General features: G+C 28.2%; 52 protein-coding genes and 2 pseudogenes. 7 read left to right on the forward strand and 47 right to left on the reverse strand.

All coding sequences use genetic code 11. The features are described 5' to 3' along the window. Positions 1-277: 277 nt before the first annotated feature. Together STERM_RS20575 and STERM_RS20580 are read right to left on the reverse strand one after the other, a co-directional pair. The gene (locus tag STERM_RS20575; RefSeq protein WP_041311271.1) at positions 278-481 is read right to left on the reverse strand and encodes a hypothetical protein; all 204 of its coding nucleotides are present in this window, start codon (positions 479-481) and stop codon (positions 278-280) included. Beyond that, complete coding sequence (locus STERM_RS20580) at positions 462-1,115, reverse strand: recombinase family protein (protein WP_012863547.1); 654 nt, start codon at positions 1,113-1,115, stop codon at positions 462-464. Before STERM_RS20580 ends, STERM_RS20575 begins: the two co-directional genes overlap by 20 nt. 265 nt (positions 1,116-1,380) lie before the next feature. Between STERM_RS20580 and STERM_RS20585 the strand changes: the two genes are divergently transcribed. Then, positions 1,381-2,127, forward strand: a complete 747-nt coding sequence (locus STERM_RS20585; RefSeq protein WP_012863548.1) for a Shedu immune nuclease family protein — start codon at positions 1,381-1,383, stop codon at positions 2,125-2,127. Between the two features lie 329 nt (positions 2,128-2,456). Here the strand turns inward: STERM_RS20585 and STERM_RS20590 are convergent, their stop codons facing one another. The 20 genes from STERM_RS20590 to STERM_RS20690 all read right to left on the reverse strand — a co-directional run bounded on the left by STERM_RS20590 (position 2,457) and on the right by STERM_RS20690 (position 17,162). Beyond that, complete coding sequence (locus STERM_RS20590; RefSeq protein WP_012863549.1) at positions 2,457-2,774, reverse strand: hypothetical protein; 318 nt, start codon at positions 2,772-2,774, stop codon at positions 2,457-2,459. Positions 2,775-3,499: 725 nt separating this feature from the next. Continuing rightward, a complete protein-coding gene (locus tag STERM_RS20600; protein WP_012863551.1) occupies positions 3,500-3,748 on the reverse strand; it encodes a hypothetical protein in 249 nt (82 codons plus the stop codon). Continuing rightward, entirely contained in the window at positions 3,739-4,356 is a 618-nt protein-coding gene (locus STERM_RS20605; protein ID WP_012863552.1) for a hypothetical protein, read from the reverse strand. The genes STERM_RS20600 and STERM_RS20605 overlap by 10 nt, the downstream gene beginning before the upstream one ends. Positions 4,357-4,387: 31 nt before the next feature. Next, positions 4,388-5,272 carry a hypothetical protein gene (locus tag STERM_RS20610; protein WP_012863553.1) on the reverse strand — a complete coding sequence of 295 codons (885 nt, stop codon included), beginning with the start codon at positions 5,270-5,272 and terminating at the stop codon, positions 4,388-4,390. A 419-nt stretch (positions 5,273-5,691) separates the two neighbouring features. Continuing rightward, positions 5,692-6,522: a GIY-YIG nuclease family protein gene (locus tag STERM_RS20615; RefSeq protein ID WP_012863554.1), complete on the reverse strand. Its 831-nt coding sequence runs from the start codon at positions 6,520-6,522 to the stop codon at positions 5,692-5,694. 73 nt (positions 6,523-6,595) lie between these two features. Further along, positions 6,596-7,225 (reverse strand): coiled-coil domain-containing protein, encoded by a 630-nt coding sequence (locus tag STERM_RS20620; protein ID WP_012863555.1) that lies wholly within the window; start codon positions 7,223-7,225, stop codon positions 6,596-6,598. A 2-nt stretch (positions 7,226-7,227) separates the two neighbouring features. Further along, on the reverse strand, positions 7,228-8,022 hold the full coding sequence (locus STERM_RS20625) for a ParA family protein (protein WP_012863556.1): 795 nt from the start codon (positions 8,020-8,022) through the stop codon (positions 7,228-7,230). Positions 8,023-8,036: 14 nt separating this feature from the next. Beyond that, positions 8,037-8,228, reverse strand: a complete 192-nt coding sequence (locus STERM_RS20630) for a hypothetical protein (RefSeq protein WP_012863557.1) — start codon at positions 8,226-8,228, stop codon at positions 8,037-8,039. Between the two features lie 329 nt (positions 8,229-8,557). Further along, the gene (locus tag STERM_RS20635; RefSeq protein WP_012863558.1) at positions 8,558-9,448 is read right to left on the reverse strand and encodes an ArdC family protein; all 891 of its coding nucleotides are present in this window, start codon (positions 9,446-9,448) and stop codon (positions 8,558-8,560) included. A gap of 459 nt (positions 9,449-9,907) precedes the next feature. Beyond that, positions 9,908-10,183, reverse strand: coding sequence for a type II toxin-antitoxin system RelE family toxin (locus STERM_RS20640; protein ID WP_012863559.1), 276 nt, complete (start codon positions 10,181-10,183; stop codon positions 9,908-9,910). Then, positions 10,155-10,436, reverse strand: a complete 282-nt coding sequence (locus STERM_RS20645) for a ribbon-helix-helix protein, CopG family (protein ID WP_012863560.1) — start codon at positions 10,434-10,436, stop codon at positions 10,155-10,157. Before STERM_RS20645 ends, STERM_RS20640 begins: the two co-directional genes overlap by 29 nt. Positions 10,437-10,769: 333 nt before the next feature. After that, positions 10,770-11,063: a hypothetical protein gene (locus STERM_RS20650; RefSeq protein ID WP_012863561.1), complete on the reverse strand. Its 294-nt coding sequence runs from the start codon at positions 11,061-11,063 to the stop codon at positions 10,770-10,772. Positions 11,064-11,452: 389 nt separating this feature from the next. Beyond that, complete coding sequence (locus STERM_RS20655; RefSeq protein ID WP_012863562.1) at positions 11,453-11,692, reverse strand: hypothetical protein; 240 nt, start codon at positions 11,690-11,692, stop codon at positions 11,453-11,455. A gap of 219 nt (positions 11,693-11,911) precedes the next feature. Then, on the reverse strand, positions 11,912-12,685 hold the full coding sequence (locus STERM_RS20660) for a hypothetical protein (RefSeq protein WP_012863563.1): 774 nt from the start codon (positions 12,683-12,685) through the stop codon (positions 11,912-11,914). Positions 12,686-12,719: 34 nt separating this feature from the next. Next, complete coding sequence (locus STERM_RS22355; protein ID WP_012863564.1) at positions 12,720-13,211, reverse strand: hypothetical protein; 492 nt, start codon at positions 13,209-13,211, stop codon at positions 12,720-12,722. Positions 13,212-13,259: 48 nt separating this feature from the next. Then, complete coding sequence (locus tag STERM_RS20670) at positions 13,260-14,153, reverse strand: ParB/RepB/Spo0J family partition protein (protein WP_012863565.1); 894 nt, start codon at positions 14,151-14,153, stop codon at positions 13,260-13,262. Further along, positions 14,146-14,922, reverse strand: coding sequence for a ParA family protein (locus STERM_RS20675; protein WP_012863566.1), 777 nt, complete (start codon positions 14,920-14,922; stop codon positions 14,146-14,148). Before STERM_RS20675 ends, STERM_RS20670 begins: the two co-directional genes overlap by 8 nt. A 9-nt stretch (positions 14,923-14,931) precedes the next feature. After that, positions 14,932-16,104: a replication initiation protein gene (locus tag STERM_RS20680; protein ID WP_012863567.1), complete on the reverse strand. Its 1,173-nt coding sequence runs from the start codon at positions 16,102-16,104 to the stop codon at positions 14,932-14,934. A gap of 520 nt (positions 16,105-16,624) precedes the next feature. Continuing rightward, positions 16,625-16,891, reverse strand: a complete 267-nt coding sequence (locus STERM_RS20685) for a type II toxin-antitoxin system RelE family toxin (RefSeq protein WP_012863568.1) — start codon at positions 16,889-16,891, stop codon at positions 16,625-16,627. Next, positions 16,857-17,162, reverse strand: a complete 306-nt coding sequence (locus STERM_RS20690) for a ribbon-helix-helix domain-containing protein (RefSeq protein ID WP_012863569.1) — start codon at positions 17,160-17,162, stop codon at positions 16,857-16,859. Before STERM_RS20690 ends, STERM_RS20685 begins: the two co-directional genes overlap by 35 nt. A 182-nt stretch (positions 17,163-17,344) precedes the next feature. Here STERM_RS20690 and STERM_RS20695 point away from each other — a divergent pair, with 182 nt between their 5' ends. From STERM_RS20695 to STERM_RS20710, 4 genes are all read left to right on the forward strand, one after another. Further along, a complete protein-coding gene (locus STERM_RS20695; RefSeq protein WP_012863570.1) occupies positions 17,345-17,644 on the forward strand; it encodes a CopG family transcriptional regulator in 300 nt (99 codons plus the stop codon). Continuing rightward, complete coding sequence (locus tag STERM_RS20700) at positions 17,616-17,870, forward strand: hypothetical protein (protein ID WP_012863571.1); 255 nt, start codon at positions 17,616-17,618, stop codon at positions 17,868-17,870. Before STERM_RS20695 ends, STERM_RS20700 begins: the two co-directional genes overlap by 29 nt. Positions 17,871-18,090: 220 nt before the next feature. Then, positions 18,091-18,714 (forward strand): replication initiation protein, encoded by a 624-nt coding sequence (locus tag STERM_RS20705; protein ID WP_012863572.1) that lies wholly within the window; start codon positions 18,091-18,093, stop codon positions 18,712-18,714. A 194-nt stretch (positions 18,715-18,908) separates the two neighbouring features. Then, positions 18,909-19,151: a hypothetical protein gene (locus tag STERM_RS20710; RefSeq protein WP_012863573.1), complete on the forward strand. Its 243-nt coding sequence runs from the start codon at positions 18,909-18,911 to the stop codon at positions 19,149-19,151. 1,227 nt (positions 19,152-20,378) lie between these two features. Here STERM_RS20710 and STERM_RS20715 read toward each other — a convergent pair. From STERM_RS20715 to STERM_RS20735, 5 genes are all read right to left on the reverse strand, one after another. After that, a complete protein-coding gene (locus STERM_RS20715; RefSeq protein ID WP_012863574.1) occupies positions 20,379-20,735 on the reverse strand; it encodes a hypothetical protein in 357 nt (118 codons plus the stop codon). A gap of 253 nt (positions 20,736-20,988) precedes the next feature. Further along, positions 20,989-21,291 carry a hypothetical protein gene (locus tag STERM_RS20720; RefSeq protein ID WP_012863575.1) on the reverse strand — a complete coding sequence of 101 codons (303 nt, stop codon included), beginning with the start codon at positions 21,289-21,291 and terminating at the stop codon, positions 20,989-20,991. Continuing rightward, positions 21,273-23,567 (reverse strand): DNA topoisomerase, encoded by a 2,295-nt coding sequence (locus STERM_RS20725; RefSeq protein WP_012863576.1) that lies wholly within the window; start codon positions 23,565-23,567, stop codon positions 21,273-21,275. Before STERM_RS20725 ends, STERM_RS20720 begins: the two co-directional genes overlap by 19 nt. Positions 23,568-23,584: 17 nt before the next feature. Then, positions 23,585-23,848, reverse strand: coding sequence for a hypothetical protein (locus STERM_RS20730; RefSeq protein ID WP_041311278.1), 264 nt, complete (start codon positions 23,846-23,848; stop codon positions 23,585-23,587). 12 nt (positions 23,849-23,860) lie between these two features. Next, complete coding sequence (locus tag STERM_RS20735) at positions 23,861-24,139, reverse strand: hypothetical protein (RefSeq protein ID WP_012863577.1); 279 nt, start codon at positions 24,137-24,139, stop codon at positions 23,861-23,863. A gap of 81 nt (positions 24,140-24,220) precedes the next feature. Here STERM_RS20735 and STERM_RS20740 point away from each other — a divergent pair, with 81 nt between their 5' ends. Further along, entirely contained in the window at positions 24,221-24,928 is a 708-nt protein-coding gene (locus STERM_RS20740; protein ID WP_012863578.1) for a hypothetical protein, read from the forward strand. A gap of 7 nt (positions 24,929-24,935) precedes the next feature. Here the strand turns inward: STERM_RS20740 and STERM_RS20745 are convergent, their stop codons facing one another. From STERM_RS20745 to STERM_RS21485, 13 genes are all read right to left on the reverse strand, one after another. Continuing rightward, the gene (locus STERM_RS20745; RefSeq protein WP_012863579.1) at positions 24,936-25,916 is read right to left on the reverse strand and encodes a hypothetical protein; all 981 of its coding nucleotides are present in this window, start codon (positions 25,914-25,916) and stop codon (positions 24,936-24,938) included. A 233-nt stretch (positions 25,917-26,149) separates the two neighbouring features. Beyond that, a complete protein-coding gene (locus tag STERM_RS20750; protein ID WP_012863580.1) occupies positions 26,150-27,589 on the reverse strand; it encodes an SIR2 family protein in 1,440 nt (479 codons plus the stop codon). Positions 27,590-27,609: 20 nt separating this feature from the next. Beyond that, positions 27,610-28,218 carry a TIR domain-containing protein gene (locus STERM_RS20755; protein ID WP_012863581.1) on the reverse strand — a complete coding sequence of 203 codons (609 nt, stop codon included), beginning with the start codon at positions 28,216-28,218 and terminating at the stop codon, positions 27,610-27,612. A gap of 150 nt (positions 28,219-28,368) precedes the next feature. Then, positions 28,369-28,500 (reverse strand): hypothetical protein, encoded by a 132-nt coding sequence (locus tag STERM_RS22755; RefSeq protein ID WP_280109830.1) that lies wholly within the window; start codon positions 28,498-28,500, stop codon positions 28,369-28,371. Between the two features lie 119 nt (positions 28,501-28,619). Further along, positions 28,620-29,504 (reverse strand): YARHG domain-containing protein, encoded by an 885-nt coding sequence (locus tag STERM_RS20760; RefSeq protein ID WP_012863583.1) that lies wholly within the window; start codon positions 29,502-29,504, stop codon positions 28,620-28,622. A 343-nt stretch (positions 29,505-29,847) separates the two neighbouring features. Continuing rightward, a complete protein-coding gene (locus STERM_RS20765; RefSeq protein ID WP_244407305.1) occupies positions 29,848-30,174 on the reverse strand; it encodes a type II toxin-antitoxin system PemK/MazF family toxin in 327 nt (108 codons plus the stop codon). Then, on the reverse strand, positions 30,161-30,403 hold the full coding sequence (locus tag STERM_RS20770; RefSeq protein WP_012863585.1) for an AbrB/MazE/SpoVT family DNA-binding domain-containing protein: 243 nt from the start codon (positions 30,401-30,403) through the stop codon (positions 30,161-30,163). Before STERM_RS20770 ends, STERM_RS20765 begins: the two co-directional genes overlap by 14 nt. A 501-nt stretch (positions 30,404-30,904) precedes the next feature. Next, the gene (locus tag STERM_RS20780) at positions 30,905-31,381 is read right to left on the reverse strand and encodes a hypothetical protein (RefSeq protein WP_012863586.1); all 477 of its coding nucleotides are present in this window, start codon (positions 31,379-31,381) and stop codon (positions 30,905-30,907) included. Between the two features lie 792 nt (positions 31,382-32,173). Then, positions 32,174-39,817, reverse strand: a complete 7,644-nt coding sequence (locus STERM_RS20790) for a hemagglutinin repeat-containing protein (RefSeq protein WP_012863587.1) — start codon at positions 39,815-39,817, stop codon at positions 32,174-32,176. A 27-nt stretch (positions 39,818-39,844) separates the two neighbouring features. Next, positions 39,845-41,623, reverse strand: a complete 1,779-nt coding sequence (locus STERM_RS20795) for a ShlB/FhaC/HecB family hemolysin secretion/activation protein (protein WP_012863588.1) — start codon at positions 41,621-41,623, stop codon at positions 39,845-39,847. A 297-nt stretch (positions 41,624-41,920) separates the two neighbouring features. Then, positions 41,921-42,592, reverse strand: a complete 672-nt coding sequence (locus tag STERM_RS20800; RefSeq protein WP_012863589.1) for an outer membrane beta-barrel protein — start codon at positions 42,590-42,592, stop codon at positions 41,921-41,923. Positions 42,593-42,907: 315 nt separating this feature from the next. Next, positions 42,908-43,264, reverse strand: coding sequence for a DUF2185 domain-containing protein (locus tag STERM_RS20805; protein ID WP_012863590.1), 357 nt, complete (start codon positions 43,262-43,264; stop codon positions 42,908-42,910). A gap of 161 nt (positions 43,265-43,425) precedes the next feature. After that, a complete protein-coding gene (locus tag STERM_RS21485) occupies positions 43,426-43,731 on the reverse strand; it encodes a hypothetical protein (protein WP_012863591.1) in 306 nt (101 codons plus the stop codon). 190 nt (positions 43,732-43,921) lie between these two features. Here STERM_RS21485 and STERM_RS21820 point away from each other — a divergent pair. Next, a pseudogene (locus STERM_RS21820) lies at positions 43,922-44,269 on the forward strand (ATP-binding protein). A gap of 218 nt (positions 44,270-44,487) precedes the next feature. Here the strand turns inward: STERM_RS21820 and STERM_RS20820 are convergent. From STERM_RS20820 to STERM_RS20850, 7 genes and pseudogenes are all read right to left on the reverse strand, one after another. Then, positions 44,488-45,039: a hypothetical protein gene (locus STERM_RS20820; protein WP_012863592.1), complete on the reverse strand. Its 552-nt coding sequence runs from the start codon at positions 45,037-45,039 to the stop codon at positions 44,488-44,490. Between the two features lie 43 nt (positions 45,040-45,082). Further along, positions 45,083-45,319: pseudogene (locus STERM_RS20825) on the reverse strand (transposase); the annotation flags it as partial. A gap of 72 nt (positions 45,320-45,391) precedes the next feature. Continuing rightward, a complete protein-coding gene (locus STERM_RS20830; protein ID WP_012863593.1) occupies positions 45,392-45,964 on the reverse strand; it encodes a TetR/AcrR family transcriptional regulator in 573 nt (190 codons plus the stop codon). An 89-nt stretch (positions 45,965-46,053) separates the two neighbouring features. After that, positions 46,054-52,986, reverse strand: coding sequence for an autotransporter domain-containing protein (locus STERM_RS20835; protein WP_012863594.1), 6,933 nt, complete (start codon positions 52,984-52,986; stop codon positions 46,054-46,056). A gap of 12 nt (positions 52,987-52,998) precedes the next feature. Then, the gene (locus STERM_RS20840; protein ID WP_012863595.1) at positions 52,999-53,265 is read right to left on the reverse strand and encodes a hypothetical protein; all 267 of its coding nucleotides are present in this window, start codon (positions 53,263-53,265) and stop codon (positions 52,999-53,001) included. 16 nt (positions 53,266-53,281) lie between these two features. Continuing rightward, entirely contained in the window at positions 53,282-53,560 is a 279-nt protein-coding gene (locus STERM_RS20845) for a hypothetical protein (protein ID WP_012860029.1), read from the reverse strand. A gap of 8 nt (positions 53,561-53,568) precedes the next feature. After that, positions 53,569-53,778 (reverse strand): hypothetical protein, encoded by a 210-nt coding sequence (locus tag STERM_RS20850; RefSeq protein ID WP_012863596.1) that lies wholly within the window; start codon positions 53,776-53,778, stop codon positions 53,569-53,571. Positions 53,779-54,160 lie beyond the last annotated feature (382 nt).

Consider the following 54,160-nt stretch of genomic DNA (forward strand, 5'->3'; position numbering starts at 1 on the left):
TTTTTCAGTTTTTTATTGTATATTTATTTGTATATGCACATTTTTATGTAAGACAATTATTTTTTTGTTGTTTACTCAAGATATTTCTCTTTAAACACTGATATCGCTTTTAATTTTACAGCTATTTTCTTATCTTTATGTAATATTAGCATATTTTTATGATTTCTAATGATACATTTTTCAATCAGATTTTTTTACTTTATATGATAATTTTTAGCTGAATAAATAAATTTATAAAAAAAACTACTCTTTTTTCAAAAGTAGTTTATATAAAAATCTATATCTTCAACCAATTCCTATAAATAGTTAATTCTTCACCATTTTCTTTTCTGGATATTTTATAGTATTTATTTTTTCCAATCCTTTTTAAATAATAAGTAATTTCATCAGAAAATATCAATTCAAATTTTTCAGAATTAAGATTGAATTCTATGTGATTTAATCTTTCTCTACATAATAGATTATAAAATATTCTTTTCAAGTTCCACCTCTTTTTCCATTTTATAAAACATTGGTCTTGAACATCCTATTTCTTTACATGCTTTTGTTATACTAATATAATCCGGATTATCCTTATCTCTTGTCAACCTATAAATCTCTTTAAACTTTTCCCGGTATTTTTCTTCTTTATTTCTTCCTAGGTGTTGTCCTCTGGCTTTAGCCCTTTCAATTCCTTCTTGTTGTCTTTTTCTAAGTTCTCTTCTCTCCCATTCTGCTCTTAAAAGATCTACTTCCAACATTGTATCAAGCATGGCATTTAACATTGCTTCTGCTAATGAGTCTGCTGTTTTGTCTACTAATTTAGTCTTCAAGAACTCGTTTAAATATTCCTGATCTATTGATTCTACTATCACTTTTTTATCTGCTAGCTTTACCAGACATTCTCTCACTTCTTTGGCATTTCTACCTAACCTGTCTAAGTTTTTTACTACTATTACATCATTTGATCTTACACATTCAATTAATTCATCCCAAGCTTCTCTATCTTCAAAATTTGCTCCTGATCTCTTTTCTTCAAAGATAGTTCTTTTATTTCCACCAAGTTCCTTAAATAATTCTATTTGTCTTGCTAAATTCTGTTTTGCAGTTGACACTCTGGCATAATAATATTTCATAATATCCTCCATTATTACTTTATAAAATTATTATACCTTAAGTAATCAAAAATGTAAATATTTATTCTAAACTATTTTTTACATATTTATATAAATAAGAAATAAAGGATTTTTTTACATAAAAATATACCTCTTTTACACTGTAAAAAAAGGTAGACTATTATTTACATTGCTATGTTTTTTAAATCTATTATTAAAAAAACTTTCTTTTTCTACAAGATTATGCTATCTTTTAAGAATATCAATTTAAAAGAAGGGATTTTTTATGACTGAAAAAGAAATTTTAATAGAAAAATTTTATCAATTACTTAATTCATCTTCAACTTCTGAAAATGATATTCAAACATTTTTAGAAACGAATTCTTCATTAATTCCATTACCTTTTATACTTAACCATGCTTTAAACGGTAACTCTGTCATTTCTAAATTAAATCTTGGTAATACTTATGTAACAGATTTTGCATACCTAACTAAAAGTACTGTAAAATGGCAATTAGTGCTTATTGAATTAGAAGAATCAAAGAAAAAATTTTTTACTAAAGAAAATTTATTTTCTGCTGAATTTAACAGAGCTTTGGCACAAATTGATGATTGGAAAATTTATTGCGATAAATACAAAGATAGAATTATGAAGCAAACTAATGCTCTTAGGAATCCATTAAACGGTAATCCTGTTGAAATTTTTTATGTTTTGATATATGGACGTAATGAAGAATACCAAAATGACGAATATCGAAGTGCAAAAATTGCTGAACTTGAAAAAAATAGTAATTTAAGAGTAATGTCTTATGATTCTCTTGTTTCAGAATTTAGATATAAGACAGCTCATTATGAAGATAAAAATAAAATAATTTTATCGCCTCGTGGAGATGAAAAATTTTCTTTAAAATATCACTCTAATGTCTATGGCAGTTTTTTATTTGATCGTATTGATCCTAACTATTTAGAAATCCCTAAAAATTTCCATTCTGAATTATTAAATCTTGGGTATGATATAAAGAAATGGCTTTGATTATAAAAAAATATTAATTTAGTTTTCTCTTTTCAAGCTTTGTCTGTATTCTTATGATTCTTTATATATGATTAAATAAATCAAGGAATAAAAATGGACATTCTCCTTAAACAAGGACATATTTTTTAATGAAATCCTAACTGATATTAACGTCCGATAATGTTGCTTATGAATAAACAAGAAAAAAATTGACCTATTTTTTAATCATAATGACTAAAATTTAATAGGTCAATTTTCGTGATTTAAGTTAAACATTACATTAAATTTCTTGTTTTGTATGGAATTTTTTTCTATATTTCATTGTACCATATAATTTTTTTTTGTAAAGATTATTTTTTCATAATTAGTTCATTGACTTTATCAAATTGTTCTAAATATTCAATATATTTATTACTTAACTTCTTAAAATCATCGTTAGTACTTAATATATCTTCTTCACATTTAATGTTATTAGCTTTTTCTAGTGAAGCATCTCGAAAACTTATAACCTCTGTTGCTAGATCAATTAACTTTTGTATCTCATCTGCATGCTTTTTATGTATAGTTTTGTTTTGAACTAGCAACGGTATTACACTATCCGGTTTGTATCCTCCTATTGATGATTTTAATACCTCTATTCTAATTTCATTTGCTTTTTCTTGGTTCATAATTTCCTCCTAATTTGTTTTTTTTCGTAACTTCCGTAATTCATTTTTAGCCTTGTTTAATATATTTCCTTCCGCGGTGAAATATATTAAACACAATATATGAAATACTTTTAAAATTACTTTATTATATTAAACCTTAATCTAAAAATAAGATAATTTAATATTCAATGAAAACATGAAAAATAACTAAATGCTTTAGTATTTTCTGATGTCTTTATTATTATATGAAAATATTATATCATATACTTTAAAAAATGTCAAGTTAAATTTTATCAATAATTAACTTGACATTTCTAATTTTATGTTTTTTCATTTCTTTTTGGAAATATAAATATACTTTAATTTTTTTATATTGATTTTTTGCAATAAAAAAGGTATGATTTGTCTAACAACAATTAACAAGGGGTAAAGAAATATGAACTATAATTATTATTATTTTTTTAAAGGAATTAGAAAAATTGAGAAGATCAATGAATGGTTTGAATACGTATTTAGTAAAAACCCACGTATACTTTTAGTACACACAGCCCCTGTTACCTTTAATATTGACAACACAACTTATACAATCAGATACAAGGAAAAGTGGGATTTAATTTATTGTATAAAACTTCATGGTGTAACTTCATATATCGAACATTCACATTATTTACTAAAAATTGAAAATTTTTTAAATAAATTAAAGGACACAAAATATTAAGCCCCGTAAGGGGCTTTTTAAGTTTATTTCATTCTCTGATAGTAAAATCTCTTTTGTCTACGTACCAATCAATATTAAGCTCTATATAATATGAGGGAATTTCTTCAAAATCTAATAGTATACTTTCGTAGTGTTCCGCCCAACAAGGGTGTAAATTTTGATATCCCATTTCTATTTCTTTATCCTGTCTCAAAAATTCTTCTCTTAAAAATTCTTTTAAAGTCTGATTTTTGGATAACTTTCCAATTACTTCATTATTTAAATAAACTACATACATAAATTGCCCTCCCAGACTTTTACAAATTTTATATCACTATTAAAATATTCAACATTCTTTATTTTTATATCAAGTTGTATAAATCTTTCCGTTATTATATCAGCTACTATTTGAAAATTACTTATATCTTCTGCATAAACAACATCATGATTATACATTTCTGTTATTTTTTTATCTTTAGAAATGTATTCTTTATTTTTAAGTAATGTTACATAACTTCTGCCATGAATCCCTTTGCCGTCAGGATTTTCATAAATTTCAAAAGAGTTAAGAGATATTTCTACCTGATCGTCATTTTCAAAATTTAATTTGGCAATTTTTTGATATCCGACAAAATTGCTTATTATTGGCTCATACCCATATTTATTTTTTTTTGACATAATCAAAAATTCTTTTCTTTCTGCAAATCTATCAGAATTTAATGTTATAGAATTTTCAGGTAAAATTTTATAATCTTTTTTTAGTTTCGCCCATTTTGGAAATCGTACATAATAGCCTTTATTTCTCAATTCATTTATTCTTTCTATCTCTTCTTTCAAAAAATCATTTAATTCTTCAATATTTTTTATTTGCCCGATTAATAGATTACCCAAATATAAAACTATCATTTTTTTATCACTCCTTATAATCTCTTAATTTTTATATTTTCTTTTCTGCCAACACCTTTTCAAGTTTTCTAAATGCTTCTTCTGAAGTCTGAAAATTCTGTTTTTCTGGCTTATATTCTTTCATTACATCAAACAGTCTTTTATAATTCTTCTGAAAATCATCTATTACTTTATCCTGAATAATCCCTCTTAATTTTTCTATTTCATTTGATAAATCTTTAAAGCTTTCTTCTCTCTCTATAGTAAATGACTTTAAATTTTTGTAAATTCCGTCACCTAGATCAATTCTTTCAATATCATATTTTAGCCCGCTGTACTCTATTGCTAGTTTCGTTTTGTAATATGGCAGATAGTATTCTTCGGAATCCTGATCGTTTATTTCCCTTTCTTCGTGATAAATATTATCGGCTTCTATTAATTTATTAAGAAACTCAATCGCTTCTTTTCCCTTAAATATAAGATTTTCCTGTAAAAATCTTTCGCTCCATTTAAAATACACTTTTAAAGAATCTATTCTATTATCAGAATTTTCAACTTCACAGTTTCCTTTTTCTAAATCCTGAATAGTTTCATTTAAACCATCTTTAGTCATTTCAGTGGATTTTATTTTTATATCTGCTATATCGTATACAGATATATATTCATTTTGATTGTTTTTAAAAACTCCCATATCAAGACCCATTGACGGAAACTTTTCTAATTCTTCATTTGAAAGATTCCCCTGAATTTCCTTTGTCTGCTCATAATCATAATATTTCAAATACATATATTTTCTCCCAAAATCATATGTATTTATCTTGTCATTTCCGAGTAAGTTTTTCATTAATTCTGTACTAACTCCTATAGTAATAGCCTGTTTTTCTTTTTCCCCCTCTGTTAACACTCTACCCATTATCTCGTCTTTTCTTATTTCCATTTTCATCACTCCCATATAATATTTTTAAAAACAAAACTAAATTTCTAAGGACACTCACGAACCACACACATTAGCCCGCATTACCAGTAGAAGCCATTGAGTACATGCAATTGTCCAGAGTTCCTCCAACAATTTTTTTTGTTTTTTTTCATAAACGAATTTTTGCATACAAGATTTTCAAGGTTTTGCGTAGCAAACACGGAGTGCTTGACCTTGAAAACTTGAATCCCGCTGGGATTTCGCAGTATGCTATAATTTGAGTTGAAAAAAAAGAAAAAAGATTAATAAAAAAAGAAAAGCTGTTTAGCTTCTCTTATCATTCCCGGAATAATAAAATTGTTTTTTTTCTACTTGCATTGTCCTAATTTGTGACAGTGCAATAAATTTTTGTAAAAAATTTTGTAATAAAAAATTTCATATTAATTTAAGTTTAGTCCATGTGTTCTACTATTTAAAACACGTTTCCACCAACCTTCTCTCGTTATAATTATTTTATCATCAATTCGGGCATTATAGTTTTCTAAAATACTATATTGAAAATTTTCTTTTATATAGTTAAATCCTTTTTCATTTATAATATCTTTTAAAAGTTCATTCCCTCCATGTCCATTTTTAATGTAAGTTGTCCATCTTGTTAATAACATTCCCTCGCTTTCAGTTGCTGAACCAATATAATGTTTTCCACTCTCTTTATCAGTAATTAGATAAACTGCTTTTTGATTTTTAAGAGCATTTATCCAATCTCTTTTGTGCTTTGTTATAATTATTTTTAACTGATTATATGATAAACTAACATTATCATAGCCTGGAAATTCTTCTCCGTCATATATAGTAGGCAATATTTGAGAAACTTCTAAATCTTCTATTATCATTTTAAATTTTCTAACTTGATTTTGATACTTTTTGTGATGTTTTACTATGACTCTTCCATAATAAGCACTATACTTTTCTAATTCTTCACCTTCATAATTTATACCATTTTTTTTATTCAATTCTTTTGTTACAAGTTTGATTGTAGAAAGAACCCATGTATCTTTACCTAACTTAAAAAAACAAATTGCTATTTCACCCTCATTAAAATACCTTTTTTCTTTTCTCCAAAATAACCATCCCGTATTTATAGCTTCAGGATTTTTTATATATTCTTCCATAGGATTAGTATCACCATTATGTTGATTAAATTTTACTTTTACTTTTTCTATCTGTTCACTCGAAAAGTTTAACAAATCTTTTAACAATATTTTTTTCAAATTATACCACCCATATCATATTTCCTTTCTTATATAAAAATAAGTTTAAGTGTCGCAAGTTGCGACACCAAAATTATAATTTTTGTTCAAGACTATTTTTTTCTACTTCTAGCTTTGTTATTTTTTCTGTTAACTTTACTATTTCTTTATCAATTTTTTTTAATCTTTTTTCTATTTCTTCCAGGCTTTCAATTACTATCACATTACCGTCTTCTTTTGTTTCCTTATACTCTTTTAGCTTTTCTTCTACATTTTCAGATTCTAATATTTCAACAATCTCAATTATTTTCTCGTTCTCATCCTCTTTTTTTAATTCCTGAACTTCTTTTTTTAAATTTTTGACAGTACTATGTGGTAATTCAAATACCTTTGCCTGCTTTGTTTCCAAAAAAAGATTCCATTTATCTATAAATCTATATGCGGTATCTTTTGATATATTTATATATTCTAAATAAGCTCTAAATCCACCTTTTTTATTATTAACTAAAAGTTGTTGAATTTCATATAAACTTTTAGATAATTCTCTAGTATTCCGATCTAATTGTCTCAAATTATTTCTTATAGAGCCTTCTTTTCTGATAATCTTCTCAGCAGTTTCTTTTTCTATATTATAATCCTGAAAATTAAAATAAGTCTGCTCTTTTTCTTCTTCTAATGATATTACTTTTTCTTTTTTTTCTTCTCGCATATCAAATACACTCATTTTTACCACTCTCTTTCTGCTTCTTCTTCCAAAAATTCATCAGCTAAGTTTCTATAATCTATCGCAGCATTTGACGAATTTTTGTAATTTATTATATCTAATCCATTATTCATAGCATTTACTATATTTTGATCATCTCTTATATTTGATTCTGTATAATTATACTGTGATTTATTAGAAAAATAATTTTCAAAATCTTCTTTCGCTTCCTTATAGGCTTTTGTTCTTTCTTTTACACATACTAAGAAAATTTTTCTAATCTCTAATTTTTTATTTTTCTTTTTTGCTATATCGTATGTGTCTAAAAGATCAATAACACCTTTTAAATCGACATTTGAAGCTCTGGAAGGTGTAAAAATATAGTCCGTACAATTTAATATAGCTGAATTAAAATCATTAACAGTTCCCTCTGTATCAAAAATCACATAATCGTAATCCTCGAATAAATATAATAAATTTTCTATACAACTATATATCGCTTGGTTATCCTTTTTTTCTAACACAAAATAACTATTTAAGTTTATAAGTTCTTCAGATGAAATAATAATATCCAATCCATTTTTTTTAGTTATATAATTATCAAAATCAGTTACTATGACATCATTATATTGCTTTAGTATGAGTTTAACTAAATTATGTTCATTATTTATTTTTAAATGAACTTGAATTGAACTTCTAGGGTCACTGTCTATTAATAAAACTTTCTTCCCTCTTTTTACTAAAGCATATGCAAAAGTAATTGCTGAAACTGTCTTAGCAGCTCCCCCTTTTGGATTAACAAAACTCAAAATTTTCATAACATCACTCCTTGTTATTTGTCTTTTTTTATTTTTATTTCTTTCAATATAGGATTATATATAATTTCAATATTTCTGTTTTCTCCGCTTATTTCCATGTCTTCGATTATATCTAATGGAAATGACAAAGAATATTGCCCCCCACGTTTTGAGTTAGGCTGCCTATATTGTAATTTTCTTTTTTTTACTATTATTTTTTTTTCCATTTATCCTCCTGTATTAAGTAAGGAAAATAAGATTTGCTTTTATTCTCCTTAAAGCGTATAATAACAATAGCTGTAGTGTTTCATACACTTCAAGAAAGTATTACTTGTTAATGCTTTCTTTTTTTACCACCTCATTTTTCTTCTATATTATAGTAACATTTTATCATAGTACACGTACAAAGTCAACGATTTCTATTAATTTTATTGTCTTTACTTCAAGAAAAAACTTTTATTTTCTTGGTGTCGCAAGCTGCGACACCAAAACTAAATTTTGTATTCAGTTTCTGAAAAGGTGCATAAGACTGCTGTCTACACACCCTTTTTATATATTATTTCTTTGCAAATTTAAGTATATAATCGCTTGCTTTTTCAGCTTCTCTTATAACATTAAATAATATACTCGGTGTTTCTTTTAATAACTCTATATAATGTTTTATATATGCCTTATGATTTTCAAAATGATTCTTATTATTACTTATTTCAATTCCTAATTCCAATTGTAAAAACATTGAAGAAATTTCAGCGATTAATTCCTCTTTGGCATACTTTTTGTCAAATTGCCTTTTAGGCATTTCTCTGTTTAATCTGCTCTCATGCCCTGTACTATGTGCCATTTCATGAAATATTACAGCATAAAAATCGTCTTCAGTTTTAAAGTATTCCCGGTTTGGCATAACAATTTTATCTTCATATCTCGAATAATAAGCATTATGAGTAAAAGCATAATTTATTTTCGCTTCTGAATTATTTATAAGTTTTTCGGCTAACTCATTATTTCTAAAAATTTCATTAATTGATGTGTTTTCAGGTATATTTTCAATCTGTTCAGCATTAAATACATTAAAATATGATGCTATAGGACTATTTAATTCTTCTGTTATTTCTTTTTCTTTTCCGTTTTCATCTTTGACTTTTTTTGTTATATCCCATTTCCAAAATTCCAACCTTATGGATTTAGCACCTTTTTTTATTTTCCACTTTTTAGATTCAGCCTGCTTGTATGTTAACCAACGATTATCTTTAAAGCCCATTCTTTCAGCTGCCATATATAGCTTTATTAAATTAATTCCTCTATAAGATACACCATTAGTCGGATTTATCGGCTTGGCAGTTAACCACCCTTTCTGCCAAAAAGTTTTTTCTCCATTTTCTAAATCTTTAATAATTGTATCAACTAACTCTTTTCTTTCTTCAAAAACTCTTTCTCTAGCTTTTCCCATTTTGACCACTCCCATAAAATAGTTTTTAAAACAAAACTAAATCTATAAGGACACATAAGAGACAATTACACATTAACTCGCATTACCAGTAGAAGCCATTTCATGCATACAATTGTTCAGAGTTCCTACACAATTTTTTTTGTTTTTTTTCATAAACGAATTTTTGCATACAAGATTTTCAAGGTTTTGCGTAGCAAACACGGAGTGCTTGACCTTGAAAACTTGAATCCCGCTGGGATTTCGCAGTATGCTATAATTTGAGTTGAAAAAAAAGAAAAAAGATTTATAAAAAAAAGAGAAGCGGTTTAGCTTCTCTTATCATTCCCGGAATAATAAAATTGTTTTTATCTGCTTGCATTGCCCTATTTGTTGCAGTGCAATAAATTTACAGCATAAATTTTGTGATAAAAATTCTTAAACGATTTAAAATAAACTTATTATATTCAAGATTGTATATAATTATAAATCTTTATAAATTTCACCCCGACTCCCAATATTAATAACTAAAATTATTAATTGGTCATCTCTCTTAGAAAATAAAGCCCTAAATTTCCCAATTCTAAGTCTAAAAATATTTTCTTTTGTTTTCAAATTTTTTATATCATAATATTTAATATTTTCCAAATCTTGAGAAATTTCATCAAAAGCTTTAAAAAATTTCAATCCATCTTTTTTATTTTTCTCAATAAATTTTTTTGACTTTTTACTATAAATTACCTTTAATAATTTGCTCAATAGTAAGTTCGCTCCCCTCATTAGGGTCTAAATCAGGTTCATCAATCCAACTTAATAGTTCTTTTTCTTCTTCATCAGAAACATATCCACAATTTTTTTTAATGTATTCCACAAGACTAATATCTTCATATTGATTAATATATATATTCATTGCTTTTCTTATAACCTCTGAAAAAGAAATTTTTTCTCTATGAGCTATATTATTCAATTTTTCATATTCCGCTTCGTCTATTGTTATTGATTTTCTAATCACATAAATCAACTCCTTTTTATATTATAGTAATATAGTATTATTATAGCATAATAATACCTAAATATCAAATACTAGAAACATAATTCTTGTCAGGAATGTGAAAATAACTAGTTTTCTTTCTTTTAAGATGCTTTATATTAGTGGCCTAATACTTGGTTGTCACTAGTAAAAAAACTCTCTTAATCGTAAATTTGAACCTCGAAAGATTGTATAAATTATTCATTATAAAATAAAAAATTCTCCTGATAGATTACCGGAGAAAATTAAAAAAAAATTACTTATTCAAAATTTCTAATATATCTTTCTTATCAATATAAATTAAATCAGATTCTTTTATTCCAAAGTTATATAAAACATTCTATTATAAAATCCTAGAATAGGTTCAATAATAAAATAAACCTTTGAAAATTTAGTTATTCCCAATTCTTGAATATTCTTATCAATACCTTTATAATAACCAAAAGAACCTCTAACTGTTGAATTTAAATCTAAATTATCAATTGGAGAGTTAAGAAATAAACTACAAGTACCTGTTAACTCTTTATAACAAGTGTAAGAATCTCCTTTTAATCTCCAATCAATTCTAAAATCCTCTTTTAAAGGATCAAATAATACAAGTATATTCATAACACACCTTTCTTCATATCAAAAACTGCTAATTTTACCGGGATAATTTTCAGATAAAACCCGCTATTAATACTTGTACAAGACACCATTTCAGTAGCCTTTTTTTTCTTAATTTCTCCAAAATCCTTTAAATTCATTGCTTTTGAAGCTTATTTTTTTGTTCTCCTATTTTACTTTTTACCGAATATTTTTTTTTATTTGAAACTGGCAATTTTTCTTTTATTTACTTATGTTGACAGTCTCTATTTTTCAATAAAATCTTCAACTTTGGTGGTAAATTTTCAAAAAAACGCACCTACCCCAATAATAAAAAAATACGTTCAAAGTACTTTTAATACCAACGCATTTTTTTCAGTTTGCCCCTGATCGCTCCTATGAGGGAACTCCCCCTATTTATTTAAAATCTCTAATAATAATTTTTCTATTTTATCAATTTTAAAATGTAAATATTCAAACTGTTTCTCAAACTCTTGGTTTTTATTGTGGGATTCTAACATACTTTCAACTAAGATTCTTTTTAAAAGATCGTGATTTTCAATTATTTTTTCTGTATCATTTTCTATATTGGAAACACTTTCTCTATGTTTATGTTCATAATATTCATCTATAATATCACCAATAATACCCATAATTCCTCCATATTTTTAATTCATTTCTTTATAATTACCGGGATAATTTTCAGATAAAACCCGCTATTAATACTTGTACAAGACACCGTCTCAGTACCCTTTTTTCATTTCCAACCCATTTGAACCTCAATATTAACAGTGATTAATCCATGTTTTTAAGTGTATCAATCCACTTTCATTTTCTTTTTTCTTCAGACAGCTTTTTTATAATCCACATAATTATGGTGCTACCCCTTTAACAGTGATAATTAAGAGATCATCGTCTTCATTATAGTATAAGTAATACTTATAATTTTCATAAATATAATTTCTTGTAATTATATTTGTTGTCATTTTAAACATAATATTAAGCCCTGTTACTAAATTATCTACATCATTAAAATTAACATTTGGTTTTGTCATTCCTAAAAATAAGCAAATATGATTTCTGAAATCATCAATTTGTTTTTTTGTTTCAGGATATTTAAAAGTCATTTGTAGAAGTAATACTTTTTCAGTTTTTAACTCATATGTTATGTAATAACATGTTTTTTTAGCCACACAAAATTCTTCTCTTCCAGTACCAGATTTTTTGTATAATCTTGAAGTTGTTATTGTAGAATCATTTATCTTATAACGTTTTAAAAAAGTTTCTAAATTATTTTTTACAGTTGTTAAAGTGATATCTACCTTTCGGCTATTTTCAATTTTTTCGGCTTGACTTTTTTTTAATTTATCTATTACCTGATCTTCTATTTTGTTTTTTTTATAAGTATAAGTTGTCTTTTTTGTTGTATTTCTCCCTACACATGATTTCATCATGCCAGTTATAATCAGTGAGATATATAAGAAAGAAAGACATTTTACACATATTTCAAACAATCTATCTACTATATTATTAATTTGTTTGTATTTATGAATCTGTTTTTTTAATATTAAAGATATTATAAATAGTATTGTTATAAATATAATAATAAAAAATATTATTTTTAGTAAAATTAGAAATATATTCATACTAATAATATCTCCTTATTTTATAGACTTAATTTTAATCATTATTAGTAAAATTAATAAATAAAACTTTTTCTTTTGGGTTATCTAAAAATAAGTTTTGATTTTTAGCAGCCATACTTTCAATTCCTTTAATAAAAGTATACTTTAGTTTCACTTCATTAATCTTATGATTTTTAAAAAGAAATAATTTATACTCTGCTTTACTTTCACTTTCAATAATAAGCTCTTGTAAGCTCTTCTCGATACCTTGTTTTTTATTCAATATATTTTGCACCATTATGTCAGTTACAACCGATGTCCTATAATACATATCATAATTAGTTCTTATTTCATCAATGTTAATATAAAAAATAAGCTTATTCTCTTCTCCTGGTATAATAATAATAGACGAACTATCATCAATATTTTTTCCAGAATAGAAATTAAAAGCTTTAAATTTATTAATATCATCATATTTAGGCATATATGGTCCGGCCAAAATTATGATATTCATAATGATAAAAAGTAAAAAAATTGTTTTTTTCATACGTCAACTCCCATAGATTGTTTAATGATATTTATTTAAAACCAGATCTTATATAAACTTATTTATAAACTCTTTTATTTTTTCAATATCTTCATCACTTAAAAGGTTTGCTATTTCAATAATTGTAGATTTCTTTTTAGTTTTTATAGAAATTTTTTCAGAACGCCCGGCGGGCGTTTTGATAATTTTTTCAATTTCTCCAACTTCTAAAGGTAAAACTTCATTTATAATTTTAGAAGAATTAGAAAAATTCTTCTTTTTCAACAAGCTATAAATTGTATCAGCCTTCCGTATATTGATTTTGTCCATAACTTCTAAAAGTTCTTCTGGATATTTTTCAACTCTAAGATATCTATTGACAGAACGCTTAGAAATTCCATAATCCTCTGCAATATCTTCGATTTTTTTATTTTTATGTCTGCTTTCTTTCCATATTTTTAAAGATAGTTCTAAAGTTGTTAAATCTTCCCGTAATGTATTTTCATGTAAAGATATAGTGTCTAGCAATTCATATGGAGCATTCCTAGGGATAATAACTAAATTATTACCGCCAACAATATTATAGTCTTCAATGTTTTCAAAACCCCAAAAAATAGCTGTACTTCTTCTAAAACCACTTAAAATCTTGTAGCCTTCTACTTTTTCAATTAAGTATATAGGATTTATTAGACCTATAGTGCCTATAGATTTTGATAATTCATGAAGTTTTTCATCTTTTAATAAATCATCAAAAAGAATTTCTCTGTTAATAAACTCTCTGTCAGAAAAATCAATCTTTGATAATATTTCTTTATCAATTTTAGTTAATTTAGCACCCTCAAGTTTCATTATTTCCTGTTTGATGAGATCATCATTATCTAATTTTTTCATTAAATCTTTTGCTTTACCGCTATTGATATTATCAAGAGGATTTCTATTACTAAATATACTTTTCTTAGCCATTTGTATTTAACCCCTCTCTTTCTAAAATTTCAAGAGCTAAAAATTCATAATCTTTTGCCCCATTACTGTGCGGAGCGAAAGTGAAAATATCCTGTGCCAATGCAGGGGCTTTACCTAAATCAACGTTCTGTCTAATTTTACTTTTCATTAGAGAGCTGCCAAAGTAATTTTCTAACTCATTTTGTGTATCTGAGGATAAATTCGATCTTATATCATATTGTGTGAGTATTATTCCGTTAATTTTCAGACTACTATTAAGTTCATCTTTTAATTGTTCAATTGTGTCAATTAACATTCCTGCACCACGAAGTTCAAAATACCCAGCTCTAAGAGGAATATAAATACTGTCTGCAGCTGCAAGAGCATTAAAAGTTAAAACAGATAAAGATGGTGAAGTATCTATCAGACAGATATCAAAATCATCTTCTACATCTTTTAAAGATTTTTTCAAAAGTGTTTCTCTGCTCACCTGACTAGCAAGATTTAAATTAGCTGCTTCACTTTCTAAGTTTGAAGGTAATAAATAGAAATGATCATATTGAGGAAGTTTTATAAGAAAGTCCTTAGATTTTCTATTAACTAAAACATCATAAATTGTATTATCCAGAGTGACAGGATTTATTCCTAAAGAATCAGTTAGATTTCCCTGTGGATCCATGTCAACTACTAAGACTTTAAAACCATTTTTTGCATAGTATGAAGCTAGATTATAAACTGTAGTTGTCTTTGCAACTCCTCCTTTATTATTTGCTATTGCAATTTTTCTCATATAATCCTCCTAAATAATTTCATATTCCTGTAATAAATAATTTTCTGTCTGCTCTTTGGTTGGCTTAACTTTTATGTTCATGTTGTTTGTTTTTTTCATTTGCTCTATAACCAGGTTATTAAATTCTTCCAATGTTATTTTCTGTTTATCAGAAGTTATTTCTGCAGTATATTTAAGCTTGCTTTTACTTAAATTTTCTGTCCCGGAAATTTGAAGTTGTTCTTGCCCTGTTTTATGTGTTAAAAATAAATTTTTATTATGACCTTTTTCAAAAAATATTTCAAAATAGGAATTTTCATATTTTTTATTTTTTTCAAAATGATATCCGGAAATCAATTTTTTTTCTTTTAATTCATCAAAGGCCTTTATTATACTTTTTACACTTTTATTAATATTTTCTTTTTTCCAGGATAATGGTATTCTTGAAGCAAGAAAAGAAGAGTATCTTTTTATATATAATGCTTTATTTCTCCATTTTGTAATCATTGTATATAACGATCGAGCTATATCGTATTCGATCAGCTGCAGATCAGCCGCATTAAAATATAAAAACCCTTTACTTATAATATTATCAAAGATTTTTTCATCAAATGTAACTTCTATAAGTTCTTTTATTTTATGATGATAAAAATATTCAGATAAATTATTACTGACCTTTATAGCTTCTTCAAAGGTAACAGTATCAATAGAAAGCATTTTAGTTTTTATTTCCCGATTTAAAATGTTAGCATTTGGATTATAATAAAAACAATTGTTAAAAGTGTAACTTGTTGTTGCTAATCTATTTAGACTCTCTTTAACTGCTTTTAGGGTTCGCCCATTGTATTTTATTCCTGATTTTTCCATTAATAATTTGTAATAAAAGTAAACTTTCCTATTATATTTTTGATCTCGTAATAGTGACATTAGTCCATGAAAAATTCTCTCATCAAATTCATGAGGAATTTTAGAGTTTAAAGCAGGTATAACTTCAATAAATTGATTTTTTTTATCATTAAAAATATATTTTATCCCAGTATTGATATCTATTTTTTTATTTTTGGTAAATAAAGGATATTCAATAGTATTCATTTCAATTCTTATAATATTTTTAGTTTCTTCCATATCAAGAAGTTTTTCGGTTTCATAATTTTCTTCTTCTATCCTAATTTCACTAATTGGTTTTATAAGTTCAGTTTTCACTTTTACCTCCATAGTGTCGGTGTAAGTTATTTTTAATTAATAATAACCTGTAGCGACATTTTTGTCAACTAGATTTTTTAAGGGAGTTTTTGTTCGTATATAGTTTAAAGAATATTGATCTTTATTAGTATGCATGCTGAAAAGCAATAATTTAAATACTTTAATACTATTATCTTAACTTCATTGAACATATAAAATAACTTCAATACACATATAAAATAACTTAGATGAACATATAGAAATAACCTCAATACACATATTTAGTGAAAAAAGGAAATAATAAAAAAATAACTTCATTGAACATATAAGAATGACAAGAAAATTGCTGTTATATTGTTTAGCATATTATTTTACTAGTAGAGTGTTTTTTTAATAACAATAAATTTCTAAAATCATAGTTAATAGTACTAATAACTTGAAATATAGGTAATATAAAACTGAAAGGTGATACTAATCCGAAAGATAGAAATTTGACTAAATAAAAAATACAGAACAGCAATTATTGTTCTGTATTTAGGGGTTACTTATAAATACCGCCTCTGCTATCTATATTAATAACTAATATAATGAGTTCATCATTTTGAATTGTAAATATAGCCCGGTATTTTCCAATTCTTAATCTAAAAAAATCAGAATTCCCTTTAAGCTTAACGATATCATAAATTTGAAAACTACCTTTGATGTCCTTTGAAATTTCCTCAAAAGCTGATAAAAATCTTTCAGCTGACTTTTTGTTGGCTAAAATCCATTTTTCAGCCTTTTTTTGGTAATATACCTCGTAGTTCATCTGTGCTTATCTTCCTTCCCCTATCACCTGGGTCAAAATCTTTAATGATCTCAAGAATATCATTTTCTTCTTCTAAAGTAGCAAAATCACAATTCTCAAGTAAAAATTCTTTTAATTCAAGATTTTCCTGCATTTTTATATATTCTTTGGCAGCATATCTCAAGAATTCTGAGAATGTTTTTCCAACTTTTTTTGTATATCTTTCAATCATTTCAAAATCTTTCTCAGGGATAGTTATATTTTTAGTAATACTTACTCCCTGATTTTTCATAGTTAATTCCTCCCAAAATTATTTTACATACATAGTATATACTATAATCATATTTAAGTCAAGCTTTTTATTATGATCTAAAAAGTAGTTTTTTTGTTCACTCAAATACTAAAATATTATATTTGACAAAAAAATATATATAGTATATATTGTATATCATGATTTATAATTTGGAGGTTTTTATGGCAAGCTTAAGGAAATTAATTTCAATAAAAGAAGATGAATATAACAAAATAAATAATTATGCACAAAAAGAAAGAATTACTTTTTCAGAGTTTGTAAGAAAGGCAGCTAATTTCTATATCGATAAGCAAGAAGAAATAGAATTAGGTCAGTATTTAAAAGAAAATTGTGATTCTGTTTCTAAAGAGGAGCAAGCAGATATAGAAAATTGGATAAAAGAGTTAAAAAATCATACTGATTATGATTTTAATGAGGGGAGTGAAATAACTCTTGAAAAAATCATACAAGGTAATCTATAGTAAACAGGTTAAAGGAATTTTTTCAGAAGAAAAATTTTTAGCATTGAATTTTTTTAAAGCTTTTGATGAAATTACAAAGGATTTTACAAATATTTCATATCATAATATAAAATATATCCGGGATAATTATTATGTTTTAAAAATTAATAATTACAATGCATTATTTCAGGTTTTAAAAAATAAAAATTTGGTTTTTGTTATTGGTCTTAAGGAATCAAAAAATTAATATATATATTTATAATATTTTATAATACTTTATATGCTCTTGGGAAAGGCTTATCGTTATTGATTTTCAGAAGATATAAGGTGACACTAATCCGAAAATGAAAATAACTAAGCTTATATAGTGTTTTCAAGTCTTCTGATAATAAATAAGTATTATAGGTGCTATTTTAGGCGTAAAAATGAAAGGTGTCATAAATCCGAGAAAATGGAAAGGAGTACTAATGGCTTTAGTTCCACTGAATAATGATGATTTAAAAGAATATGCAGTTTTACATAATGACATTGTAGATAAATACTCTTTCAAAGATTTAACTGAAAGAGAAGAGAACATTCTCATTGTTCTGTTATCAAAACTTCAAAAGCAAGAAGCATTTAGCAAAATAAGTTTAAAAGAAATAAAAAATATGATAGATAAAAGCATGACTTATAAAACACTGTCGGAAGAAATACTAAAATTAGGCAACAAAAGATTATTTTTAATTGCAGAAAAAGAGATAAAAGACAATAAAGGAAATGTAATAAGTAAGAAAAATGATCTATGGCGACCTGTTATTTTTTCTACAGTCATAATCCATGATGATGAAAAAAATGTAAGTGTTCGTTTTAACCCGGATATAGAATATCTTTTTTGGCAGATGAAAGAAGAATTTGAGAAAGTAAATCCTCATCACTATTTGAAAATAAAGAGTCAAAATTGGAAAGCATTCTACAGACTATGCAAAAGGTGGGAAAATTACCCTAGCCGAGTTGAAATTACAGTGGAGAATTTGAAAAGAATACTTATGTATGGTGAGGAAATGGAATATAAGACCTTGAAAAGACGGCTAAATGCTGTTAAAAATTAATGAAGTTACAAGCCTGCACGTAGAATTTGAAGAAAAATAAATTCATTGATTTTTTCAATTAAAAGCTTAAAAGATCAAATAAGAGAAAGTATACCTAATAGTGATTTAGAGAATAAATATTTACAGATGTCGAAAAAGTTTACCAAAGTCTAAAAATCCGGGTAAATTACAAATTGAATGTATTAGGAGGAATAATGAGTTTATTTGAAGATTTATTTTTTGATGATGCTTATCTAGCACAGAAATTTTCAAGAAAAGTATTAAAACATTCTGATGAGTTAAAAAATGACAATGAAATAATAAAAAAAATTCTAATTGAAAATATGTTAGATTCTTTAAAAAATGCAGAAGAAATAAAAAATGAAATCAAAATTCTAAATGATAAAATTTCAGGAATGGAAAAATTACTATTAGAAATTTTGGAAAGTAAAAAATAAATGGTAAAATGAAAAAATTTTTTAAAAGGGGTTTTGTCAAAAAAGAGAGAAAGCCCCTAAAGAATTGTTAAATATATGGTTTTTTAACTCATAACGTCCGATAATAAATTGTTAAATTAAAAAACTTGCGGTAATATCTATTCTTTTGCTTTTAGAGCTTTTTTACCCCTTGTCCAAAGAAAGTTGTTGCTTGAGTCAAAAAAAACTCTTTAAATCGAAAATTTGAAGCTTTGATTATCATGAAAAAACAGTATTCATAAAAAAGAAAAATATGACGGGAATTTTAAGAATTTAATTTTATAATTCATAGTAATTTATATAGAATGAATTATAAAATTTACCTGCAAGTCACCAGGGAAATCTAAAAAATAAATAATTTTATTATTTGGCATTTTCCTTTGCTGCTTCTCTTTAAGGATAAATACCCCGCTATTAATACTTGTACAAGAAGACATTTCGAGAGTATTTTTATATGTTTTATACTCACAAACTATTAAAAACATTAGCTTTAAGTTGTTATTTTTTGCTTTCCATATAAGCTTTTTTTCTATTAGAGCTTAGCGTACAAAATTTCCGAAATGTTGGCGGTATCCCTATTAAAATTTATTTTATATTCAAGAGGAATTTCTCTATCCAAATAATTATACTGTTCTAACAGAAATTCTAAAATTATCTGCTATTTTCTTTCTCGTAAGATTTTGAATATAATAACTATCTAATATCAAATAAGTGTTATCTTCTTTGCTCTACTCTCTAATAGTTATTTTCTTTATTTTATATTTGCAAAGAAAAGGTTGACAAGAATCGGAAAATTTGTGATTTTCTTTGAATGAGGGGTTAGAGGGAAGCCTAGTTATCCTCCTGCGTTTTAACAGAAGAATATTTTGACGTTTTCCCGTCATTTCGGGGAATCGGTCGCAAGTCTTAAACTTTTTTCTGCTTCTTTGCCCACAGAATCGCTTTTTCAGCTTCGTTTAAGTCCTCCCCCGCAGTTAAATTATGTATTATCTAATCGCAGGCAACAAAGAACCTTAAACCCTATTTCTAGGGTTTATAACCACTTATTTTTTTACGTTGCTAGCCACAACCCCCTCTGATTACGTCGTTTATATGCCACTTACGGTAGGATTCCGCCGACTTATTTATTTTTACAACCGCCTGTATGTCTGCTAGTTTCGGCAAGGCTGTTGTCCATGATGTAGGATATTCAGTTTTATATTAATATAGTTAATCTGTTGTTATAGTTGTAACAGTATTGTCTTTTATAAGAATTGAGAACTCCCCCCTGCATATTTTGCTAGGTCTCAATTCCATTATAATTTTTTCTGTTTCTTCATCTACAATCTTTTTTTCGATTTCTTTAATATCAATTCCTAAAACTCTTTCTATATATCTTATTACAGCATGTTCTGAAATAATTACACTTTCCTGTGCATTTGCTATTTTAGCTTTTACTCCCTCTAATTTTTTTCTTTTAATTTCTAAATTTTTATCTATTTCTTTCTTCTTTCCTTTTATATCCTCAATTTCACTGACTAACTCTTTTTCTCTTCTAAGTAATGTTTTTATACTCTCGTTTTTCATTGAACCCTCCGATCTATGATTTTTTAATTTTATTTTATACAAAAAGTATTAATCAGTTTTTTTCTTAATTTTTTTATCAAATAAATCGAAAAAATAAAGTCAATATTTATAGTATTTAGAACAAATTTGAGATTTTTTCCTGGAAGAGGAAATTTTTTCCTGAAGGATTTTTTTCTTTAATCTTATTTTATATAAAAATCATTTTACAGGACTAAGAAAATATAAAATCTCTCAGTCCTGATCTTATTAATTTTCACTTACTCTTTTTATATTCTGCTTTATTTCCAAACCTTTCAAGATTCAAAATCAGATTTTTAGCAGTTTTTTTCACAGTATAAACTACATAAAACACTTCTTTGTTCTTTTTTATGCATATTTCTGCTATCATTGAACAATCATAAGATGTACCATAATTGTTTATGTCTATTTCAAGTATTATTTTTATAGCTGTATAAATATCTGATTTTCTCTCTTTAAAATCTGATAATTCGCCTGTAAATTGTGGAGATTTAATAAATTTTACTTTCATATTCTCCCCTATTTTTTTATTACCCATTTTTTTATACTTTCATCTGCTTGTTCAAAATATTTACTATTACATTTTTCACAGCAAAGCATTATTTTATTTGGGTCTTTTTTTGTTGGTATTTCTGTTAAGAATTCTCCGCAATCACATTTTTGAGCTGATTTTTTCATTTCCTTTTTAGGAGATAAATCAGGCTTACCATTACTATCCTTGTAATTCTGTTGACATGTTTTGCATTTCCAAAAATCTCCATATTTCCCCTTAATTTTATATAATATACCACCATCTTTTGGACAAGGGATTTCTGATTTTTCTGCAGGTCTTTTTTCAGTAAAATCAGGTTTTCCTTTATTATCATTGAAAGTAGAACCACACTTTTCTTCTGAACAAGCCCAAAAATTATACTTTGATGTTTTTATATTTTTTAAAAATCCGTCATTGCATTTAGGGCAGATCACATCATCTTTATGTCTTATTTTTATATCTTTGTTTGTTTCCATAGCTTGAATAACCGACTTAAATACACTATCTGTTAAATCTGTAATTGTTTTTGTTCCTGCGATTATATCTTCCTGGATTACCCACCATAAAGCTGTTAAATCTGCTGTTTTTATTTCATCAGGCAAGACATTATTATAAAAATTTTTACCTTTTTCTGTTGCCCTTATCTGCTTTCCTTTTCTTTCTAAATATCCGTCGTTAATCAATTCTTCAACGGTGCTTGCTCTTGTTGCAGGCGTTCCGATACTTCCTTTTGCTCCCTCTTTGTCCTTATCTTTCCTTAACAGAATCTCTTTAATTTCAGGGTTTTTTATATATTTAGCAATACTTGTCATATCTGATATTAAAGTAGCTTCTGTGTAAGGTTTTGGTGGTTTTGTTTCTCTTGTATCTATCGGTGTAGCAAAATTTACAAAGTCATAGAGTCTGTCTTCAAATTTAGATATATTACTTTTTTCTTCCTCTTCTTTTTCTTCATTTATACTATTAAGAAACTTTTTATATCCTAAATCCTGTACAGTTCTATCTGTAGTCTTAAAATCATAATCTTTAACTTTAAATATTCCTGTTGTTTCTTTAAGTTTTTCCGGCGGCATAAATTGCACTAAATAAAATTCTGCTATAACCTGATATACATTTCTTTCTTTTTCTGTTAATTTTGACAGATCAAATCTTGTATGTGTTGGTATTATTCCATGATGTGCTGTTACTTTTGAGCTGTCAAATACTTTTGATTTTCTGTTTGTATCAATATTATCAAGTGATAAATTTAAATTTTCTTTTATAATCTCAATTAATTGAGGTGCTTCCTGAAAATGTTCCTCATTCAAATACTGACTATCTGATCTGTTATATGTAATTATTTGATGTGTCGCTTGCAAGACCTGTGTTATTTCCAAAACTTCCTGGGCTGTATAAGAAAATTTATTGTTACAGTATGCCTGCAGCTTATCAATATTGAATACTAAAGGCGGATTTTTAGTTAATATCTTTGATGTAACATTAACTTTATAATCTTTTATGTCAGCTATCTCTGCCTGTACTTTTTCAATATAATCTAAATCAATGATAAGTTTATCTTCATTGACAGGTGTATTAGCATTTTTTTGGAAAGTAAAAGTAATGTTATTATCCTTATCATTATTATTTGCTATTATTCTAAGAATATAATGTAATTGTTTTATATGGTTTTCTATTGCATAATCTCTATTAACTACCAGACCAAGCGTAGGGGCTTTTACCCTCCCTACATGCAGAGTTTTTGAGGACTTACAACTATAAAATCTTGATAAGTTTATCCCGATAATTGCGTCTGCTATTCTTCGTGCTGCAGCACTTATTCCCAAGCTTTCATATTTCCTGTTATCTTCTAATTTAGTAAATAATTTTCTTATATATTCAGTATTATTATCATTTATCAGCATTCTTTCTACAGGCTTTTTATAGTCATGGTATAATAAAATTTCATCTCCGATCAACTGACCCTCATCATCAGGATCACAGGCATGAATAACACCAGAACATTCTTTCAGAAGATCTTTTATAATATTCAATTGTTTCTTAGAACCTGCATTTATAGGTTTCAATTCCCAATTAGGAAAATTGAAAGGTAAGTCCGGGATATTCCATTTTTGAAATTTTGGGTCATAATCTTCCGGCTCTTTTAAACTTAACAAATGCCCCGAAGCCCATGTTATATAATAATCTCCTTTTTTTACATAACCGTCTTTTGTTTCCTGAGCTCCATCTATTGCAGTAGCAATTGCCGTTGCAACATTACGCTTTTCTGCTATTATTAATTTCATATTTTCTCCTTTTAGCTTTAATAAAATACATCAAATTCAAAATTATATTTTTTCAATATTATATTTTTTAACTGATCTGATAATTTTGAATTTTCAATGAACTTCTTTTGGTCTTTGAAAAAATTTATTTTATTTTTATATTTTTCACTATGTTCTTTCATATCTGATATATGTATTTTTTCCTCTAATAAATAATAGTAATCAGGGAAAAGTTCCATATTATTACTATATTCTTGATAGTTTTTTTGCTTTTTTATATTTAGTTTTTCTATAATTTTCACATTCTCTATTTTTCAGCAATATTTGCATAAAATTTTATTTAGAAAATTGTCTTCCCGCTCTAACTGTTTTTCTTCTTTTCTGATAATTTCAGATATTATTGTTTTTTCTTCTGATTTTATATCAGGATAACTTTTTATTATTTCTTTTAAATATAATATAATTGTAAAGGTCGCATTATTCATATGTGTTTTATAATTTATAATAAATGTTTCTACTGAATCAGCCCCCTTATAATGGCTGTTAAAGTCTGCAATCTCATATTCTAGATTGTCATCTTTTTTATCTAACATTCTTTCTCCTTTTATATTTTTATAGAAAAAATTTTAATTTTAGATTATACTATTTATATATTATTTTTAGGTGGTGTTTATATGGCTTATTATGCTTATTCAGATTTTGAAAGAAAAAAAATTGTTTTGGCAAGTTCCTGTACTATCATTGATAAACATAAAGAGTTTTATTGTGAAAATCCTGAATGTAATGCCAAACTAAAACTAAAAGCTTTAAATTCCAATATTGTAAATAAATATTTTTCTACTTTAAAAAATTTTCCTCATATTGAAAATTGCTATTTTAAAAAAATAACTACTAATAATTTTAATGAAATCGACTATAATGAAGACTTATTTCAATTCAATGAAATTATTGAAGAATATCTCAATAATAATATTCGTAATGTAAACCGAAGGCTTTCAACCCTATCTCAAATTTATTATATGTGTAAAAGTAGAGATATATTTATGAAATATAACGATTTCCAAGTTGGAAAAATACTTTGTGACACTCGTTCTAATCATATATACATTAAAGGAATTTTTGGTTATCGTCTCATTGAATGTAAATTTTATTCTTATAGAGACCAGGATAAAACACTTTACTTTAAATATCCTTTAAATGATTCCCTTATTAACACATTTTTATTAAAAATAGTATTTCAAACCGAAGAACTTTATTTAAATATTAAAAATACTTTCTGTAATTTTAAAGGATATCCTATAGTTATAGCCGGTCAATGGTATAAAAATGAAAAATATTTTTCAACTAACGTCACAAATAGAAATCAATTTTATGCTCCTTAACAAGTTTTTATAACTTGTTTTTTTTATCATTATTTTCACTCCATATTTTTTCGTACTTTCTAGTTACATCATACATTTCCTTTTCCGTTTTTATATTAAAATCCATTTTTTTATTTAAACAATACAGCATAGATAAATAATCTTCTGGCAGTTCTTCATCTATTATTTTTATATTATTTTTTAAGAACTCAATTAATAAAAACATTCCTTTAAATTGGAAAACTCTGGGTTCTTTTATATCATAATTATTATAAATACTTTTTGAAAAGTCATAAACTTTGCTAATATACCTTTCTTCTAAAAATAAGATTACAGCCTGGATAAGTTCATACCCTATATCAAATTTTAAACTGTTTAAATCATACGGAAAAGCCTTTCCTAAAATATATTCAAGTACATCTTGTTTTGTTTTATATTTTGATAGATTTTCTATACTATCTTCTAAATAAAATGGCATAAGAGACTTTTCGCTTATACAATCTAATAAAAAATTCCAATCTTTATGAACTAATTTTAAAAGCTCTAAACACACTTGATATTCCTCATCTGTTGTATTTTCTCTCATTAGTATAAAATTTTTGAAAAATATTTCTTCCGGATAAGGTATGTCAGGAAGTTCTATTTGTAAGTGAATTTCATTGTTTTTTATATGAAATTCATTATTAATTGCATGACTATATTTAATATAGACATCTTTATCTTTTAGTATTTCTGTCCTTAGAAACCCTATCTTTCCTATCTCTCCATAACAATTAGACATTGAAAAAATTTCAAATTCTTCACCCTTAATAGTAAAATCAGCATTTATTTGTTTCAAATCCCGCATTTTCTTTTCTATATCAGGATTACAGAAATAAAAAACATCATAGATTTTATCTTTAAAAAACATATATTTATCTTTGATTTGATTAACAAATTCACACCTAAATTGATTATCTGTTTCCAATATTTTTTTATATGATATAATATCTTCTATTTTTAAATTCATTTAAACTCCTTGATTTTTATTTCATTTTAATCGGAAAATCTTTTAAATAAAATTTTTTCTGATTGACCGTAGGATTTTAGTACAGAACATATATAACCTTAATTTAGTTACGTCCATTTAGAGTATACTCTATTGGTACTCAATTAAACAAAAAAATATACCACTTCTTTAAGCCTTTTTGTGGTATATTTTTTCAATATTATCTTTTTTTATAATTTATTTATACTTACTCCTTATTTTTTAACAGTTATATCAATAAAATTAATAATGTCGTTGATTAGTTCATCTTCTTTTTCATAATTATGATTAAATTTTTGAAATAATTGTTTTAACTTATTAGAAGAGTTTTTGAAATAACTTTCAAAATCATTATTTATTATATTCCAAATAGTTTTAGAAGCTCCACCAGTACATCCTATTGGAATTATAATATTATTATTGTCATGGGCTATTTTGAATTCTTCCAGAACTCCAGAAGCTTCAATTATTTCAGTATTTTCTCCTATTTTATTTCCAAAAATAAATATTGATATTCCAACTCTTGATATCATATCTTTTCTATATTTTTTCCATAATTCAACCCTACTTTTTTCATTTTCTATTCCTTGAGGAAATGGTCTCAATAATAACCTATTGTCATTAATAGTTTTACTTTTTAAATAGATTTCCTCTAATGCACCTTTTATGACATAACTTCCGACACCTAATCCAAATCCAGAAACAATATTGTAACCTTTTCTTATTAATTGTTTGGATAAATTTTCAATAAAATTTACAGATTTTTCTTCTTTAAAATCACCATAATCAACAGCACTGCCAGAAATGAAAACATTGTTTCGATTTATTTTTTTTTCAATATTTCTTAATATATTAGTTATCGTTTTATAACTATCTATTTCTAAAACTTGTATATTGTATCTTCTTAAATCGTCAATTAATAATTTCTGTTTTGTTTCTCTATAAATAAAATCTCCCTCATCTTCATTTTGTTCTTTGGCTACTTTTTTCATAAGTGCATAATGAGTTTTTTGAGTATCATTCCCATAGTCTACTTTCATTCGACTTAAAATATAATTTAAGTTTGGATCAGAAAAGCTGAAGCCAATAAATAAAAAAGTTTTTGTTATCAAATCACCATTTAATGCCGTAATGAAAGGAGCATATTTAACATGGTATTCTTCATAATCTTCTTTTAAAATAATCGTGTCATTTGAATGATTTCTATCGCCATGCATTTTATAAATAATGGAATCTCTTTTAGGTTCTGTTTGCGATAAATGGGCATTAGTATATTTAACATCAGGAATTTTTTTAATTTCTTTTAAAGAATCTTCAATTAAGGAATCATAATTAGTAGTCCAAAATGTAGAGATGGGTAATCTTGCTAATATTCTATGATTTTCACTAATATCTTTTCCACCATAAGAATTTAATATTAGTTGATTGATTTGTGATCTATTTCCAAGTGTATTTTTATGATACTGTGCTAAGGAAATTAAATCACTTTCTTTTTCAATATCTAATCCTAAGTCCTCAGCAATATCTTCTAATAACTCTTTCCAATTAATACAGCCAGAATCAACTGAAAAACCAGCTCCTAAAAAAATAGCGGCATTACTTTCATTGATTTCTTTTACATATTTATCAATAAATTTTAATATTTTTCTATCCATAAATTCCTCATTCAACTATTTTATTTTTGTTTTTTTAATTTAAAATCGCTTAATCTATTACTTTTTTCATAAGCTTTTTCAATATATTTATTGGGGTCAAGTAAGAAGTCATCTTCTTTTATGTAGCTTATATAAGAACCTAAATCAGCTTCATAAGTTTTACATTCTGAGCAATGATACTTAGGTGGAATTGAGTTAAAATGGTTTTCTGATATTATTGAATATAATTTTGAGTCATCATATTTTAGGGTACTAGTCCCATGACAATTTTCGCTATTAGTTATAAACCAATCATAGCTTTTATTATATTTCATCACAACTGCAACAATTCCATTGCTTTTTGATGTTCGATCTTCTCTTTTAATTTCTTTAAGAGAATATTCTAATTCCCAATCTATCCATTCACTTTCTTTTATTTTAGGAGATAATATAACAATTAATACCGAAGTTCCATATATCATATCCTTTAAAATTTCTTTAATTGTTTCTGTCTTTTTATCTGTTAAGTCAGGTGAATCACTTGTTTCGCCATTGTAATATTTAGCATCTTCACCCAATGAATCTAATATCTTATCTCTTAAATCACAAGCTTCGGAGTATTTATATGAGATAAAAGTTTTTCTTGCCATATTTTCCACTTATCCTTCCTTATATTTTAGTAATAAATCATACAATAAAATTTTAAATTAATAAATAGTTATTTTTGAAAAAATACTTTATTGTAAATGTACGCATAGTTTTTTTGACATTCACATGAGTTTTATTATTAAAAAGAACTTTTATAATTTTTCATATAATCTAACACTATTTTTATGACTTGAAACTACAAAATTATCTAATCGTTTTGCAATTTCTCTTGCATGTTCTGCAAATTTTAAAGATGCTTGCCCATGTTTTTTTATTCCTTCCATTCATCATTGGAAAAAATATTTTCAAAGCTAAATATAGTACCTTTTTTATACTTCTGAACTCTTCTTAAAGCTAGTTCAATATAATCGCGGTCTGTCATAAATCCTCCTTTATAAAAAAATTAAAAGTTATTATATTTTTTCATATATATAAACCACTCATCATCTTTATTTTTTATTGATATTTCATTATTACTCAAAGTTGTACTAGGTTCATACCAAGACTGATTTTCAAAATATTCTTTTAATTCTGGAGTTTCAAAAACATACCCATCTTTAGCAAAAGGATAATTTTGTAAAATTTTTAACTCTATTTCATTAAGTTTAGATAATTTAGAAGTATCTTTAGTATTATAAATTTCCTCTAAATTAATTTCAGTCTCTTCATCAGAGCTTGCATCTTCGTTTTTTGAAGTTTCACTTTTAGTTTTTTCTTTTACCTTTTCTTTATATTTAGCTTCATCAATAACATACCATCCAACAATATAAGATGGTCTATCAAGTTTTTTATATTCAACAGAAAAATCTTCATAGTAATTGTATGTGTAAAAAGATTTTAAAGATTCAACTGATAAATCATTTAAATCAACACTAACAAAATTTCCTTCTGTGTAAAAAATTATTCTAGCGATATAATCACCATAAGAAATAGTTGCCATCCATTTGTCATTTGTCATTTTATCAATTTTCCATTTGGATTCGTTTTTTATACTTTCGAGTATTTTTAAATAATCAGAAATGTAATACTCAGAATTATAATTACCTTCAAAATCAACATATTTCTTATCATTTCCATGTGCAAAATCTTCAAAAGTAGCAAAAGCGATAGTATCATAAATAATATCTTCTAAATAGATATCTTTTTTCAAAAACCAACCAGTTTTACTTACATCTGTAAGCATAATTGGTTTATCAAATTTAACTTTTTTTAAAGTTTCAATATAACTTGAATTCTTGTTACAAGATAAGATTAATAAAAAGAAAATTAGTAAAAAAAATTTTTTCATGAAAACCTCCTAAATATTATATGTATATTCCCCAAAGGGGTGAGGAATGTCTTAATGCAATACTTTAGTTATAACCATATATAATATGATTACTACAAGGAGTCTTGTCATAACATTCCTCCAATCATATAAAGTATAGGCTTGCGAAAGCCTATTTAATTATAATAAAAAGCCGAACCTAAGTCCAGCTTTTTTCGCAATTTATACTTTTATGATTGTTTTTCAAATATATTATATCATATCTCTCAGAAAATTCAAGTTTTTTAATCCAGTGTAATATTACATTGTTTAATCCTTATTTCCCTGGATCTTTATATCCCAAAAACGGTTTTTCTTCCTAAATTTATTCAAAAATTATTTCTACTGTTTCTTCTATTCTTTTTTTTGTATCTTCATCCTTTAAATTTTCTAATTTTTTCACTATCCTGGTTGAACTTATACTTCTCATCTGATCCAAGGCTATCTGTCCTTTAGTGTTTTTAGTATCTATATCTATTCTCGTCCCCCATTTTCTTATAACACTTGTGATTGGTGCCACTATTACCTGATTTGACAATTTATTATATATATTTGAACTTATCACTATACTTGGTCTTGTTTTCGTTATCTCCGTCCCTACTGAAGGGTCGTAGTTTACCAAAATAATATCGTATTTTTTATAACTCATCATCAAATCCCTGCCATTCTTCCCAATCTTTTTCATCATTTATTATTCCATTATCCTGGAAACTTTTTATGAACTCTTCTCTAAAAGCTGCTTTATCATGTTTTTTTATTAAGATTCCATTATCCTTAATTTCAAAATCAATTTCATCTCCTAATTTTATATTCAAACTATCTAAAATCTTTTTCGATATCAAAGTCCCATAAGAGTTTCCTATTTTTATTATATTTGACATTTTCTCACCTCTTTAGTTATAACATGTTATTACTTAATTATACTTAAAAAATTAAATAATGTCAACTCTTATAAAAAAATATTTCAGCAATCCATTACCAGACTCCCTCTGAGGTAATTTTGAGCCCGTAGAGTGTTTTTTCTGAAAAAGACTATCTGATCCTTGTCTCTGAAATTTGAAGAGCTTAAAATGACTCTGAGAAAAAAGGAAAGGATAACATCAAAATGACATTATCCCCATTAACCTTCAAATTAAAAAATGATGTTGTTACTAAAACATTACTTTTAATTTCTTTTTTCATTCAATCTTTTTATCTGCTAACTCTTCACATAGATGTTCTGCTTCTAGAAAAAATTATATATTTGGTGACTTTTTTTGGAAAAAATGGAGCTACCCCTTCTATTTCCATCATTTCCTTTTCTACTTTAATCTTATTATTCCAGCATTTCTTGCTAAAATAAAACTTAAAATCAATTATTTTGTTAGTATCTGTTACAAATTTCAAATCGTAGAATTAATATCTGTTTTTATTATGGAGGTATCCTTAATAACTCCTAATTTTTTTTTATCTTCTAAATTTTTTAAAAAAAACATTTGTTTATTTTTATTAAAAAAAATTTCATCATTTCCTAAAAACAGCCTGAAAATTTTTATTTCTTGGTTATCAGACTTAATACTAAAATAATAATCAAATCCTAAAAATCTATCTATTGAAGTTTTAGAAAATTCTATATTTTTTATTTCAAAATCTTTATAATTGAAATAATATCTTTCTTTTTTAAATAAAAATGTCTTCACTATAATTATATTTTCATTTTCCAATCTTATGCTTTCTTTTATTTCAAAATAAGTAAATTCTACAATTAAAAATAAAATAATTAGTATAATTAGAAGATAATATTCTAATTTTAGAGAAAAAAATAAACATAATAGAATAATAGGTAATTCTTCAATACCATAATTTCTTTTAAATTCCATAACTCTCCTTAATCAATATTAGTATGGTTTCTTATATCCATGACCTATCCCTAGCTTTTTTAATTCATTATAAGCTTGTGGTTGTAAAGTCTTATTATAATGTGGGTGAGACCCCATTTATGAGTAAGGATATACATTAACTCCATCCTAGGTATTAAATTTTTAATGTTCTTAAGCTATAACGTCCGATAATAAAGTGTTGAATTTTTATTTCAATTTATCCTGGATAATCTCACTCAATTTATTTCCTGAATCTAATCGCCAGACTCTTTCTGAGGTCATCCTGAGCCCGTAGAGTGTTTTTTATGTAAAAGACTATCTCTTTCCCTATCTTTGAAACTTGAAGGGCTTAAAACGAAGCTGAGGAAAAAGATAAGGATAACATCAAAATGACATTATCCTCACCTATCTTCAGTTACTCATTTTAAATAATCGAATCTCTGTTGAAGATTTGATCTGTAAAAACTAAAATATAATATTATAATTTTTTATAATAAAATAAAAAATTATAATGAACGAAATGGAGTAAAATATAAAATAGATGATATTATTTAATTTTCTTAGAAACAACATTTCAAACATACAAAATAATAGATAAAATGCATATATAAATATATATGGTATCAAATATATATATTTAATACTTTTGTATACGATATTTCCAATGAATCTAACTCTTATATTCATTATTATTGGTAAAAACGCAATAAATTGAATAAATAAATAAAAATATAAATTATTTACTAGCTTCGATACTTTATTAAAAATAATTTTGATTTTAGTCGTTTTCATTTATTTGACTTTCCTTTCTAAGCTCCTCGGCTCAAGATAATAATCCGGATTTCCAGAGCTCATATAATTATTCAATCTCCATATCCTATCTTTTATCTCTTTTTCACTTAATACAGATTTTCCAAAAATTTTTCTTCCTGCATTGTATGCTTTCATTTGTCTTTCAGAAAAATAAAGTGTTCCATTACTTGAAAATAACTCATAAAATTCATGATACTCTTTAGAGTAAATATCTGCTGCTACACGACTTCTTTCCAGTTCAATCTTAGCTACTGTCAATTTATAGAGTTCCTTTCTAGTGTTATCATCCATTATAATATCTTTGGCATCATAAATAATTTTTGCTACAGATCCACCTGATGATATTACTTTCGATACTGTTATAGTTTTTCCTGCTATTACAAATGATCCAGGAATAAATGCTGTCAAACCACCTATTAAAGCTGTCTCAGCTAAATCAGCAGTAAAAATAAGAAGATTATTTTCATTATTCTTTTTATTTGCATCTTCTTCTTTAAATCCGTATAATTCACCAAGACATTCTGCTCTTCCACTGCAAACTTTATCTAAAGTTGATTGTGCTGCATCAAAATATTTACTATTTTTAACATCAACAACCTTATCTAACAAATTTCTAATATCTCCATTTTCAACAGCCTTATTATAAGCATCTGTTCCTTCTTTAATTTTATCTTTTATACTCTCATCAGCAATTAAATTTGATTCCGTTCTATCTCCATTAATCTGTCCTACTTTCTTTGCTGAATCTTCGTCTACATCTTTATTAACATAAGTCCCATGAGATCCATCATGTTGCATATTCTTTCTCATTTCTTCAGCATTACCTGCTCCATGACCATTTACATTAATATAAACTATACCATTTTTATCATCTACTCCCATTATTTGATCAGGATCACCTTCAAAAAATTCTATTTTATAGTCACCCTTCCCAAATTCTTCTAAGGTTTGACGTAAACTATCTTCAATCAGTTTTTGAGCATCTGCATCCATTACAATTTTCCCATCTTCATTTTTATACTTATCTAACTGCTCTTGTAGCTTCTTATCTCTTCCTTCAACAAAAGCCTTTATATCATCTGATCTCTCACCCATATTATTTGATATTTGACCTAGTATTGTCTCTCCTTCATTCTTAGTTCCTTCTTGAATCCCCTGCACTATTTCTGGAACTAATGATACTGTTTTTAATATATCCTCCACAAACTGATCTCTTACCTTTTGATTCCCTAAATCTGTGTGTAGTACTGTATCGATCTGCTCTACAACTTCATCTTTTGTTATTACCTGAGCCTTATTTATATCTGTATTTATTCCCAGTTCATCCAAATCAAGTTTTTTTCCTGCTTCTGTTACTTCAGTATTTACAAATGTTGCATTACTATCCTGCTGTTTATCATGACTTCCATATTGTATTCCTGTTTGTGGTATTAAGGTATCTTTACTTATTCCACTTAACTGGATTCCAGAATTTTCTCCATTATCATGGTCTTTTAAATTTTCTACTACCACTTTATTTGCATCAATACTCAATTTTTCATTTGGATTTAAACTTCCTATTATTGATCCTACGTTAGTTAAAGTTTCACCAACCTTTATGCTTCCACCATTTTCTGCTATTATTGATGTCTGGTTATTCACCCATTTAGAATCTGCACTATCCTGACTATAACTTCCATTTAATGATGGTATTGCATATCCTTCTTCCTTATTACTTCCTGGCATTTTCCCTGAAACATCTACACCTACGCCATAGCTACTTCCATTTGATTTATATTCATCCTGCAAAGATATTATATTCAAATCCTTACCTATATCAAAATTAATTTTATCAGCTGTTACATTAGCTCCAGCAAAAGTTGCATCCTCTTTAGTTGTAAGCTGGAATGTTCCTCCTACATTTATTGTTGTGTTATCATAATACTTAGAATCTGTATTTGATTTTCCACCAGAGATATTCGCTCCACCTATTACATGATTATTAACTATATCATAACCTGCATTTATTCCACTAGAACTTGATTTTGTATTATTACTATATGTATTTTCTCCAGCTAGTGCTACAAAATTCTTAGCATCTACTATAAAATTATCTCCTACTGTCACTTTTTGATTTACTAATTTTACATCTCCTTCTGATTGTATTATAAAGTTATTTCCTACGTTAATGACTCCTGCCACTGAATTTGTTCCGTTTTTATTTGATTCATAGCTACTTTGATTATAACTCGCACTTACACTTGCTGATACTAAATTACTCAATGCATTTTGTTTAGCATTTTCCATAACTCCCATGTTCATATGACCGTTTAAATATTGGCTGCCATATCTTATTCCTTCATATAAATTTCCACCTAATTGGGTTACATTTCTTAAGTCCTGTATCCCATTTCCTATTGTATTTATACTTTGCGAACTATTTCCAAATCCATAGTCTTTTACATTATCTGCTACATCACTTATTGTACTTGCCAGTTGAGCAGGAGTAAATCCTACATTTACATTCACTCCTATAGTTGTACTCTTCTGTTTTACTTTTTCCTCATATACTTCTTTGGCATCCAGAAGTTCTACTCCGTTTGTCCCCCTTATTACAAGGTTTTCTCCAATATCAGCCTGCATTGCTTCTGTTCTTACTCTGTTTCCTGCTTCTAATACTGTATTTCCTTCTGACATTATACTTGATACTGCCACTGTGGTGCTGGTGTTGTTTACTTCAAGACTACTTCTGCTGTAACTCACTCCTGCTGATATACCACCGCCTCCTGTTGAAAAGCTTGAACTAAATCCACTTCTCTTTTCTGTCAGAGAATATTCATTATTCATGTCATCTGTTGTTATATTTATATCATTTCCCGCTGTTACTATTATATTTCCACCACTGTTTTGAATATTGTCATTTTTTACTGCTATAACATTTGATGCTTTTATATTTACATCTTTCCCTGCATCCAGTATTACATTATTCCCTATTAATGTACTTCCCACTGCACTTTCACTGTAATCCGTCTCATATCTGTAATAACTTGAAAATGTTCCTTTCTTCTCTTCCTTTTCCTCATGATACATTGTATTCTTATCATTTGATATATTTATGTTATTTTCTGCTGTTAACTGTACTGTTCCGTCTGATGCTACCGTACTTCCCTTTATATTTATATCATTTCCGGCATTCATTATAACATTGTCAAGACCTGTTACCTCCGAACCTAATTTCTGATTTACTTCTGTATATTGATAACCGTTCTTTATTCCTTCTCTTTCTGATTCTCTCAGATTTATTGTATTTATTGATATATCTTTCTTTGCTTCTATATATGTTGTTCCACCTGATTCTGTTACTGCTCCTCTTGATACATAGTTTTCTCCACTGATATATGTTATATTTCCTGAGCTTATTACTCCTGCATTCTGAACACTATCTGCTGTATAATTTCTTTCTTCCCCTCTTAATCTGTCATTTACTACTGTTTCTACACCAGTTGTTATATTGCTTATCGTTCCCCCTGCTGTTAACATTAAGTCTTCTTTCGCTGATATTACTGCCCCTATATTCAATATATCATTTTTTGCATCTATCTGTATATTTGTTCCTGTTATCTCTGCTGTTAATGCTCCTACACTCTTATTTATCAGATTATCTGTATTTACATATACTGTATTTCCTGATAATCTTCCCTGATTTACAAGACTGCTGCTGTTTATTGCAAGTGTTTCCTGTGCTGATATTGTTGTTGTAGGACTCTTTATATTCTCCAATGTTGCCTGACTTAAATATACCTGTGGTACCAATACCTTTTCACCATTTACTTCCTGTTCCACATACCAGATTATATCACTCTTCAATGCTGCTATCTGATCTCCTGTTAAAGCTACTCCTATTGTTAGCTGTAAATCTCCGCTTGTTGCCACTGCATTATCAAGCATTTCCTTCATTAACTCTGTATCTGCTTTTCCATTTATGAATCTTGTACCTAATGTCTCTAATAAAAGATTATTCATATACTTTGTTTCATAATATGCATCCCCTAATCTTCTTGCCATATTCCAGTCTTTTGATTCGTTGTATCCTATTTTACTTAAGAAATAGTCACTTCCAAAAAATCTTGATAAATCTATGTACTGTGATCTTGTTTCCATTAAATACTTGGATGTCGGGTCTTTACTTTCTGCAAATAATTTACTCTGTGAACTTGTAAATACTCCCGGATTAAATGGTATTGTTCCTGTTGTTATTATATCTATTACTGCTGTTCTGTCTACATGTACTGTTACAGGATCATAATATAAATCTACATCTACATCTTTTGATGTTATTGTACTTGGATCTATTACAATTCCTGTTCCTATTTTACTGTAATCATAACCATTGTTTATTGTCGGTGTTCCTTCTATTATTACATTATTTCCTTCTATTACTGATGCACTGTCTGCTATGTTATAGTCTCTTGATGTACTTTCAAGATCTCTTCTTACTCCTATTGCATCACCATATACTGTATTTCCACTTCCGTTTGTCCACATTGTCTGCCATAATGATAATCTTTCAGTTCCGTCATATACTTTTATTGTCGCTACATCTGTTACATTCTCTATTTTTTCTACTTTATTTGTTATTCTTAATGTCCCGCCTGAACTTATTTTTGAATTTCTATTTTCTATTTCTTTTACATCAAGTGTCAGATTTCCTCCTGATAATATTCTTCCGCCTTCTGTCACAAGTCTGCTTGTATCTACATAACCTTTTAATACCTGTGTTTCATATGTTGCATTTGAAGCTGTAAGGTTTCCTGACATATATCCATAATATAAATCATAATCTGTTGAATCTTTTATTTTTGTAAATTCTTTTTCCCTGTTTATTCCACCATTTATATTAGACTTTGCTATCCCTATTTTCCAATCATCCAGTCCTGTTATCAAACTACTGTTTCCTGTCTGGGCATATGCATCATCAAGCTCTCTCCATACATCATCATAAATATACTGTCCGTCCCAAGTTATCCAGTATAATCTATATTGTCCCGATACTTCTCCGCTGTTTAAAAGCTTATTCCCGCTTAACAGTATATTTCCTCTGCTGTCTATTATTCCCTTCGTATTATCAAGTAAATTAAAGCCTGTTATATTCAGTGTACTCTGTCCTACTATTTCTCCACCAGTATTATCCACATCTCCTGCCACAATATTCAGCTCATTATCACTATATACTGACGCATCTTTATTTACAAGCTTTGTTCCTTCTATATCAAGTTTATCAAGAAATATTATCAAATCCTTGTTTGTTATATTATTTCCTGATAACTTTCCACTTTCTCCTTCCATCATGGAATTATTCAGTATATTTCCTGTTGCCAGTAATTCCACATTACCTGCTGATATTGTTAAGTTATTCGTTATATCTCTTCCAGATAATCTTAATAACCCTGAGCTTATTGTATTTCCATTGTTTGTTATATCAAATCCTGATATTAACAAGTTATTTATTCCCTGTATTTTACCTTCAAGAAGTAAATTCCCTGAAGATGTTAATGTTATGTTATTTCCTCTTATTATCCCAGTATTATTATCATAAGAAAATATATTTTGTAAATTTATTGTTGTTGATTCTATTGAACTTCTATTTACTATTGATGTATTATTTAAGTTTATACTGCCATTTGATGCCAGCTTTCCTGTATTTGTTAAACTTGTATTATTAGCTGTTATCACTTCTTCTGCTAATATCTGACCGCTATTTGTTAATACTGGTGTTGTTATCTCTATATTTTTTGAAGCTATTGTTCCTTGATTATTTATATTGCTGCTTCCTTTTAATTTTGATGTCTCTACTACTGTTATCTTATTTGTATTTATGATATTTGTACTATCCACATCTAAATTTACTGTTACTATTTCTCCAGTGTTACTAAAACTAAAGCCTTTTGACACTATTTTATCTGATACTTTTAATACTCCTGTATTTGCTAAGTCTTTTGTATTTACTAATCCTCCTACATTAATTATATTGTAGTTTTCAAGATTAGAAGATATCACAAAATTACCATTTGTATTTATTTGTCCATGGTTCACTGCATTTCCTGCTGTATCTATTCCTTCTCCTGTTGTTATCTTTCCTGTACTTTTATTTTCAAGGTTTTTTGTAACAAGTTTTTTATTTGTTATTATTTCCCCATTATTATCTAAATCCTCTACATTGACATTACCTTCTGCAGTTAACTTCCCTGTATTGACAGTATCTTTAGCTGTTAAATCTCCTGTTGTTTGAACACTTCCTGCATTTGTTAGATTTTTATCTATTGTAACTCTGTCTTTTCCATAAAGTGTTCCCGCATTATTTACATTTCCTTTTATAGTTAAATCCTTATCAGATATAACTTTTCCGGTATTTATTACATTACCCTCTACAGCAATCCCGTTCTCGCTTTGTAAATCCGATTTATTAGTTAAGTCTTTCCCTACTTTTACAGAATTCTTTCCGTATACTAATGAATCTGATTCTAGATTACCTTTTATTTCTAAGCTTCCTTCTGATATTAGCTGTCCTTTATTTTTAGTATCTCCGCCTACAGTCACATTGCTCTTTGAATAAAGATTACTCTCATTATTTAAATTTCCACTTATTTCTATTTCCTGTGCTTGTGTTCCTGTTCCTTTTAATATTGTATTATTTGCTTCTATTGTTAATTTTCCCTCAGTATATGTTGAACCTTCCTGAATAAATTCTTTTGCCTTTACCTCGACTTCCTCTAAGCCTTGGCTTCTCTCAGTCACAACTGTACCGTCAGCATTCAATTTCAAAACTTTTTCACTTACCAATGATCCTTTTACCGCTAAATCCCCACCTACAGCCTTTAAGTAAATGTTACGACCATAAATACTTCCTACTACTGAGGCTGATACTAATACCTCTCCTGGATTATCCCCCTGTTTTACTGTTTCTTTTGTTCCTGTGTTATAATCATACTGTCCACCTATTAATGTTAAATCATTTCCATTCAATTGTCCATTTACCTGAATACTTCTTGCTAGCAGACTTAAATTTTCTGCTGCATTTCCATTGAAACCAGCACCTATCTCTATCCTACCATCCCTTACCATAACTGTCATTAAATCATCACTTACATGACCTGTTGTGAAGGTTACATTTCCAAATCTCCCTACCAAACCGCCATTTAAGTATATTCCATTGGGATTACTTAGAAACATATCTACTTTTCCCGTACTTGCTGCTTCTATAAAACCGTTTATTACTGACGGATCTTTATGTACTCTTAACAAAATTGCTCTTGCAGGATTTCCTGTGTAATTTTCATTTGGAGCTATTATTCCTCCAAGTTCACTTCTATATCCAATTCCTTCTTTGGATGAGATATTATTTAATATCAGGTTTTTCTCATCTACACTTAGTCTGTCAAAATCATTTACTGACACACCTGAATTTCCCGGATTCGCCAGTTCAATCATTGGGGTTCCATTCGGTGCTGTTATTACTCTTGCTGTTGAGCCATCTCTTGTTTTTATTAATGAATTTGCAAAACTCATGCTATTCAAAAACATACCCAATAATATACTTAGCGCTATATTCCTTTTTACAATGTTATATCTTTTCCCTTTCTTCATTTTTCCTCCCATTTATCTATTATTTTTTTAAAATTTTATTCCAAATGTCACATATACCTCATCTTCAGGCTTGCTTACATATCCTGATGCCTTATCAGGCTTCGTATATGCTATATCAAAATTAAATATTTCCCCGTAATACTTTACTCCTACTGCAAATCCCCTCATATATCCATATCTGTATATATCATGCACCTCATTATTCCAGCTCTCTCCAAAATCATAGCCTATATACGGCGATATACTTCCTATCTTGGATATATTTAAGTTATATGACAGCTCATTTTTTACATAATATCCTTTATCTCCTGATATGGAATCTCCTTTATATCCTCTTATTGTATATTCATCTCCCATACTTATCTTTTCACTTCCATAAAGCACATCCTGTGTATATTGTCCTACTCCTACCAGTCTATATGTAAATCTTTGCTTTCCTATTGTCATCGGCTTATACCAGTTTATATTAACTCCATACTTGTCAAATCTTCCCTTTGGATCATCGATTTCTTTTTCATGATCATCTGCTGATCTGAACCACGGCAGTCCTCTGTCATATGAAACATCAAATCCCAGTATTCCTCCAAAGAAGCCTCTGCTGTAATTTATTCCAAGACTTCCTATTGTCAGTCTCCTGTCTACAAGCTGGACATCTTCAAAGTAATTCTGGTTTGTCTTTAGCTTTAGTCCTCCGTTTATACTTATCTTACTCATTTTATTTCTGTATACCACTCTGTCTGCATTCAGATTAAACTGGGTTGATCTCCCGCTTGTATCATACAGTCCGTTATATCCTTCACTGCTGCTTATATAGTAGGAATGACTGTAGCCTGTACTGAATGTCCAGTATCTGAACGGAAATGAATAGTTCAATGACCAGTCCTCATTGAACTTTTCCGGTTCCGCTTCTGTATCTGCTGGAAGAAGATCATCCTTATCCTTGATTATCGTTCCCGGCGGTATTGATGACGAGCCTGTATAATCATTTCTCAAGGGTCTCTTATTCCTCCCTCTCTGATATGAAGCATAAAAACTGTCATTTATTCCCAAAAGATTATCCTTCGTAATATCTATCTTTGCTCTGTCTCTTCCTGTTGATTCATCTCCATAGTTATTATATGAGATATTTGCACTGAATGTCCTGCTCTGCTGGTTTTCTATCTGTAGTATAGAGCCTCCTGCTTCCTGTCCTGGTGCTATTTTTATCTCTACATTATTACTTGATACCCTGTTAAACTGATCTGTTGCCTGTTCTGTATCCTGTAATCTTAATATTCTCTTCTTATTCTTTGGAACTGACATAAATACCTTCATCCTGTCAGAGAAGGTATTTTCATTCAGGCTCGCTCCCTCTACTGTTCCGGGCAGAGTTATCAGTCTTATCGTTCCCTCACTTAGGTTTTGTGTTTCGTCAAGCCTTACCCTTGTTGTTATATATCCCTTTTCTATATATTTATTATTAAGATCTGTCATAAGTTTGTTTATATCCTTGGAGCTCAGCTTTCTGTTCAGATATTTCTTCGTTACGGCTTTTATCTCAGCTTTATTCAGAAGATTATATTCATCCTGCACTTCTATCTTTCTGATAAAGAACCTTACACTTGTATCGACCTCATCAGTACCATCTATTATTTGAGGTTCTTTTCCAAAATTTTCACGTTCTAACTCCCTTTGTCTTCTCTCTAATTCCTGCTGTCTTCTTTCATTTTCTATCGCAGCATTATTTCTTTCTATTATATCTCCCACTCCTGCTGAAAATACAATGCTTCCTAATAAAAAAAATGCTAATATTATACTTTTATTCATTTCTCTCCTTAAAAAAATAAAGCAAAAAATAAATGAGATATCCAGTAATTGTAATTAGTTTATTTAACTATGTACCATTAATATTTCTTTTATTTGTTGCTTTTTATATTTTATATATTTCTTTTTTTAAACTTTGATTTACCTTAGTTTACTCATTATACATTAAAATATCTCTTATTGTCAATTTATTTTTACTTTTTTGAGAATCTGTATCTAATCTTTTTATAATAAAAAAGATAGTCCGTTTTATAGGAACTATCTAAATTACATGTTAACTATATGTTATTATAAAGGGTCTTAAAAATTAAACTGATAACCAAATGATAAAGTCAGCTTTTTTATATCAAAATCATAGTCATTGTTAAAACCTTCTTTATCCTCATAATTATATATTTTTTCTTCTGCTTCTGATTGTGTAATATCATAAGTAAGATCTACTAAAAAATTCTTATACTCTATTCCTACACCTATTCCATAATATATTTTATCTTTCATTTTTGAATTATATTCTTCTACCAATTTTCCTGAATACATATTATTTAATTTAACATTTGTATCCCCTGAATTTATTGAGTATCCTAAGTTAGCTTTCACATATGGTGTTATAGATGTAAAATTTCTGAAATTGTATCTTGCTGTAATATATACAGGAATGCTGTTTAAACTATCTGAATCATAACTGTAATCAATATTTTCAGAATATACTCTTCTGTTTCCTGGCTGATCCATATCACTTTTTCTATACTCTAATCCTGCACCTATTTGAAAGTTAGTTAGTATTTCCCTTCTGTATTCAACACCAAAATGAAACCCATTTTCTACAAATTTGTCCAAGTCATATTCAGAATAAATATCTTTATCAAAACTCGTAGTACTTGACAAATCATATCCTCCTCTTATTTCAATTACATTCTGTCCCGCAAATGATAATGAACCTATTAAACCAATAATAAGCAATATCTTTTTCATGTTCCCTCCTCATATTATAAAAAATTTAGTAACAAAGTATTAATATCACATATTATATACAATTGTCAATTTTTTTAATTAGGCGAAATAACTATATTTTTCTTTTTCTATGAAAGACATACCTTAAATCCCGCTTTTAAAAATAGAGGGGGAGGTAAAAGGGATCACCCTTAATTTTTAGTAAAAATCAGTTTAAAGGACTCTATTTAAGAACTTTAAAGTTCCCTAGAGCATTTTTCACACGAGAGAAACCTTGTCCTTCCTCTCTTAATTTTAAACAACTCAAAGGAAAAAGAAAACATCAAATTAATGATGCTATCTTTTTTTATTTATTCGATTTAATATTTCAGAAATAGAAAATTCCCTTTCAAGTTTAAGGTCATAAAAACCAACATGAATATCATTTTCATACAACCAACATAAATCTGTTCCATAGGGAGCATGAAAAAGTGCTAAAATTATTGGATTAATATCATACATTGATTTTGCACTTAAAATTATAAAATTGTCACTGTTACTTATATATTCTTCGTCTTCATCAATTGCATAGAAATTCCAACCATTTAATTGAGGAATAGAACTTTTTTCCCTAAAAGAATATCTAATAGATTTCCCATAAATTATATTTTTAGAAACAATAAAACCACCATAATTTTCATTTTTTATTTCCATCTTCAAACTCCTTTATAATTTTCAAAGCATCATTTCTCCATGATAATTTTTTCATATAATCAATACATGTTTTCCCGAAACTATCTTTCATGTTATAATTTACTCCACTTTTTAATAAACATTTATAAACCTGTTTTAATTCAATTGTTTATACCCTGTTTTCAAGTATTATATATCGTTATTTTCTGCCAATGTATAATGGTTGACATTTCACAAAAATCTTCCCAAGTTTCAAAAATATCTATTATTAATTTTGAATTTATAAATGTTTCTCTACAAAAATCTTCCATTGTTATTTCACTATTTTTATATTTTTCTTTTTTTCTCAATCTTCTATACTTACCTATTAATTCTGCTATTGTATATTTTTTTTCTCTTTTCTTTGTTATCTTTCCATTTCTTTTACAATGATCCTTCAATTGATTCAATATATCTTTATCACTATATTTATCCCTAGAATTAGCCATATCATCCTCCTAGTTTTATATTACATAACTTAACACAATTTTCCTTTTTATTCAAACTTATAAATAAAAAACTACTTCAGCATTGAAGTAGCACTCATTTTAATTTATATTTTTAACCAATTTCTATAAATATCCAAATACTAAAAAAAAAACTGTCTAAATTTTTGTTGCCATTCCAAAATGAAAAAATATGCTTAGAAGTATTATAAATACTAGTATATTTTTACAGCTTACATCTAGTAACACCAATACTGGTACTACCCCTAATAAATACGATTTGGTAATATTGGATAAACTGGACTATATATCATTTGATAAAGAAGGGAGTAAAATACTTTTTAATTTACTATCGGATAAAAATGAAAATGGTTCAATAGTAATAACAACCAATTTAGTATTTGAAAGGTGAGATGAAATATTTAAAGATCCTGTATTGACAGGAGCAGTGGTAGACAGGCTTGCTCATAAAGCTCATATTCATAATCTTTCAGGAGAAAGTTATAGAATTAAAGAAACTAAAAAGTTACTTAAAAAATAATTGGTACACTTTTAAATTGACAAATACACGTATAATTTCGTTTCATTATTCAAGGTAAATTCCAGCTGTAAAAATATGAAAAAACAAGAAACCCTGTTAAATCAGCCTTTCTTGTTTTTATTCATTTCTCATACCGTATAATTCCGTTTCGTTGTTCTAATAGCACACATTTTTTTATGACTATATCTTTTTTGATACAGCCTCTTTTTATTTTAAAATTATTTAGGTGTTTTTGATTTAATCTCTGCCATTTCTTTTTTTCTTTGAAATAGTATTTCTTCTCTTTCTAATTGTTCTAGCTTCTTTCTTTTTTCTTCATCATCATGATAATCATCTGTTAAAGTTCTCAGATCTTTCAAGTCTACATCTTTATTTACTTCATAATTCATTTTCTCTTTTTGATGTAGATTTATTTTCCCTTTATATTTTTCCGAAATTGTACCATTATCTATGTTTATTTTTAATTCTGTTCGACATTCATCACATTGTTGATCAACTATTCCATGATTTTGATCTGAACTTAAGTATAACTCTCCATTACATACAGGACAGACTGAAATAATTTTGTATTTTAATTTAGTTTTATCTTTTTTCAATGTTATTAAAATTAATATTATTCCTATAATTGTTCCGATAGGAATAAAAAATAATAAAATTATTCCTATTAATCTTAATGTAAAAGTTTTAGTTTTATACCAAAATCTCCCTGTTGTTTTTTGTTTTTCAACTGAGACGTATCCCTTCCTTCTTAGTGTTTGTTTATCTTCCAATGTAAAATCTTCCTCCTTCAAACTTATTGTATTTTTAATTCAATTAAAACTTATAAAAACGTACTGTAGTTACTTTTTCCATGCGTAGTAGGTTAATATAAAGTGATTTTATCACAGTTTCTAAATAACTTGTTTCATCTTTATACTTCTCTTTTATTTCTTTTTTCTCTCGTTTTAACCATTCTCTTATTGTATTTGAACTTACTCCATACTCCTGGGATAGATACTTTTTCGTCTTCTCTTGAATATACAGTTCTACTATCATTTTCTTAAATTCTTCTGCATACCTTTTTCCTAAGTTTTTCCATTCCTGCCACTCCCAATTTTTAGTTTATCACAACTTCACTTTTCTTCACAATCGTTGTCCTAAAATTTGAGTCCGATCCATATTATTTCCCCAAAAAGATTCTGAAATTTCTTGTATTTCTTCTTCATTTAAATTCTTCTTTTTTACTAATTTATTTATATACAATACTTCGTATATTGAGCCCATAAACATACTTAACTTTAATAATATTTTATTTTCCTCTTCCAAACTATCTTTCTCTTCTAACAATAATTTCTTAAACTTAATCAGAATATCCTGAGATTCCAGCTCTTTATCCAAAAAACATGTTCCTTTCATACTTAATAAAAAGCAAAGTATCTCTTCGCGTTCCTCTAAAAATTTTATCAGTGATTTCGTCAGATTGTATAAATAGTCCCTTTTGTTCTCTTTTTTCCTTACTTTATTTAAATTTTTTATTATTTCTTCAGCCGAATAATCTGCTGCCTCTTTATATATATCACTTTTATTTTTAAAATGATAATACAGATTTCCAGGACTTAATTCCAGCCTCTTTACTATTTCTCCTATCGAAGCTTTCTCCAGTTTCTTCTCTTTTATCAGTTCCAACGTTATTTTAATTACATCCTTTTTATCCATTCTTATCCTTTCAGAGATAAGAAAAGAGTGTTTCCGGTGTGAACATACCAAGTTTTTTCCGGAAACCCTCTACTTTCTCTTTTTATTAATTAAAATACTGCCTTTAAAGTTACTCCTGCTCTGTAATCATTTTCCTTATCATTTCCTGTTGAGTACTCTCCTGTAAGGAATATTCCATATCTGTCTTCTACCTCTACTCCTATTGCCGCTTTTGTTCTGAATGTTCCTTTTTCATCTTCCGGCTTCGACAATTTATGATAGCCGTCTTCTATGGCTACCAATCTTGCCTTTTCTCTTTCATTAAGGTCTGCAAGCTCATATTCATATGCAAGGTCAAGTGTTCCTTTCAGCTGCCATGCTGTCTTAGCTCCTAAAGGTATTGCCCCTTTCAGCTCTACCCCGGCTCTAGGCTTCGCACTCCATGCATCATTTCCTTCCACCTCAAGGGCTTCCAGTCCGCTTTCATTAAATGTAGGTCTTGTCACATACATTGCTCTGAATGCTCCATATGGCATTATACTTGCTTTTTTTCCTAATCCGAATTCTTTCCCGAGTATATTGTCACTTGTTATACTGTATGTTTCATATGTCCCGTTCATTTCTGATCTGCTGTTTGGGCTTGGCCAGTCTATATTTCTGTCCACATTATGGATACTTGCTCTTCCTGTCAGGTCATTTACTATTTTCCATCCATTTGATCTATACTTGTTATGTACTCCCAGCTGGATTGTATCTACCCATTCTTCACTTTCATTTCCGTCTTTGAATTCAAAGCCTGTATGAACATATCCTAATGAATAACCGAATGTATGTTTATATGTTCTTTCCACTTCTCTTAATGCCAGTACTCCTGTTGTCGTATAATCATAACCTGTTGCTCCGTCAGTTTCTTCTTTATTTTTACCTTTTCCTGCTATTACACTTATTTTTACATTTTCTTTTGTATTATTTGTTGAATCCTGTAATAAATGTAATGAATTTTCAAATGTTTTTGCTATGTCGTCTTCTCTTTGGTTTATATTAGCATATACATTTCCTGCAAGACTTGCCATTACTCTTCTGAATTCCGGTTCTTGATCTGTTTCAATCATATCTATTTTGTTGAATATTTCTATCGCTTTGTCAGATATTCCATCGGTTCCATACTTTGAATCTAATGCTAATCCAAAATCTTCATACCATAAACCGTTAGTAAAATCATCATAAGGTATTTTTTCCATCCATATATCTATATTCCCTAAAGAATTTACTTCTGGTGTTGCTCTCCAAGTAAGTGATTTACTTATTACATGAACTGTTCCGGAATTTGGTCCTCCTCCCGGAGTTGTCGGGTTAAATACATCTTTTAATTTATAAACATTTGCATTAGTTCCCTGTGTAAAACTTGCCAGTATCTGAACAGGATTTTCTTCACTTACACTAAAATATGGTGCATTTATCTGTACAGAATCTGCTACAAATTTTGCTCCGTCATCTGCTGAGCCTGCAGCTGCCGGTCTTATTGTAGAAGGATCTACTTTTATTGCTACTACTACTCCCTCATTTGAAAAATATTCACTTACATTTATCACTCCGGAATTAACTATACTAGGTGTTGGATAGCTATTCCCCATACTTGAGATCACTTTATTTCCATTTATAGTTGTATTTCCCAGAACTGTTCCTTCTCCAAACAATCCACCTGCACTTACTATATCAGTCCCGCTCCCTTTTCCTATTCCTATATTGTTATTCCCAGAACCAATATTTATTGTTCCCTTATTTTCTATACTTCCGCCAGTATTTCCATATATCCCAATACCATTATCGGCATTTAAATTTATTATCCCGCTATTTCCGTTTATTAATGTTGAAGTAACACCAGCCATTCCTATTCCGTCATTACCATTTACATCGATAGTTCCTTCATTTATAATTATTCCATTCTCTGCATATAAACCTATTGCTCCAGCTCCGTTCAGTATTATATGTCCATAGTTTTCTGCAATGGTTGCTGTATTATTATCTTTTATATAAATTCCAATTCCGCCTGCTCCTACTTCTATGTCTGAATGGTTTTCTATTTTTGCTCCTTCACCATAGAGCCCTACTGCATATTTATTACTTGGATCTGAAGGGTTACTTGGTACAGGTACATTAGAATTCCCTACATATATTTTCCCGGCACCAGTACTTAATATATAACCATTTTTATTATAAATACCTATATTTCCTATTTTACCTGTAGCATCTATAACTGAAGTATTTGATACATATTCTCCATTTGTGGCATAAACCGCCACATTTTCGTCACCAGTCATAGTTATAGGAAAATTATTTGTTATTGTTCCCCCGCCAGTTGAATAGACCAGAACCTCATTTGTCCCCATATTTATAGCGGCATTATTTACGAAACCTGCTCCTGTTTCTAATACTACACCATAGTTATTACTCCCTATACTAAGATTAGAGCTTGTATTTGTTATAACAGAATTATTTGTCCCATATACTCCGACTGCTTCATTATTACCCTGCAACATGATCTGTGAAGTTGGTGATAATGTAACTAGATCTCCATTACTATATATTCCGACTCCTCCGCTTCCAACTGTTATTTTTCCATTCTGTTGAATAGTTCCACTTAAAGTCGGATGCCCAAACTTATATATTCCCAGAGAACCTGACCCTACTTCTATTTCTCCGTCATTTATGATAACTTCATCTTCATTTTCACTGTATATCCCTACTGCCGGATTAGAAGGATTAGTCGAATTTCCTATTTTTATCTTTCCAGTTCCAGTATTCCAAATGACTGCCGTACTTCCCGGAGAAGCTACAGAGAACATTCCTATTGAATCTACTCCGCTTAAATCAATCGTCCCGCTGTTCAACATAGGAGTTACGCCGGATGCATACATTCCCACTGAATTTGCCATAGTTCCGTTAATCATATTTGTATTTTCTACCTGTGCTATACCTTCCGCATATAATCCCTGCGAACTCTGGCCTACTGTTATAACTCCATTATTTTTTATAGTTCCCATTCCGTTTTTACCAAAAATTCCTACTGAATTATCTCCTACAGTTATATTAGCACTGTTTAGTCCACTGGCACCATTAGATACATAAATAGCTGCTGAATTATCTCCTAGCGCTATAGTCCCCTGATTTTCAGCTTCTACACTATATGGTAATATTAATGGAGGAGTGGATACCTGATCAGCTGACAATGCTACACTATTTGTACCTGTAGATGTTACAACTGTTCCTGCTCCTATCATCACACCAGATTTAGTTCCTGATATTAAAACAGAATTTGCGCCAGCTGTTAAAGTTCCTGCTCCTGTTGTAAATAAGCCTTCATCTATATTAGCTAAAATATAAGTTGATCCTGCCGTAGGATTTATTGTTAATCCGTTTGGAATTGGTGCACTTGAGCCTTTTATATTAAATATTACTATATCAGTACCATCTACATTAACTGTTCCTGTCGCACCTGTAATATTACTTCCGTTTTCTAAATGAAACCCTACAGCTTTATTTCCTGTCAAATTTATAGTACCGCCAGACATATTTACATCAGTCATATCTGCCAATACTGCTATTCCATTTGTTCCTACGCTCATACTTCCTGTATTTGTAAATGTTCCACCTGATATATAAGCACCTATAGAATTTAATGAATTTCGCAGATCAACTGTATTTGAATTTGTAATATTAGCATCAGCTCTATTTAAAGAGCTATTATTTTGAGCATACATTCCTATTGGCGCAGTTGCTCCATTAGAAATTATATTTCCAGAATTTGTCATATTAATAAGATTATTTCCAGCTATACTTAATGTTCCTTCTTGTGTTTTTGCAGCTAAACCTATACTGTTATTACCCAGATTGATCGTCCCCACATTGTTAATTTGTGTATTATTAGTTCCATATATACCTATTGCTCCATTTGAACTATTTATTATATTATTATTTGTGACAATTCCATAACGTGAATAAAAAGATATTGAGTTTGTTCCTGACATATCTATATTTCCATTATTAACAATTGCTATTTTCGCCTGCCCTGCTGCTGTATTATCAGGATTAGCCATTTTCGCCAATATCTGTCCAGCCAATGTTCCTTTTACATAAGTTCCGGAAGTAACTTCTATTTCTGAACTGACCACTGATACTTTATTGGTAGAATCTAGGGGATTATCTAAATTATACGGATTAGAAACTGATCCTATGGAAGAATCATTATCAATATTTAATTTTCCGTTTGCTACTAAACCAAACCTATAATTTCCACCTGGATTTATTGATAACCCCAAACCAGCTATTGACCCTATCGCTGTATTAGCAGTTGTTAAATTAAAAATTGTTTTGTTTAATACAAATAAATTACCGTATTCTCCTGCTGTAGTCGGCATATTTATATTAAGATTTGATATATTAGTAAATGTATTTGTAATATAATCACTGAAATCTGTAGCTGAATATGTAAAATATGCTCCGCTAGGTGTACCATCAAAATTAAATACCGTTCCTCCGTCTTCTACTGTTATTCCAGCTCCTGAAGCAATATTGAATTTTCCATATGTTCCAAGTGCTGCACCTGTTTTATATTGATTATAAAACATCAGTCCGCCGTTCATTATTGTAGTATTGGTTCCAGAAACTGTTATATTCCCAGTTGAAACTCCTGTATTAACTCCTGAATAATAAGCGATTCCGCCATTATCTGCTATTATTCCGGTATTCTTAGTTCCGTAATCTGCATGGTAAGCTGAATATGGAACTCCTGATAAAGAACTTAAAAGAACTCCGCCATTTATTACTGGAGCAGCAGTTATATCAGAATAAACACCTGCTGAACCATTTTTTGTAATAATAACTCCGTTAGCAGTATTTGTAAAGCTTCCTCCTGACAAAATTACAGCTCCGCCATTATTACTTTTTTCTATTATTCCGTTATTCGTTACAATTCCAGAAGTTCCGCTAATAATTGCATTCGTCCCAATTCCTATTGACTTAATAGTACCATTATTAATAATATTTCCATTATTTTGTGCATAAGCTCCACTATTATTAGAATTAGTTATTATATTTCCAATTGTATCTGTCCCGCCTGAAATGAGTAAAGTTCCTGTTGAAGCTAAAGTTACAGTTCCTGTTCCCGTTGCCACCATTCCTAAATTACTTGTTCCTGCATCAACTTCCGCTATTCCCATTATTGTCATTGTTCCACCATCTGCTCTAAATAGAGAACTTTGATTAGCAAAATTTCCAAAGAAAACATCATGTTCGCCTATATTTTTACTCGCTTTATTGTTATCTGCTGTAACAGTTAATGTTGCTCTATCTGTAAATATTCCCACAGCTCCCTCTACTAAATTAACATTATTTCCTAATGCATTTCCTATAGTTGCCGATTTATTAGCAGTATTTCCTATATTTATATTTATTGATGATAAACTTGGGCTAAAAGAAGAATTATTTATTACTGCACCAACAGTATTATCTCCTGTTAACTCTATAGGTTTAACAAAATTAATATAGGATCCCCCCATTGTACGAATATCATTCACAACTATACCTAAAGCACCTAATCCATTTATATTTATATTACCTGTGGAACTATTCAAAAAATAAGAACCTCCATTTACTGCCCCATTAACATCATATATTCCAAGTATATCAATTGGCCCATCTAAGTCTATTATTCCATTATTTTCAAAATATAAATATCTATTTGGTGTTCTTCCATCATCAATTGTATAAAAAATTGTTCTATCTCTTGGATCTATAGTATATGTAGTTGCATTATAAATATAAGATGTATCTGTATCTGCCCAGATATGTCCATTATTAACCATTCCTGAATCAGTGACATTGCCATGATATTGCACACCAAACATCAACCCATTTTGTCCTTTCATACGAACATTTGTACTTGAAGTTAATATCCAACTGGAAGATCTGTAAAGACTAGAATTATCATTATAGTTATTATGAGCATCGGTATGAAATAGCATCATATTACCTGCTGCACTATTTGATCCTACAAAATTAATATCCATATCTGAAATTGTTATATCATGACCACCTACTAATTTCATTGCAGATCTCTGAGTTTGATTTGTAAAATTTATATTTTGTATGCCATAATTTGTTACAACATGTGCCTGTTTATCCACTCCTTTTGCATCAGTATCTGCTAAGTGTAAATCAAAATTCCAATTTGTATTAGTAGTACTTCTACTAATGACATCCATGCTTCCCCTTGTCCCCATACCTTGACTACCATCTAAATTAATTTGTGATAATGGTCCATTTGAGCCATTATTTGTTATCCATTGAGCATCACCATTTCCAGAGGGACCAAATACAAAAGTTTTTGTAGTTATTGTATTTGTAGTTACAGGTTGAACATTTACTGTCACCGGTGTAAAAACAGGAACACTTATAGTCGGAATTGATACAAACGGAGCAGTAATATTAACTCCTGTCGGTGTAACTATATTAGGAACCTGTGGAGTTCCAATATTTAAATTTAAAGGCTGTCTATTTGTTCCTTTTAAAGGTATCCGTATTCCTAATTCAACTTCTTTTGGTACTTGATCAGGAGTCAGTGGCTTACCACTAATTCCATTTTTCAAATAACTTGTAACTATATAGTCACCATTTGCATCATAATAGCCACTTTGTGCATACAATGGATTAGAGTGATACTTTGCATTTTCTTTTGTATTATCCACTCCTTCATTATATTCTTCATAAAACCCTGTAAAAAATACCTGCCATTCCAGATATTCAGGCTTTACTATATAATCTCCCTGTAAATATAAATCCTTTAATTCTTTATTTTTCTGATTCAGTATTCTCTGTATCGTCTGGTAAGTCTGTTCGTTCGAACTTCCTTTTTCCATATTTTTTACTATACTGTTATACATTCGCTCATATCTTGCCGATTGTACTGTTTCTGCCTGTGCATAAGATGTTAGTATCGCATTCAGTGCTAGAAATGATACTAATAATTTCTTATTTCTTTTCATTATTCCTCCCTGTTATCTTATATTATTTGCTGCCTTGTACTGCTCTATTCTGAATAATAAATCTTCTATTTCCTGTATCTCACTTACCTTTTTATCTATCTGTTTATCTACTTTTATAAGCTCTTTTTCCAGCCTTTGACCGCTGTTCAGGTGTTTTCTCAGATTTGTCCATTTTCCTCTTGCACCTTCCCTTAATTCTCTTTTATATTCATAAGTCGGCGCTGAATAAAGCATCGTTCCCATTACTGTCAAAAATATCAAGATTATTGTTTTTTTCATTTTTCCTCCCTAAGTGCTACCTTCTTCTCATTCTGTTAATTTCTTCCGGCATCAGTTCCTCTTCCTCTGCTTTTACTCTGTCCAGTATTGTATACCAGTACCCTCTTTTTTCAGGAAGCTTTACATATACTGACTCCTGAGCTCTTCTTAAGGCCTTTTCATATGAGGAATAAACTCCGTCCTGATCATAGTCCTTTGTTATACTTTCTTCCACTGATCTGTCTACTTTTACTTCCTCGCCAAAAGCCATTAATGACAGTGTTAACAGTGAAAAAATCAAAATTATCCTTTTCATTCTGCCTCCTACTTTCTGGATTTATTAAGATATTTCAGTACCTTGTTATATTCTGTTTTATGCCATGCTACATCTTTCTTGGCTCTATAGTTTTCTATTTTATCTGCTTTCTCCATTTGTGCTTCCATATTCGGAACTTCAATTTCCTGCTTATTTTTCTTAGCTGCTATTGTAAATATAGACATGGATACCAATAATATGACTATTACTTTTTTCATATTTCCCTCCTTTCTAATACATTAATAATTTAAAAATATTTTTAAATATTCGCATTAGTTAAATTTTACGAATGAAAAAGAGGTATTTTATACTAATTATATAAGTAGGACAAATGATTGAATTAATATTTTATCTTTATTAAAATTGACATTAAGCTTTAATTTTAGTAAAATATTTATACCAATGTATTCGTAAAATTTAACTAATACGACGTTTTTTTTAATTATATTTATTTTTTTTTATAACTTTTTATTTTTTTATTTTTTTAAATATAAATTTAATATCTATATTTATAAATATTTATACATGTCCCTTTTAAAAGTTATATTATAGATTTAATATTAAAAATATTAATATCTTTATCTATTATGATTTTAATTT

Source organism: Sebaldella termitidis ATCC 33386 (assembly GCF_000024405.1).
Lineage (GTDB): Bacteria > Fusobacteriota > Fusobacteriia > Fusobacteriales > Leptotrichiaceae > Sebaldella > Sebaldella termitidis.

Excerpts from the sequence above, each read along its gene's own strand:
- STERM_RS20580 (WP_012863547.1), bottom strand. The coding sequence starts at position 1,115 with ATGAAATATTATTATGCCAGAGTGTCAACTGCAAAACAGAATTTAGCA.
- STERM_RS20585 (WP_012863548.1), top strand. The coding sequence starts at position 1,381 with ATGACTGAAAAAGAAATTTTAATAGAAAAATTTTATCAATTACTTAAT.
- STERM_RS20590 (WP_012863549.1), bottom strand. The coding sequence starts at position 2,774 with ATGAACCAAGAAAAAGCAAATGAAATTAGAATAGAGGTATTAAAATCA.
- STERM_RS20600 (WP_012863551.1), bottom strand. The coding sequence starts at position 3,748 with ATGTATGTAGTTTATTTAAATAATGAAGTAATTGGAAAGTTATCCAAA.
- STERM_RS20605 (WP_012863552.1), bottom strand. The coding sequence starts at position 4,356 with ATGATAGTTTTATATTTGGGTAATCTATTAATCGGGCAAATAAAAAAT.
- STERM_RS20610 (WP_012863553.1), bottom strand. The coding sequence starts at position 5,272 with ATGGAAATAAGAAAAGACGAGATAATGGGTAGAGTGTTAACAGAGGGG.
- STERM_RS20620 (WP_012863555.1), bottom strand. The coding sequence starts at position 7,225 with ATGAGTGTATTTGATATGCGAGAAGAAAAAAAAGAAAAAGTAATATCA.
- STERM_RS20625 (WP_012863556.1), bottom strand. The coding sequence starts at position 8,022 with ATGAAAATTTTGAGTTTTGTTAATCCAAAAGGGGGAGCTGCTAAGACA.
- STERM_RS20630 (WP_012863557.1), bottom strand. The coding sequence starts at position 8,228 with ATGGAAAAAAAAATAATAGTAAAAAAAAGAAAATTACAATATAGGCAG.
- STERM_RS20635 (WP_012863558.1), bottom strand. The coding sequence starts at position 9,448 with ATGGGAAAAGCTAGAGAAAGAGTTTTTGAAGAAAGAAAAGAGTTAGTT.
- STERM_RS20650 (WP_012863561.1), bottom strand. The coding sequence starts at position 11,063 with ATGAATATACTTGTATTATTTGATCCTTTAAAAGAGGATTTTAGAATT.
- STERM_RS20655 (WP_012863562.1), bottom strand. The coding sequence starts at position 11,692 with ATGGGTATTATTGGTGATATTATAGATGAATATTATGAACATAAACAT.
- STERM_RS20660 (WP_012863563.1), bottom strand. The coding sequence starts at position 12,685 with ATGAATATATTTCTAATTTTACTAAAAATAATATTTTTTATTATTATA.
- STERM_RS22355 (WP_012863564.1), bottom strand. The coding sequence starts at position 13,211 with ATGAAAAAAACAATTTTTTTACTTTTTATCATTATGAATATCATAATT.
- STERM_RS20670 (WP_012863565.1), bottom strand. The coding sequence starts at position 14,153 with ATGGCTAAGAAAAGTATATTTAGTAATAGAAATCCTCTTGATAATATC.
- STERM_RS20675 (WP_012863566.1), bottom strand. The coding sequence starts at position 14,922 with ATGAGAAAAATTGCAATAGCAAATAATAAAGGAGGAGTTGCAAAGACA.
- STERM_RS20685 (WP_012863568.1), bottom strand. The coding sequence starts at position 16,891 with ATGAACTACGAGGTATATTACCAAAAAAAGGCTGAAAAATGGATTTTA.
- STERM_RS20690 (WP_012863569.1), bottom strand. The coding sequence starts at position 17,162 with ATGAAAAATCAGGGAGTAAGTATTACTAAAAATATAACTATCCCTGAG.
- STERM_RS20695 (WP_012863570.1), top strand. The coding sequence starts at position 17,345 with ATGGCAAGCTTAAGGAAATTAATTTCAATAAAAGAAGATGAATATAAC.
- STERM_RS20705 (WP_012863572.1), top strand. The coding sequence starts at position 18,091 with ATGGCTTTAGTTCCACTGAATAATGATGATTTAAAAGAATATGCAGTT.
- STERM_RS20710 (WP_012863573.1), top strand. The coding sequence starts at position 18,909 with ATGAGTTTATTTGAAGATTTATTTTTTGATGATGCTTATCTAGCACAG.
- STERM_RS20715 (WP_012863574.1), bottom strand. The coding sequence starts at position 20,735 with ATGAAAAACGAGAGTATAAAAACATTACTTAGAAGAGAAAAAGAGTTA.
- STERM_RS20720 (WP_012863575.1), bottom strand. The coding sequence starts at position 21,291 with ATGGGTAATAAAAAAATAGGGGAGAATATGAAAGTAAAATTTATTAAA.
- STERM_RS20725 (WP_012863576.1), bottom strand. The coding sequence starts at position 23,567 with ATGAAATTAATAATAGCAGAAAAGCGTAATGTTGCAACGGCAATTGCT.
- STERM_RS20735 (WP_012863577.1), bottom strand. The coding sequence starts at position 24,139 with ATGTTAGATAAAAAAGATGACAATCTAGAATATGAGATTGCAGACTTT.
- STERM_RS20740 (WP_012863578.1), top strand. The coding sequence starts at position 24,221 with ATGGCTTATTATGCTTATTCAGATTTTGAAAGAAAAAAAATTGTTTTG.
- STERM_RS20745 (WP_012863579.1), bottom strand. The coding sequence starts at position 25,916 with ATGAATTTAAAAATAGAAGATATTATATCATATAAAAAAATATTGGAA.
- STERM_RS20750 (WP_012863580.1), bottom strand. The coding sequence starts at position 27,589 with ATGGATAGAAAAATATTAAAATTTATTGATAAATATGTAAAAGAAATC.
- STERM_RS20755 (WP_012863581.1), bottom strand. The coding sequence starts at position 28,218 with ATGGCAAGAAAAACTTTTATCTCATATAAATACTCCGAAGCTTGTGAT.
- STERM_RS22755 (WP_280109830.1), bottom strand. The coding sequence starts at position 28,500 with ATGGAAGGAATAAAAAAACATGGGCAAGCATCTTTAAAATTTGCAGAA.
- STERM_RS20760 (WP_012863583.1), bottom strand. The coding sequence starts at position 29,504 with ATGAAAAAATTTTTTTTACTAATTTTCTTTTTATTAATCTTATCTTGT.
- STERM_RS20765 (WP_244407305.1), bottom strand. The coding sequence starts at position 30,174 with ATGATGAGTTATAAAAAATACGATATTATTTTGGTAAACTACGACCCT.
- STERM_RS20770 (WP_012863585.1), bottom strand. The coding sequence starts at position 30,403 with ATGTCAAATATAATAAAAATAGGAAACTCTTATGGGACTTTGATATCG.
- STERM_RS20780 (WP_012863586.1), bottom strand. The coding sequence starts at position 31,381 with ATGGAATTTAAAAGAAATTATGGTATTGAAGAATTACCTATTATTCTA.
- STERM_RS20790 (WP_012863587.1), bottom strand. The coding sequence starts at position 39,817 with ATGAAGAAAGGGAAAAGATATAACATTGTAAAAAGGAATATAGCGCTA.
- STERM_RS20795 (WP_012863588.1), bottom strand. The coding sequence starts at position 41,623 with ATGAATAAAAGTATAATATTAGCATTTTTTTTATTAGGAAGCATTGTA.
- STERM_RS20800 (WP_012863589.1), bottom strand. The coding sequence starts at position 42,592 with ATGAAAAAGATATTGCTTATTATTGGTTTAATAGGTTCATTATCATTT.
- STERM_RS20805 (WP_012863590.1), bottom strand. The coding sequence starts at position 43,264 with ATGGAAATAAAAAATGAAAATTATGGTGGTTTTATTGTTTCTAAAAAT.
- STERM_RS21485 (WP_012863591.1), bottom strand. The coding sequence starts at position 43,731 with ATGGCTAATTCTAGGGATAAATATAGTGATAAAGATATATTGAATCAA.
- STERM_RS20830 (WP_012863593.1), bottom strand. The coding sequence starts at position 45,964 with ATGGATAAAAAGGATGTAATTAAAATAACGTTGGAACTGATAAAAGAG.
- STERM_RS20835 (WP_012863594.1), bottom strand. The coding sequence starts at position 52,986 with ATGAAAAGAAATAAGAAATTATTAGTATCATTTCTAGCACTGAATGCG.
- STERM_RS20840 (WP_012863595.1), bottom strand. The coding sequence starts at position 53,265 with ATGAAAAAAACAATAATCTTGATATTTTTGACAGTAATGGGAACGATG.
- STERM_RS20845 (WP_012860029.1), bottom strand. The coding sequence starts at position 53,560 with ATGAAAAGGATAATTTTGATTTTTTCACTGTTAACACTGTCATTAATG.
- STERM_RS20850 (WP_012863596.1), bottom strand. The coding sequence starts at position 53,778 with ATGAAAAAAGTAATAGTCATATTATTGGTATCCATGTCTATATTTACA.